Source organism: Saprospiraceae bacterium, from assembly GCA_026129545.1.
Lineage (GTDB): Bacteria > Bacteroidota > Bacteroidia > Chitinophagales > Saprospiraceae > M3007.
Window position 1 is genome coordinate 115,344 of the sequence record JAHCHX010000003.1, and the last position, 57,671, is coordinate 173,014.

Genomic DNA, 57,671 nt, shown 5'->3' on the forward strand with positions numbered 1-57,671 from the left:
GACAAACTCAAGCCCATTGCCTTGGTGGAATATCTGGAAGACGCGAACAACAACCTCTTCGAGACCGACTATATCGGCGCGGAAGTCTATAGAAGCAACGACGGCGGGGCAACTTGGCGACGCACCCACGACGAACCGCTCGAAATGATGAACTTCACCTACGGCTATTATTTCTCCAACATCCGTTGCCTGCCCGACAACCCCGACAAGGTGTACCTCATCGGTTTTTACATCATACGCAGCGACGACGGCGGCAAAATTTGGAAAAACATCAATGGCGACAACGTCCATGTGGACCACCACGCCCTCTGGCTCAACCCCGCCAAGCCCGGCCACCTCGTGAACGGCAACGACGGCGGCCTCAACATCAGCTGGGACGACGGCGCATCGTGGCTCCTCTGCAACACGCCACCCGTAGGCCAGTTCTACACCGTGGCAGTGGACGAAGCAGAGCCATACAATGTGTATGGCGGCACACAGGACAACGGCGTTTGGGTCGGCCCCTCCACCTACAAAGCTTCCACTGACTGGCACGCCACCGGGCATTATCCCTACAAACCGCTGCTCGGCGGCGATGGGATGCAAGTGCAGGTGGATTTCCGCGACAACAACACGGTTTACGCGGGCTACCAGTTTGGCAACTATTTCCGCATCAACAGGACGACCACCCAACGCAAACCCATCACGCCTAGGCACGAGCTCGGGGAGCGACCACTGCGATTCAACTGGCAAACCCCCATACACCTCAGCCGCCACCAGCAAGACGTGCTCTACCTCGGCGCCAACAAAGTCTATCGCTCCTTCAACCGGGGCGACGACTGGGAAGCCATCTCCCACGACCTGACCCATGGCGGCCAAACCGGCAACGTGCCCTACGGAACCCTCACCTCCATCCACGAGAGCCCGCTGAAGTTTGGCCTGCTCTACGCAGGCTCCGACGACGGCCTGCTCCACCTCACCCGCGACGGTGGCGAGACGTGGACTCGCATATCCGACAATCTGCCCCCGAAAATGTGGGTATCGCGGGTACAAGCCAGCGCCCACGAACGCGCTCGCGTCTATGTCAGCCTCAATGGCTACCGATGGGACGATTTCGCCGCATACCTCTACGTTTCCGAAAATTACGGCCAGAACTGGGAACGCATCGGTCTCGACTTGCCCGCCGAACCCATCAACGTGGTGCGGGAAGACCCATCGAACCCCGACCTCCTTTTCGTAGGCACCGACCACAACCTGTACCTTTCGCTCGACCGGGGCAAGACATTCCAAACCCTGAGCGCCGAACTCCCCAAAGCCCCAGTGCACGACCTCGCCATCCAGCCCAAAGCCAAACACTTGATAGCAGGCACGCACGGGCGCTCCTTGTTCAAAGTTGACATTTCCAACGTTCAGCAAATAAACGCCGAGGTGCTGGCTTCCACGCTGACCTTATTTGACATTGAAAAAAGAAAATTCAGCAAAAACTGGGGCAAAAAAGAACCCTATCAGGCAGCGAAAGACCCCGAGCTCCCTATTTGGTTTTTTGCCAACAGCGCAGGCAAAGCCACATGGACCGTCAAAAACAAGGAAGGCGGCCAAGTCTTGAACACGGGCAAATTGGACTGCGCCAGAGGGCTCAACACATTCCACTACAACCTTGACATCCAAGAGCAAGCGTCGAGAAGATATAAAGACACCCTCCAAGCCGCTCAAAAAGACCCCGCAAAAACGGTGGAAATAGAAAAAGCGGACACCGGAAAGCTTTACCTCCAAAAAGGCGTTTATACCTTTACGCTGGAAAAAGATGGGAAAACAGCGAGCAAGGAGTTTGTCATCGAATAACCTTCAAAACCTTAAACTTTGATTCTAAACTCATTTTCAATGAAAAACGTAAAAAATCTCTTATTGGCTGTCTTTGCAATGGGCAGCATGGCACTCACTGGCTGTCTGCACATCATCGAAGAAGTCACATTCAGGGATAAGGGCAACGGCAACTATTCCATGACGCTCGACATGAGCGAGATGAAGGGCATGATGGATATGTTCAAAGGCATGGCCTCCGACAGCACGGAGAACGAAGGCGCTCCTGCCATGGAAGACAATTCGATGGCGCAAATGGGCCAAGAAATCAGCGGGGTAGCCTCCACGCTCAAAGGCATTCAAGGCATCACCAACGTGGTGGAAATCAACGATACCGCCTCCTTCAAGTTTGGCTATTCGTTTGATTTTGCCGACATCGCCGCGCTCAATCGCGCCCTGAAGGTCGTCAATAAGGACAAGTACGATAGCAAGGTAGATGAAGTGTTCAAGTTCAACGGAAAAAGCTTCGAGCGCCTCAGTGCCGGCGATATGGGCGCCGAAATCAAAAAGGCACTCTCCGAAAGCGAGGACGAAGGCGGCGAAGACAGCATGGACATGATGAAAATGATGTTCGCCGACATGAGCTACAAGCAAATCTACCACTTCCCCGACCGCGAAATCAAAAAGTCGAGCAACGATTTGACACAACTCAGCAACAACAACCACACCCTCACCATCACCCTCAAACCCTTCGACGAGGAGCAGAAGAACAAAAAAGCCTCAGTGGCTACGGAAGTAAAACTGAAATAAGGCTGGACCCCTACCCAATGCGTGGTTCAACAGCCATGGCATGACCGCTTGCGGGATTAGTGGTTGGCAACAAAAACTTTGTCAGGGGCGCTGCTCCTGCCAAAGTTTTTGCTTTTGACAATGCCCCCATAAGCGGTCATGCCCAACCAGAAGCCACTTCACTTTCCCACCGCCGCTATCCGATTCGGGTAATCCGTGATAATGCCATCCACGCCCATGCGAATCAAGCCTTGCATGGATGCCACCTCGTTCACCGTCCACGGAATGATTTTCATGCCGCGTGCGTGGCATTTGCGCACCAACTTCCTCGACACAACCTGATAGTAGGGGCTATAAATGGCTGGCGTGAAGCCCAATTTTTCCATGTTGTAGTCAATCCCTCGCAAGTTTTCAATCAAAAACGCCAACCGAATCTCCGGCGCTTGGCGATGCATGGCCTGCAATGCCCGCACATCGAACGACTGCACCACCGCGCGTCGCTCGATGCCCAAAGCCTTCAATTCGGCGATGAGCAGCTGCGCAAACGTTTCCACTGGTGGATGGCGCACCCCGTCCCACTGCGGCTGGCTTTTGATTTCGATGTTCCAGAGAACGTCGGGCCGCACGGCTCGCACAGCTTCCACCACCTCGCGCAAGGTGGGCTTGTGCGCTTTTAGCTTTTGTTGTTCGGGGAAACGCGGGTTGCCCCAAGCACCACAATCGAAACGGCGAATCTCGTCGGCAGTCAGCGCATAGAGCAGGAACTTTTCCTCGTCGCGCTTGGGAATGGAATCGCCATTGGGCTGGCGGCAGATAGAGGCGTTGAACCACGGCTCGTGGCTCACGATGAGTTGGTGGTCCTTGGAAACGGCCAAATCGAGCTCCAGCGTCGTCACTGCCGGATACTCAAGCGCCTTGAGAAAGGCGGGCACCGTGTTTTCAGGCATGATGCCCCGACTGCCTCTGTGCCCCTGCCAGTCGAAACCATCAGGCACGGCTACTGGGCCTTTTGAGGCGCTTTTGCAGGAAAAGATGAAAGGAATGGCTGCAAACATGAGCCAAAGAAACGCAGAAGGAAGTTTTTGCCCAATCATTTTCGAGATGCGGTTTTACCTTTGGGCGAAACTACGACGGCCGAGTTTAAGCCAGTGTTAAATCCGCCTGCGAAGTTGTTCCGAATAAGGACATTGCCATTTCAACATCGAACAAGCCACCTATCATGGACGTCAAAACATTCCTTTTCTCCCTGCCCGAAAAAGCCAATCCCGAAGTGCTGGAAGGCCACAACACACTGTTTCACTTCGACATTGCCGATGCCGGCCAATTCACGGTAAAAGTCGCTGACGGCAAGCTGGAAGTCTCCGAAGGCTTCAATGGGGAGCCTTCTTGCAAGGTAAGCACCTCGGCCGACTCGTTCGCCAAACTGCTCAAAGGCGAGCTCAACCCCATGATGGCCATGATGACAGGCAAACTGAAAATCAGCAACCCCGGCGAGATGCTCAAATACGCGAAAATTTTTGGGCTTGCCTGACGAAAGGAAGCAAGGGCGGGAAAGTGCGTGTCCGTCCACACTACTGGCCATTGTCAAATTTGCCACGAAGTCACAAGGACGCAAAGCAAAATACGCATTGATTTGCCACATTTTGTGCCTTTGCAGCACAAAAACGATGTCCGGTAGGGTGAAGCAAATTTCGACAGGATTGACACGATTTGCAGGATTCGCCCCTTTTTTTGGGAAAAAGCCTGTAAATCTTATCAATCCTTTCAACAATTATCGCTTGTGAATTCTCGTCACAGTGTTTTGAATTCGTCGAGTTCCCTGCGTTCCTTTTTGGTAGGTCGTCCGGTGCCACGCTCTCGCTTTTCCACCACGGGAGCCGCGTTGAGAAACCACTCCTCGTATTTTTTCTTTTCCGCTTCGGGTGTGATGTCCTCGTAGCAAGTGACCGCGATGGGCGCCCCGACACGTTTCTCTATCAACTGGATGGCGCGATATTGAAAATGGAAACCTTCTTTTTTCACCCACACGACTTCGCCTTCCGAAATAAGGTGCGAAGGTTTCACGGCCTCGCCATTGATGCGCACTTTGCCCGCTTTGCAGGCATCGGTGGCAATAGTGCGGCTCTTGAAGATGCGCACGCTCCACAGCCATTTGTCAATTCGGATTTTTGTCATGTCGGCTAAAATCAGTTTTTCTTCAGTTTCAGCACCTGCATTTGTTCATTGTTGAGATAGACCTGGAACCCCATGCGCAAGGCGAATCCACCCTCACGCTCCCGGTCTTTCAGGCTTGTGCTTGTGTAGCCCGCCACGGGTTCGAGCGCCACGTTTTCATTGATAAAAATTGCCAAGCCCAGCCCCAAGAAGTAGCTGTTTCCCTTCTCTGTGTTGGAAACTCCCAAGGTCTCCGTCCGCCTACGCAGCCCCTCCCAGCTGGCACGCACAAAAGGCCGGAAAGTCTCACCCGGAAAATAGAACCGCATGAATGGCCCAAGTCCCCAAGAGCGGATTTTGGTGTCGCCCGTCTTGGAAAGGTCAATGCCAAGATTGGCGCCGAGGGCAAAATTGTTCAGGATAAACCAGCCTGCCGAAGGAGAGAAGTTGAAGTTGCTGTTGCTTTCGACGGTGCGAAAACCCAGTTCGCCACCGACCAGCCAGTCGCCTTTTTCGGTTTGTGCTTGCACATGAAAGACCAGCAAAAGGAGCAATGCGAGTGTAGTCAGTTGTTTCATTTTGTAAAATTTTGTGGGCAAACTTACATAAATGGCGGGATAAGAGGAGAAATTAAGAAGAAAAGGATGGGGTTGAAGGATTTAGAAGGTGAAATTCCTTCTCGTCTTTTGCCCTCACTCTTCCAATTCTGATTCGGCCCCCTCACACCGGGTCCACATCCACCCCCACCAACACCTGCCCAAAGCCCTGTCGCCCCAGCATGATTTCCGTCGAGTGGCGAATCAAAGCCTTCGCGTTCGCCAGCAAGGGGGCTGATTTTTCCAGTTTGAGCATGATGTTTTCGGCGTAAAGGCCGCGCACGCGCGGGATGTGCGGCAGCACCGGCCCCAGCACGCGGTCGCCGAGTTTTTCCCTCAGTAATTTTCCGAAAAACGCCGCCGCGTCGTGGACGATGTGTGCGTCTTTGTGCCGCAAGGTCAGGTGAATCAACCGCGTGAACGGCGGGTAGCGAAACTCCTGTCGCTCGCCCAATTCCCGGCGGATGAAGCCCGTGAAGTCGCCTTTCAGCACTTCTTGGAGCACAGGATGCGTGGGATTGAACGCCTGCATCAACACTCGACCCTGCTTGTTTTTGCGACCGGCGCGACCAGCTACTTGGGTCAGGAGTTGGTAAGCCCGCTCACCTGCCCGGAAGTCGGGGAAGCGCACGAGTTGGTCGGCGCCGAGGATGCCCACCACGCCGACATTCTCGAAATCAAGGCCTTTTGTCACCATCTGCGTGCCCACGAGGATGTCTATTCGCTTTTCCTCGAAGTCGTTGAGCAAGGCGGCGAGGTTGGTTTTCGTGCCAGCCGTGTCCAAATCCATGCGCGCGATGCGGGCTTTCGGGAGGAAAATTTTGAGTTCCTCTTCGATTTTCTCCGTGCCGAAGCTGAGCAGCGTGATTTTGCCGCTGCCGCAGGCGGGGCACACGCTGACCGGCTCGCGCTGATAGCCGCAGTAGTGACATTGCAGGCGGTTCGAGTGCTTGTGGAACGTGAGGCTCACATCGCAGTGGCGGCACATCGCCGTCCAGCCGCAGGTCTGACATTCGAGCACGGGCGAGTAGCCGCGGCGGTTTTGGAAGAGGATGACTTGCTCGCCAGCATCCAAAGCGAGTTGCAAATTTTCCAGCAAAGGCGTGGAAAAAATGCTTTGCATCTGGCGGGTTTTGTACTGCTCGCGCAGGTCAATGGGCTGGAATTCGGGCAATTGAAGCCCGCCAAAACGTTCGTTGAGTTCCACGAGGCCATACTTTCCGGTGGTGGCGTTGTGGTAAGTTTCGAGGGCTGGCGTGGCCGTGCCGAGCAAGACTTTCGCGCCGTAGAGTTTTGCCAAATAAATCGCCGTGTCGCGGGCGTGATAGCGCGGCGCAGGGTCGAATTGTTTGAACGAAGCGTCGTGCTCTTCGTCCACGATGATGAGTTGCAGGTTTTGGAAAGGCAAAAAAAGCCCCGAACGAGCGGCCATGACGACGGGTTTTCCCGCCGCCGCGCTGCGCCACACTTCCACGCGCTCGTTGTAATTTATTTTGGAATGATACACCGCCACCTCGCTGCCGAAGATGCGTTGGAGCCGCTCGACGAGTTGGGTTGTGAGGGCGATTTCGGGCAGCAAATAGAGAATTTGGCCGCCCTGCCGAATCGCGTCGCGGATGAGCTCGACGTAGATGCGCGTCTTGCCACTGCCCGTGACCCCATGCAGCAGCGCGACGTTTTTGGTGGAAAAACAATCCTTTATTTCCAAAAAAGCGCGGCGTTGTTCGGAAGAAAGTTCGCCCGCGTCGGTCAGTTCGTCCTCGTAGCCGCTCAGTCGGCTCACTTCGCGTCCGTAGGTTTCCAAGATGCCTTTTTTCACCAAAGTCGCAAACGAGGAGGGCGACACGTCGGCTTTTTGCAACACCTCTTGCCGCAGCACGACGGGCTGCCGTTGGCTCAAAGCCATGTACGCCATCAGAATTTCGACCTGCCGCTCTTTTTTTTGCAATTCCGAAAAAACTTCTTTGAGCAAATCGGGCTGCGAACGGTACGGCTCGGCGAGGCGAACGGCGGTGACTTTGCGGGGTTTGAATTTTTCCTGCAAATCCTCGCGCAGAAACAGAACGCCTCGGCTCAGTAGGCCCTGAACGACGGGAAATACGGTTTTTTTATTCAAAATCTTCCGCGCGTCGTCAATCGTCACCTCGTTTTGGATGTGCAGCGCCTCGGCGACGAGATACTCGTCGTTGCTCAATTCGGAAAAATCGTCGCCGAAATTTGGGTTGAAAACGAGTTTAGTTTCGCTCGTGAGCTTCAGATGGCCGGGCAAGGCGGCTTGCATCACTTCGCCCAATGTGCAGCAATAATAATCGGCCAGCCAGTCCCAAAGTTGGAGTTGCTGGGGTGTCACCACCGTCACCTCGTCGAGCACGGCAATGATGTTTTTCATCTGGTAGTCAGGTGTCTCCGAATGAACGCGCTCGACGAGGCCACTGTAAATTTTGCTTCTGCCAAACTGTACTTCCACCCGCACGCCGGGTTGCACGAGCGCCGCCAGCACGTCGGGCACGGCGTAGGTGTAGGTTCGTTTGGGCAGCGCGAGGGGGAGGATGATGTCGGCGTAGAGCATTGAGCGTAAAAAGAAACCGCAGCGGTGCAAAGATTTGATTTTCAGATACCCAAAGGTAGGTTTTCAGCATCGAAACACACATACTCAATCCCTTGACCTATTTTTCGTCCATTCAAACGCCATCGCCACCACCCCAATCAAAATTATGAACCCGCTGACAGCCAACAACGCAAACTTGATGCCCGCGCAAATACCTGCCACTTTTAGCAAGGAATCGGCACGGTGGCTAAAGATGTAACGCAGCAGGCAGACGTTTTCTACTGCATCAAAGAAGCCACTGACGAGTACGAAAGGAGCCCAAAATGCAGCGACACACTTCAACCAATGAGCGGGGCTGTGTTGGGCAACGAGCCGCAAAAAGAGGAACGAAATAGCAGGATAGAGTAAAAGAAACAGAAAGTCCAACCCGAAGCCAAAGGTCAAAAAATGCACCCGCCCGTTCCAAAAAGCAAGCATGGCATCGGCTTTTTCGATAGTCCAAGCAAACTCAAAACAGAGCACTGGCGAACTGATGTCGAGACCTGCTATGCGACAGGCGGCCTCGCTGGTTTTCAAATGACTATCCGCCCAACGCATCGCCCACGCGACGGCCAACGTGGGCGGCAACAAGGCAAAGAGCAAGCGAGGCTTGGGAAAAGACATGAGCGCGTCTTGCATTTTTGGCCTCAAACCTAAAACAAAAAATTTTTCCGTGCTACACAACCTTTTGAAACACAGAATAACTTTACTTTTGTGTCATGTTAAAAAAGTAATAGGCACACCGCATCTGTTTCGTGTGCCTAATTTTTTCACCAAACCAACTTATTACTTGGCTTATAAACCTTTCCGACCCAAACCAACAGGCAATCGCCCGCCCGGTTCACGCCCCGGGGGAGGGCGCCCGTTCAATCGCGGCCCACGCCCCCCAGAACACAATATCAACAATTTCATTCGCGCCAATGAAGTGCGCCTCGTAGGCGACAACCTTGAGGAAATCAGTGCGGTGGCAGGGCATCCTGTCGAAAGCGGCGTGTATCACACTTCCAAATTGCAAAAATGGGCCGAGGAATTGGGACTTGACGTGGTTGAAATCTCGCCCAACGCCGTCCCACCCGTGGTGCGCATCGTGGACTACAACAAGTTCCTTTACCAGAAGAAAAAGAAGGAAAAAGAACTGAAAGCAAATACCGCCAAGGTGGAATTGAAGGAAATCCGCTTTGGTCCCGAAACGGGCGACCATGACTTTGACTTCAAAGTGCGCCACGCCAAAAACTTCCTTACAGAAGGCAATAAAGTGAAGGCTTATGTCCAGTTCAAGGGCCGCGCCATCGTGTTCAAAGACCGAGGCGAGTTGTTGCTGCTTCGCTTTTTGAAAGAATTGGAAGAGTATGGCACGGCAGAACAACTTCCACGCATGGAAGGCAAACGCATGAATGTCATTCTGACTCCCAAAAAAGTGGCCCCAAAGAAAAAAGAGGAAGAATGATGCCTTGATAGCATATTGCCTCATTCAAAAACATCCTGCCCAGCGTATTGGGCAGGATGTTCTTTTTTTGCCCCCCTTCTCAAAAAGTTTGTTTCTTCGTGCTATTGCTCATTCCAAAAACAGATTTCAACATGAAAAATCTTCTGAAGGTGGTGTTGCTATTGCTCGCGCACACCATCGCAACCCAGCTCAATGCCCAAACACTATCCCACATCAATAGACTTGTTGCGGTGGAGGGCTTTGAGTGAAGGGGATTGTCATTTTTTCGACTGGCAAGGCAAATTTTGCAGTCGAAATCGGGCATATTCGGCGAAAAATTTAACGAAGCCAGTCGGAAAAAGGGCTTTCCCTTCGCCAAAGGCATCCACCGCAACAAGTCTAATGTCGGAGCTCTCGTCAATGGAGTGCCCACGCTCACCCAAACAGATGCAGAACTGACCGCTCTGTTCGATTTCGTGCTCAACGAGGCTACTTTGTCAAACGCTGCCGTGAAAACCAGCACCGATGCGCAGGGCCAGTTCTACTATCTCGGCGCAACAGCCACACGTCCGAATCAATCATCGCCCAACCCAATCGTCATCGTGCTGACACAGCGGGGCGATGAGCTGATATTCACTTCATCGGGCGACGGCGCGGGCTGCGTCATGGAGTGCGTCCCTCGATTTTCCTGCACCTCTTGCGAGCAGACGCTCGTCGAACGCTGCACCAGCCAGCGATGCAGCTGCACCAGCGGCAGCGGCGGTTGCGGCACGAGGATTATTTTCCCCGAATAACGCGTCTTATCCGGTTGGAAAATTCTTGAAACAATTTTGGGGATTTGTTTTTTGCTGTGCGCAAGAGTGCTACCTTTGCGCTCCATTTTTCAAACGTACATCATTTTTGTCATGCCGAAGATGAAGACCCACTCCAGCGCCAAGAAACGTTTCAAGGTGACTGGTACCGGTAAAATAACGCGCAATCGCGCAAGGCTGCGCCACATCGCCAGCACCAAAACAAAGAAGCAGAAGCGCCATCTGCGCGGTAGCGTGGTCGTTGACCAATCCGAACACGCACGCATAGAGCGCCTGCTAGCTATGTAAGCGTTGTTTGCAAAACGCACTTTTGTCGGACGTTCAAAAACAGCGCGACTTCCGCGCAAGCGGAAGGTTTTTTCAAACCACATTTTTTAACGAGGCCATCGGACGGAAGAATTGGTAATTGATGATTGCTTGGATTGATTTTCTTGAATCAGCAATCGAAAACCAATCCCGATGTCGCACTAAAAAATCACCACACTCATGCCAAGAGCAACCAACAACCCCGCCAGCCGCGCCCGTAGAAAAAAAATCATGCTTGCCGCTCGCGGTTATTTCGGCGCTCGCTCCAAAGTTTACACCGTAGCTAAAAACACGCTGGAAAAAGGCTGGCAATATGCCTTCCGCGACCGCAGGTTCAAGAAGCGCACATTCCGTCGCCTGTGGATAGCGCGTATCAACGCCGCCACTCGTGCCGAAGGGCTTAACTACAGCCGCTTCATGCACGCGCTCGGTCAAAAGGGCATCGGCCTCAATCGCAAGGCGCTGGCCGACCTCGCACTCAATCACCCTTCGGCGTTCAAGGCCATCATCGAAAAGGTGAAAAATTGAGGCTGGCGAAGAGTCGCTGTTAAAATGTTGGAACGAGGAATTGGCCGCGAGGCTGATTCCTCGTTTTGTTTTTGAGCGATATGACATTCACACAACCATCTGGTTTACAACCAAAAGACCCGCGCCTTTCAGCCATGCGCCTACGATATATGGTATAATTTTGCGGCATCGCTCCGATATGTGGCGGAAATGCCGGAAATTGGTCGCTGATTTAAACCAACCCTCTCACTTTCAATCGTTTTCCCAACCGATTCTTTGAACATTCAACAACCTTGACTATGAAAAAAACTTTCCTTTTCATCCTTTCTCTTTCGACGATTGCCCCCTTGTTTGCCCAAGTATGTGAGCGCGACTCTTCCTTGCTGATGAACGACTCCGTTTTCGTTTCCCCTCGCCCCTACTCCGATTCCTATCAGGTGTACGCATTGGCACCTGCTTGTATCGGCGAGCCTTACACCCAGTCCGTGACCATCAAAGTGCCGCCTATCTTCAATTTCATGGGGGTGATGATTCCCCTGACGAACGCAAGCATCGCCACGACGGGTGCCATACAGGGACTGCCCTCCGGCATCACTTACGCTTGCGACCCGCCCAATTGTGTGTTCAACGCGAACACCTTGGGTTGCATCGTCTTATACGGCACTCCGAACAATCCCGCACAAGCACCCGACACCACTGATTTGGTCATCAATGCCACCGTGTCGGCAGGTGGCCTCACCATCCCGGTCACGTTCCCAGGACCTATCGCACCCGGCAATTATTACTTTGTGCTGGCAGAAGCGGGCGCTTGCATTATGAACACGCGCAACTACCACAGCCAGATTGCGTCGGTAAAAAACGTGCCCAACCCATTCTCTGATGCCACTATCATCAGCGTGACTTCGGAGGTTACAGGGCAATTCAATTTTGAAATGTTCGACTTGTTTGGTCGCCGCGTGCGTCAGCAGACGCTCGCGTTGGTGCACGGCGAAAACCAATTCACCGTCGAGGCGGGCGATTTGGCCAATGGCTCTTATTTCTACACAATTGGCAATGCCAATGGTAGCGTGACACGCAAAATGGTCATTTCAAGATAGTTGATGGCTTATTGGGCGTTGGCTATGGGCACAATGTGTAGCCAACGCCCAATAAACCATGTGGCTGATGCCCCCTCCGACAGTCTTTTTTAATCAACCGGTCTCATTGAAAAGTCGTTGCCGCCTTTGGCGCTAATCGCCCTACCCACCTTCCTCCGCAACGTATTTCTTCATTTTTTTAAAACCCGGTTGTTTTTATGCGACAACTCACTACCCTACTGTCTCTCTGTTTCTCCACGTTTTTCGTTTTTTCCCTGAACGCTCAGATTGGTTGTCCCGGTTGCGTGGTCAATTTGCCAGCCGATTTGCCAGCCGACACCCTTTTGCTCCAAGATTTGCCCGATGGCCAAAAGGGGGTTGCTTACAACCAAGACATTTCGTTCAGAATGCCCAAAACAACCACTCCCGTGAACGCCATTGACAGCATCACGCCTCCGGGACTGCCTATTTCGCAAATTGAAATCCTTTCTATCGAAGGGGTGCCGCCGGGCTTGTTCTGGCAGCCCAACCAGACCATTTTTCAAACAGCCAACCAGACGGACGGCTGCGTGAAATTCTGTGGCACCCCCACGCAGTCGGATTCTTTTGTGATGACGGTGAAAATCAAGGCCACCGTGTTTTTCATCACTCAGGAGGCGACTTTCCCGCTGCGCATCTACATCGCTCCGGAGGTCAGCATCACGGAAGGCTTCACCATGACTGACTTCACGGGCTGCGGCTCCACCACGGTGACGTTCACGAACAACGTCCCGTCTGGTGGCAACCCCGGCTTTTCGTATCAATGGGATTTTGGCGACGGCACCACCTTCGAGGGCGAAAACCCGCCACCGCACTCCTACGACGAACCGGGCGTGTATCCGGTGAACTACTATGCAAAAATTGACACCTCGCCATTCGTACTGGCCAGCGTCAAAGTATTGTCGGTGGGTTGCAGCGATGCTCTTAACAATCCCGACCTTTATTTCCTTGTGTTCAATCCGAGCGGCGAAAAGATATTCGATTCGTCTCCCCACGTCAACAACACGCCGCTGCCCTACACTTGGCCGGTCAACTTGATTCTTGACACAACGCTCACCTACACCATTGCCGTGTGGGATGAGGATTCGGGGCTGAAAGGCACTGACGACCCTTGCGGCGAGGTCACTTTTACCGTGAACAACAGCGGAGACACGCTGACTTCCGGGCCTTTGAGACTAATCGTGACCATCCTGCATGATGTGAAGGAAGTGTTTTCGAGGGACACCGTTTATGTGTACCCGCAGCCAGCTCCTCCAACCATTTTGGCTCCGAACGGGCTATCTGAATGTGTGGGTGCCAACACCTTGCTGCTGCTTTCTTCGTCGGGTGTGGGCAACCAGTGGTGGCTCGACGAGCTGCCCATTCCAAACGAAACGAGTTTTCTGCACAATCCCAAGCAGACTGGCTACTATCAGGTATCTGTCACTACGCCCGATGGTTGCTCGGCTTTTTCCGATAGTGTCTTGGTGGAAATATATCCGTTGCCGGATTCACCGCTCTACATCAACGTGAACAACTCGCTGCGCTTGGTTGACACGTCGGCTTTGCCTGCGCAGTATGCGTTGCAATGGTACAACGGCAATGCCCCCATTCCCGGCGAGACGGGGTTCCGCTATTGTGCCACTCAAAGCGGCAATTACGGCTTGCTGGTAACGGATTTGGCCACGGGCTGCATGAGCTTTTACTCTTCCACGGTGATGTACGACCCCAGTTTTGATTGCACCGTCAGCGCAGGAGAGGTCGCTGCACTTGTGCTTGGCTTATTGCCCAATCCTGCTGCCGAACAAGTGCAAGTGCGCTGGGGCAAACCTCTTTCCAACGGCGGCTCGCTCCGTCTGTGGGATGCGGCAGGGCGTTTGGTCAAAACAATGCCGCTCGCGGACGGTGCCAATGCTCATTCGTTTGACTGTGGCGATGTCAATGTCGGATATTACATGGTCGAAATCGTGACCGAGGGATTCAGAGGCATTGGGAAGTTGGCGGTGATGCGTTGATTGGCGCGTATTGATGCGGAATGGAGATTGTGTTTCCGCGTTAGGTATTCTGCCGCCAATGACAAGAAAAAATGGCTGGCGAGGGGGTAAACCCTTGCCAGCCATTTTTATCAAAAAGTACTCCAGCAAACTCATTCAAACATAATGCGCTTGGCAGCCACGCCTTGTGGGAAATAGAGCTTGGCCACATACATTCCGTTGACCAAGCCATTGCGACGAAGCACGTAAGTGCTGTTTTCGATGGAGCGAACGTCGCGGACCAAACGGCCACTCATGTCATACAACTCAATGGCCTGAATGGGATGCTCGGCATCCGTGCTAAACCAAATCTCGGTTTTGGCGGGGTTTGGCATCACGCTCAGGATGTTGTTGACATCAAAGAGGTCTTCGGCTTTTGTGGAAACCCCCGGGCAATCAAGCCCCAATGCACGGCAAGCGCGCGGCGCATAGAAGGCGATGATAGTGTCAATCGTGGATAATGCAGGCGCTGCGTTGGTCGAGCAGTTGAGCGGCACGATGGTGCCATTGGGCAATTGTGTGTTCGGCACGGTCACGTTCCACTCCCAAGGGGCTGAGTTGGTAGCAGCACGCAGTAAGGGGAAGAAGCCTTCGTTGCCGTTGTTGATAGTGCGAGCGTGTACAGAAATTGGGTCGTCGAGCAGGCCGCCCAATTTGAACACGTCGTTGTTGCCAAGCTGGTCTTGAATTGGTTGCACCCCACAAGACCCTGTCACGTTCACCACAGGGAAATTCACGCCCGGCACGACAACCAAGCCATCACCACACGGTGCGAAGGGGTCGTCTGGCACATGGAAGGAAATAATCGGGGGCGTGTTGGCATCCAGCCAGTTTTTGTCACCTAAGGCACCGCCCAAGTTCACTGCCAACTTGAAATCGGAGCCATAGCCAATGTGGTTGGGCACATAAAGCGTGTCGCCGACGGGGAAGCCTGTGACAGCAGCATAAGCGGCATCCACAATGCCGGGAGCAGTCTGTATCCCATAAGGGTCTCCATTGTAGCCCTCAATTACCATGGGTATCCCGTTGATGAGAAACTTGCCTGGCTCAGATGTCGTGATGATTTCGGAATACTTGTCCAAAGCAGCCGTATTCAACGAGAGATAGCCGCCCGTGCCTTGTCCAAACACCACAATCCGATTGGGGTCAATGCGGTAAGTGTTGCCGCCTTCGGCAACGTTCTTGCGGAAAAAGCGAATGCAGGCACGCACATCCTGCACGCCACGGTAGGCAGCGTTGATAAGGGTGAAACGACGTTGCAGCTCGTCGAGCAAGTCAGGGCGCCACCCGAGTCGGTAGTCAATGGAAGCCACGACGTAGCCCATTTTAGCCAAGCGCGTGCACATTTCCACCGCAGCAGGGTCGAAGCGCGTGCCGCCACAAGACTGGTTGACGCTCAGGCCAGTAACCGGGTTTATCCATGGCAGGAAGTTGCCCGTGTGACAATAGAGAATCAGTGGGCGTTGCGCCTCAGTGTCTCCTTCCGGCTCGTAGATGTCCATCAATAGGTTTTCTCTCGAAGTATGACCCGTGATACTGATGGTCAGCACGGTGAAGTTGGAGCCATACACCACGCCAGTGGTTTTCACGGTGTTGGAAAAAACTTGTTCGAGATAACGGTGGGGTTGCGCGGTGGCGACAAAATTCCAAAGCAGGAAGAGTGCCAGGAAAGGGAGTGGGAATTTTTTCATGGAAAGGCGATTTTAGTTGATGTTGTTGTTGTGCAAAGGAATGGTAGTTAGAACATTTTATTTTTTGCGAAAGTCGTAGAGTATGCTCAGGTAGGCCATGCGCCCGATGCGCGGCCCGCCGTAGGTCTGAAACTGCTTGTTGTTCAGCACATTTGACGCGCCAATTTTGAAAGTCGTGTTCATGCGTGTCCATGTGTAGTTCACCTGTGCGTCCATCAAATCGTATGTTGGGACGAAACCCGTGAATTGTGGGGAGCCTTCAAAGATAAAGCCCTGAATCCATTTGTACAGCACATTGAACCCCCAAACGTTGCGGCGGCCTGCTGGCAGGTCGCGAGCCGACACGCCCACATTATACTTGTGCTCTGGTGTGTTGAAGGCCGGAATGATGGGGTCGTCTATCTGTGAATTGAGGCGATTCCATGAGTAGTTGGCCTGCGCCATGAAATACCGCGCAAAATAGTAGTTAAATCCGATGGCTACTCCTTGCGTGGTCACCGTATTGATGGAGTTGGCTGCCACGCGGTAGATTTGCAAGCGGTTGAACTCTGGCCCAAAGAACCCGATGGGCAGGTCTACCCCGATGTTGAACCCAATGAAATCGTCGTAGAAACTGTAATAGTAACCTGCGTCCACATACAATTTTTCAAACAAGGTGGTCCTAATGCCTGCTTCAAGGGTTTTCACCTTTTCGGGTTGGATGGGAGCCACATTGAAGTATTGCAACAGCGAGATGCTCCCTCCCGGCAGGCGTCTGTACTCTTGCAGCGATTCCAGCGTGATAAGGCTGTCAAAACCTTCAAGATTGCCTACCAAGCGTGCCCGACCGACGTTCAGGTTGAGGTATTGGTCGGACAGCGTGGGGTTGCGGATGGCACTGGAAAACGAAGCTCGCAGAAACGTGTTGGGCTTGGGGTTCCAGACCACCGAGGCAGCCTCCGTATGCACCAATTTGAAGTTCTCGTTTTTGTCGAGTCGAAAGGCTCCGCTCAGCTTGAATTTCCCCAAAGTATGTTCCACGCCAGTGTAAGCCCCCACTTCTCTGTTGGTGATGCGGGTACCCGCCGTGTCTTTGAAAATGGTGCCTTCCGAATTGGGGCGATACATTCGGCCGTTCGCGCCCAGCACCCATTTGTCGAGAAAAGAAAAGGAGAAATTATACTCGCCATGCACATGGTAGAGCGCCGACTTGTCGAAAAAGCGCGTGCCGCCCTCCGCGTCCGTGGATTTGCGCGAGGTGATGGCGTTGAAAAGCGAGTCGAAGCGCTGTGTGCCCGGCTCGAAGAAGTCCTTTGTGGGGAAAGTGCCCACAGGGTTGCCGACGTTGGCAAAATTTTCGGCAAGACCATGCCAATAAGCCATCGAATCGCGGTAGGTCTGCAGCCACTGAGAAAGCCCGAGGCTATCTCCGACTTCCGGGTAGTCCAAGGGGCGCATACGATTGAAATAGATGTACCCGAGGTTGGCAGCCGTCCAGTATCGTTCGTAGTCGTTGGCCCACTGTTCGTTCGATTTTGAGGCTTCTTGGAGGCGCAAAGCGGTGAAATAGGGGTCGAAGGAGTTGCCGGCATCCTCGTTGGTCGCATAAGCCCTTATGAAATACTTGTCGCGCTTGCGAAACTCGATGCGATTTTGAAAGAACAAAATGTCGCGGAGGCTAAATCGGTTGTCACCTTGATACACCGTCGTGCCAGAGCCAAAACTCGAAGAGAGAATCAGTTCGGGCGATTCAAAGTCCTGTGACGGTTTGGTGCGGAAATGGAAAGCCGCGTTGGTCTTGATGTTGCGCGTGTTGTAATCCACCAAATCCACTTCGCGGTAGCCAGTGCGGTGATAGATGCCGAGGCCGGCGCGGGTATTGTTCCACCAGCTGCTGCCAGTGCCATCAAAACGAGGCTGGTATTCGTCGCCGTAGATATTCACCGCATCATAACGACCCGGGTTTTGTGCGGTGGTGTAAAAAAAGCCGCCTGACTCTGTGCCCGTCACTGGGTCGTAGTTGTCTGCTTCCCAGTCGTTGGCTCGCAAGTAGAAAAGGTTGATTTTGGTGGCAAACCAATCCTTGCCGTCTTTGTTTTTCACTGCTCCGGCCCAGCGCAGGGCTGTTTCAAAAAGAGCGCGTTCGCCCGTCTTGAACGACACCGCCAAGCCTTTGTTGAGAAAAGGGTTTTTGGTCTCCATCGAAATCACCCCGTTAAAAGCATTGGGGCCATAAAAGGCGGAACTGGCGCCTTGTACGAGGTCAACGCTATTCACATCCAAATCGCTGGAGCCTAAAAAGTTGCCCAAAGAAAAGTTGAGGCCGGGCGCCTGATTGTCCACCCCATCAATGATTTGAAGGGAGCGCACCGGGCTGGTCGAGTTGAAGCCTCGCGTGTTGATGATGGTGAAGCCAAGCGAGGCGGTGGTCAGGTCCACGCCTTTCAGGTTGCCAAGGCTGTTGTAGAAGGTGAAAGATGCCGCATCCTTGATGGCGATGGCATCGAGTTTTTCCACCGTGAGCGGGGCGGCCTTTTGCTTGTCGTCAATGCGTTGGCCTTTTATCACCGTTTCCTCGATGAGTATGGCCCCCGTTTGCAGTCGCACCAAGATGCGCTGGCTGGTGCTGGCGACCTCGACTTCTTGCGTGTTGTAACCTGTGTAAGAGATTTTGAGCGTCACTGGCAGGGCATCGGGTTTCAAGGTGAATTCACCGTTGTAGTCAGTGATGGTGCCTCCACCACCGCCTACATAGGTCACCGCCGCGCCTATCAGTTCCTCGCCCGTTTCGCCATCCACCACCTTGCCACGAATGGTGACTTGCGCGGTCAGCACGGCGCTGCCGAGGAACAAACACAATAGGCTGAAAATCAAATTTTTGTTGAATTGCTTCATACGGGAGTTGAATTGTGTTTTCGGAAAAAACTATTTGAATCGGCAGCTTTTGTGAAACCCTATTTGCTTGGCAAAAAAAGAAAGAAAATTTGATTCCAAAATGAAAAAGGAAGACTTCAACCAACTTCGTCAAAAATAGGCACAAACAAACACCCCTCGGCTCAAAAACAATGAGCGAGCAAAGGAAGTGAAAACCATTTTGGAAAAAGAAAAAATCTTGACGGCACGAGCGAAGAGTAGGCACTTGTTCGCGTACTGCCTGAGTCCCGATAGAAAAACATTTCTGTCGGGACTCGTGCCATGCCTACGCAGCTCCCCCCTTCTTCAGCAAACGACTCGCCAAGCGCCGCGCCTCCTGCCGCGGGCTTTTCCACCACTGCGCGGAGAGCACTGGCACAGCCTCTATTTTGTTGCGGCGGAAGTAGTTCCTTATCTTCTCCTCCCACTCATAGGAAGGCATCGCGGAGGGGGCCAGCACCCCGTCGAACAGCAGGACGCTGCTTTGCTCCTTGTCGTTTTTGGCCTGCAAGAATAGCGGCACCCTCATGCCCGCGGCTTGCACATTGCGCCGCATCTGACTGGATTCAAAATAGGGCCGCAGCGCCATTTCCACTTCTTCCATGAAGACGGAGAATGGGTAGTAGGACTCTGCGTAATTGAGCAGCACCTTCATTTTTTGCAGTTGCTCCTCGGCGGCGCCCGAGTCGCCTTGCTGAAGGTAGTCGGCGAAAGTGACGAGGTGCGAGAGGATGCAGGTGCCGAGGAAATTTTTGTCGGCGGCCAGCACGGCATATAGCCCCAGCGGGATGGAGTGCGCGATAAAGAGTTTTTGCGTGGCGCGGGTGAGCACGATGTGGAGTTGGTTGAGGCCTTGCTGTGTGTTCCAGAAGTGCAAATCCCGCGTGAGCGCCCCTTGTGCGTTGGTGGTGCCGTGCACGAGCGAGATGAGCAAAACATCCACATGCTGTCCTTGCAGCTCGGCGAATTGGTACACTCCCAGCCCACTGAGCAGCATCTGCTGTATCTTTTCAAAACCCGGTTGCTTGCGCTGACGGATTTTGAGCAATTGGCCCGCGATAAGGTCGCGCTGTTCCACGGTGGAGCAAGCGATGCCCACCACCGGGTAGGTGCTGCGGGCGGCGGTTGGTTCTATCAGGTTGAGCCAATCAATGATTTGGCGGGCTTCAGCCTCGTTGGTGCGGGTGTTTTCGTCGTAGCGGCCTTCCACGTTGGCCACGACGGTGGCCTCTCGGGCGGCTCTACCTGACGGCAGACGCTTGTAAGGCGTGTCGAAGGCGATTTTGTTGAATCGCACCCATTCTTCGGGGCTGTCCTGGTGTTGGTACTCGAGATGGTGGTCTTTTGCGCCGATGCCCTTGCAAAATTCGAGAAAGTCGTCTTCTGCTTGCGGGGTCATGTCTTGTTTCGAGTCGCCGAGCACCACGAGATTTTTCGACATCTGGAACAGGTGGTAGCATTCTTGTTTGGGGATGTTGTGCGCTTCGTCCACCAGCACGAGGTCGAAGGTCATGCCTGAGAGCTGTACCACGTCGAGCGCCACCTGTGGGGTCACGAGCAGCACCGGGAGCGTCTCGGTCAAAGGCTGGATGTATTTTTGGAACAGTTCTTCGGGCTTGTGCGCGGCGGTAAGGGTGCGGTTGTCTTTGCCAAACCAAGTCTTGAATGCTTTGCCGTCGGCAGAGCGCAGCCCGCGCAGCGCCTTGTTTTTGCGATTTTGCCACAGGGCGCTGATTTGGTAGGGGAGCAGCTCGCGCAATTCGCGGAGGTGGCTGCCAAAATTGGTCAGCGTATCGTCGTCCCACACCATGCCGGGGTTGAACTCGTTTTGCAGCAGGTGGTGCAAATACCAACTTTCGAATGCGGCAAGCCAATTGTTCGGCTTGATTTTGCACAAGGCTCGCACTACTTTTTGCTCTGCGGGGCGCAGGGCGAGCCAGTGTTTTTGCCAAATATGGAAATCCTCGAAATCGCGCAGGTAGAACTGCGTGTCTTCCAAACGCGCGATGACCTCCTCCAAAAACTCTTGCCGTTTCGGAATCGTCAGCATCTCGTGTTTCAATGCATCTTGGTACAACCCCGTTGCGTTGAATTCTTCCAAAAACACGTCCATCGCGTATTCCAATTCCTTCACTTGCTCGCGGAAATCAAGGTCGGCTTGTATGCTTTTGCCGTTGAGTCGGCGCACGTCTTCGCGCACGGCAGCGGGGATGCGCTTGCGCCACATTCGGAGCGATGCCTCGAAGTCTTTGGTGAGTTCGGATATTTTTTTGATGTTCTTGTTGTCGAGGTGGGCGGGGAAATCGAACTCAAAATGTTTGCGAAGGCCGTAGGCGCGGCGCATTTCATCAAAAGTGACACCGATTTTTTCTTTGGCCGCCACGATTTCCTTGTATCGGTCGCTGAACACTCCGTATAGTTTTTCCGACACCGAAATTGGCTTTTCAAACTCGCTTCCGAAGCGATTCACGCCGTCTTCCAAGCCATCGCGAATGCGCTTGACGTAGGCCGCCAACTCGGTGTAATACTGCTCGTAGTGGTCGAGCAGGCTTTCCGAGTAGTCGTTGGTTTTGGAGATATAACGGTGGTGAAGCGCCGTTGCCTTGGCAAGCATGGCCTTCACGAGGGTTTCCGTCCAAGCCAGCCCCTTGTCGGCATCTTGGCTGAGGAACACCGAGTTGTTGAGCCGCCCCAATGGGTGGCTCAAAGTGGGAAAACGGCGAAACAGCGGCTCGCTGGCATAGATGGCTTCCACGATGCCGTTGTATTCGCTTTTTGAAAACTCAAAATCTTGCGGGTTCAGGTGGCTGAGCAGCAGTTCTTTGCCCTCCATGCGGTTGGCGCGGAGGAATTTCCCGACCGTTTCCGTGAAGGACATTTCGCCAAAAAGCGGCGCGTGCAATTCTTCCCAAGCATCGTCGAGTTTGCGCTGCTCGCGCTGCGTTTTGTTGATGACGGCTTTGAAAAGCTCCTCGTCGTAGAGTGCTTTGTTTTTGTTTTCAGAGGCAGCGCGCAACATATCGGCCAACATGAGCTGGTCGCCCGCGATGTCGCGCAGCACAAAAGACACGTCGCCGAACCCTTTCTCCAACAGGAATTTCTGTGCCCGACGCAGCGCGTTGATGCTCTTGGACACCACGAGACACTTTTTGCCGTGCGACAGGGCGTTCATCACCAGCGCCGATATGAGGTAGGTCTTGCCGGTGCCCGACGTGCCTTCCACCACGGTGAGCGCGTTGTGCTGCACGGCGTGCAATACCGAGCGTTGCGACGGGTCGAGGGGCAACATGGTGAAGGTGTGTTTCCAATCGGCGGCATCGGCTGGCAAATCGGGCGCGACGGAAGGCGGGGTGGTCACGGTGGTGCGTGGCAGGGTGGGGAAAATGCCCGCCACTGCCGACCAAAGCAGCCGTCCTTCGGTGATGATGGTCTTCGCAGTGCCATTGGAGGGGAATGGCTGAATGCTAAGCGGCAAGCCATCCTCCACGAGGCCAAGCATGAGGCGTATGCCCTCGCAGAGGTCGTCGAACGTCTTGGAACTCACGCTTTTGGCTTCGGCCATCTGTTGGGCTCGCCGCGAGAAGTCCGTGCCGTTCAGCGCATCAAGCAGGTGGAAAAAGGGATAGTTGGGCACCACGAAATGCCCTTCGCCTCGATGTACCGACCATTGGTCAACGTGTTGCGAGTGTGGTTCCAATGAAAACTGCCAGACGAACAGCGGTGCCGCTACATGATAGCCGCCCAGCCGCGCCATGACGAATGGGTAGCCGATGCCGAGGTTTTTGGTACCAAACACCTTTTCCCGGTTGCGAGCCTCGAAGTAGAAATGATTGAGCCACTCGCCTGCCGGAAAATTGGCCTGCACCGTAAAATCGAATTTACGCCCCTCCACCATCTCGTGGATGCACCGGATGGCCAAATCGGCATCAATGGCGGTGAGGTCTGCCTTCATTGGCTCGTTGGGCAGGGCGGAAAGCCATTCAAGTGCCTCGCCACTGTAAGAAGGCATGGCCACAGATTTCACTTCAACGGGGGATGCGGCAGGAATTTCGATTTCAGACATATTATTGCGTTTGGCTTCCAATCAATTGCGCGTTGCAAAAGAACGGTTTTTATGCGAGTTTGAAACAAAAGGTTTAGGGGAAAAATTGTTTTTCTCTAAATTGGGGGCATGGGACCGCCTTTCGACGAAACCTCGTTCATGAGCGCCCTTTCGAGTGGCAACCTCATTTGGCGGAAGCATACACTCGAAAAAATGTTGGCCCGCGCAATTAGCAGGGCAGAGGTTTTGGAAGTGCCTGAGAAAGGGGAAGTCATTCAGCGATACGATTATGACAAACCGTTTCCAAGTGCTTTAATGCTTGGGATTTCCAAACTCGCGTCCTATTCACGTTGTTGTTTCATTTGATGAAGCCCTATCGGATATTTTCGTTATTACTGCTTACGAGCCTGATTTGACTATCTTTGAACCTGACTTCAAAACGAAAAGATAAAATGAAAAATATTCCTTCTCAATGCCCGATTTGTGCAGGAAAAGTCGCGCTCGGGAAAACAACTTTTACGGTTGATATGAATTCTGGCGTTGTGGTTGTACGCAACGTGTCCGCTTTTATTTGCCTACAATGCGGCGAAGAATGGCTGGACGATGAACAATCGAACGAACTGGAAAAAATCGTCAATCGCGCGCGGCAGGAAAACGCTCAGTTGGAAATGATTTCCATGTCGTGATTCACCCCAGCGCCCTGTCCAAATGCACATAGCCACCATCAACGTAAATCAACTGCCCTGTCGTGTGGCTCGATTTTTCTGAAAGCAAAAAGGCTACCGTGTTGGCGATTTCTTCCGGCGTGGTCATGCGCTTGCCGAGGGGAATTTGAGCGGTAATGTTGCGCAAAGCCGCTTCCGGGTCGGGCAAGGTCTGGAGCCATTTTTCGTAAAGCGGCGTGTAACTCTCGGCCACAACGACGGCGTTCACCCGGATTCCATATTTCAAAAGTTCCACCGCCCACTCGCGTGTGAGCGCGTTTCGGCCCCCGTTGGAGGCGGCGTAAGCAGAGGTGCCGCCCTGCCCCGTGTCGGCGGTCTTGGAACTGATGTTCACGATGCTGCCGCGCGTTTTTTTCAGTTCCGGCAGCGCATGATGCGCCATTAAGTAGTAGTGAACCATGTTTTTGTGCAGCGATGCGACGAAGGCTTCGTAACTGCCATGTTCCAGCCCCACCCCGTCGTTCACGCCTGCGTTGTTCACCAAGCCGTCTATTTTTCCAAACTTGGCGACGACCTCCCGCACTGCACGGGCGCACTCGTCGGGGCGCGTCAGTTCGGCAGCGACCGCAAAGGCTTGTTGGTTTTGCGACTCCAATTCGGCGACCATTTGCAAGTTGTCGTCGGCATTGCGACCGATAATGGCAGGTATTGCGCCCTCAGCGGCCAGCACCCGCACGATGCCCGCGCCGATGCCTTTGGCGCCGCCCGTGACGAGGATGATTTTGTCTGATAATGCTAAATCCATGACCGCGAATGTAACGCGCAGGGAATTTGCAAACCACATTTCGCCCCCCCCCCCGCGCTAATCAGTCTTTTGACAATGCCGTAAAGGTTTTTGACTTCTTCGAGCAAGAAAGTGATTTTTTCGTTTTGCGCGGCAATGATTTTCTCGAAATGCTCTTCCCGTTTTGAAGAGACGGTTGCTCGCGGTAAAGATGCCTCCTCATTTTCAAGTTGAAGAATCTCGCCGACGCTCGTGCCGCAGCAACGGGCGATGCGCTCCAGTTCCGGGTAGGTCAATTCCCGTTTGTTTGCTTCGACCCGTTGCAAAGTCCAAAGCGGAATATCGAATGTTTCGGCGGCTTGTTCTTGGGTGAGGCGGTGGTGTTTGCGCACGGCGCGGAGGATTTTGGCAAAATTGGTCATAACAAGAAGCGGGTGAGGTGACAGGAGGTGGGATTAAAGCAAACTGCTGGGCAAACATAGCAAAATTGTGGGGCAAATACTGCAATTCTGCTGTGGACTTTAACAATCGGGGGCGGGCAAATTTGCACCGTGCGACGCTTGGCGCGTGCCAACGCTCGCGCGGTGGTCAGCACCCCAATCCACCCAAAAAAGAAGTAGGGCGTGAAGCCGAGCACGACAGGGTAGGCATTCTGAAAACAAGTTTTTACCGATGAAAAAGTTAGTCCGATTACCGATTTTGCTGTTTTTCGCGTTGGCGATGTTTTTTGCCTGCACGAAGGACACCTCGACACCAACTGCCGATACCCCCAACCAGAGTTCCATTCTTAGCATGACCAAAGACAAGGATGGTATACTGAATTTGACCGTTGAAGTCGGGCCTACTGTGAACGGCGCGGTCAAAGACCGCGATGGATGCACCTTGTATGAGGCGTTGCGGTTTAGGCAAAAATGTTCAGACAACGAACCTTCTTCAAGCACCGCTCCCTTCACGGTCACCTATGTAAAGTTCCGACTTATCATAATCAATAAACAGACGGAGGCCAAAACACCTGTTAGTGACTGGATAATTGTGGATAATGGTAATGGGGTAAGTGGCCTAAACATCAGTTGGTATAATCAGTCACCTCGTTCGGACTATTGGTACGCCACCGAATTTGAAGACTGCGGGCCAAGCGGCTCCGGTCTCTGCACAACAAACTTCTACATCTGTGATTTTTGGAGTGACGATGCTTATCTGCACCTTGACACATGGAACTGCGACCCCCAATATGCCGATGCTGCCGGTTATGCAACGGGGGAACTTGTCGATGCTTATGTGTACATAGCCAGATGCACGCTAGGGTTAGAATGTACCGTAACAGGTGATGAGCCTCCCTTTCATTGCGACGATTAGTAACTAAACCGGCCCCTCAATAGGAATATGGGGATGGCCATAAACAGATGTGGTCATCCCGCTTTTTTATGGAAGTTCTTTCAGCGTCAAGAATTGTAGCACAGCAGACAATACTACTCTCATGGATTAATTTTTGTCGAAACTTTCTCTATTGCTTTCACCCGTTCTTCCCATCATTCAAACATCTTCGCCATGTTCCATTGTGGATTCCACCGCTTATTGGCAGCCATCTTATGTCTTCTTTCCGTATCGCTGTTCGGCCAAATTCCCACCTTTCAAAAAGCATATATTGGATACCCCCAAGACTTGTGCTTGTGGGGGATGGAAACCAAGAACGGGTTTTTACTGGCAGGCAGAACAAGGCCCTCGGCCACCACTAACTATGATGGTCTTCTCATCCGAACAGACCCGCAGGGCAAAATCATCTGGTACAAAAATTATGGAAGTAACATTACAAATGAAACCTTTTGGTCTGTTGATACGACTGACGATGGCGGGTTCTTCGTTTTTGGCGATATTCAGACTGATTCATGGTTAGTCAAAGTGGACAGCACTGGTGAAGAGCTTTGGCAAAAGCGACTTGGGGAAGCATTCTTCAATGAGGACCCTAATGGCACCCCCGTTATCTCGGTGTCCGACGGTTGTGTTGTGTCTGGCACGATAACTCAAAACCAACCCCCATTGGGTGTTCGCAGCTCTTTTGTGGTCAGAGTGAACAATCAAGGTGAAACGCTGTGGAGTCGGCGTTATACCACAACCATGCCGTCCATTGTCCGAATGCTTGCGGTATATCACGCCACGGACAGTATGCTGTATGCTTTCAGTGCATCAGGAAGAAATACTGGCTTAGTCGCCCTGAACCCGTCCAATGGTGACATCATAAAGGCTGTCGAGTACAGTCATCCGCATGACTCGCTGATATGTAGAGGGTTGCAGCCCACGCCCGATGGAAATTTTGTACTCGCAGGACACACCTACTCGCCCGACCCGAATGCCCCTACCCTGCTCTGGTTGTTAAAAGTTCGCCCCAACGGACAGATTATATGGAGCAAGGCTTATCCTTTCCCGCTCAATCAATATGACAGCGGCTATTTAAGTCATTTTAGTGCGCTCTCTGATGGTGGTTTTATTCTCTCCTCCGCCCAAGTAAATTCGCCGGGGTCGGTAGATTGGAGAATGTTAATGAAACTCGACAGCAATGGGGACGCACTCTGGAAAAAAGCGTACACCTATAACAATGGAGCTAATGAGTTCTTCAAACGCTGTTTTGAAATTTCCGATGGGGGACTTGCCGCTGTCAGTTCATTAAGAATTAGTCAACAACCCAATGTCAATGCTCTTACCCTGATAAAAACCAATGCCGATGGCGAAATAGAAGGTTGCTGTGCTCAAAAACGGGACATCGCTCCGGCAGTTGATTTTCCAATAGAGGTAATACCAATATCATATCTTCACGAAGATTATTTGCCTTTTACTCACGCGAATCTGACACCGACTTTTCAAGTCTCTTTTACCGACACCAGCATCTGCACTATTTATCCCCGCCCCACCCTCCACGACACCCTCCGTTTCTGCCCCGGCGAGAGCGTCACCGTCGGCGACTCCACCTACACCCAGCCCGCCACCGTCTCCCTCCTCATCCCCTCCGCCACCGACGACTGCGACACCCTGGCCACCTACACCCTCGAACACGAAGCCCCCGACCCCAACGCCGCCCTCCAACTCGACTGCCCCGCCGACATCTCCGTGCAGGCCAATGTGCCCACAATCGTCCACTACAACGAGCCGACGGCCTGGTCGGACTGCAACTGCCCCGACCTGACCCTCGTCAGGACCAGCGGCCCGGCCAGCGGCGCCGCCTTCCCCCTCGGCGCCACCTCCGTCTGCTACCAAGCCGACGATGCCTGCGCCAACTCGCGCGCCTGCTGCTTCACCGTCACCCTCGCGCCCGCCCCGCCCCCGCCCAGCGACGCCTGCGACACCAAGACCAGCGGCTGCCTCCAATTTGAACTCCTCCAAGTCAACCGCGACTACGCCCAAAACTGGGCCTACCACGTCCGCCTGACCAACTCCTGCGCCGACGCGGTGCAGTACGCCTACCTCCAAGTCCCCAAGGGCCTGCAAGCCCTCGCGCCCATCAACGACATCGTCTATACCACCGCCAACGGCCACACCTTCACCGCGCGCAACCCCAACTTCTCGCCCTTCTACTCCGTCCGCTACCATTTCGCCGCCGCCACTTTGTCCAGCGGCCAGTCGGAGACCTTCCGCTACGTGCTGCCCCAGCAGGCCGACGTCAAGTACATCCACGCCGCCGCGCGCCTCTTTTCGGGCGCCTTCGTCGAGACGCACCTCAACACATTTTCCTGCCCGGTGGGCACGGAGCCGCAGCCCAAGCCCGAGGCGGGCGAGCGCGGCGACTACGGCGGCGGCAGCACGCTGCGGGTGTACCCCAACCCGGTTTCCGCTGAGGAGGCGCTGTTCATCGAAGGCGGCGACATGGAGGGGAGCGATTTCGTGCTTCGTGACCTGACGGGCAGGCTGGTGCTGGAGGCGAGCGTCACGGGCAGTCAGGTCAGGGTGGGCGAGGCCAAGTTGGCAAACGGGCTATATTTTTTCAATGTTCTGAAAAATGGCTTGTCAGTGGGGAGCGGGAAGGTGGTGGTGGTGAGGTGAGTGGGGGGGATAATTTGGCATGACAAGAAGCGGGTGAGGTGACAGGAGGTGGGATTAAAGCAAACTGCTGGGCAAACATAGCAAAATTGTGAAGCAAATACTGCAATTCTGCTGTGGACTTTAACAATCGGGGGCGGGCAAATTTGCACCGTGCGACGCTTGCCGCGCCAACGCTCGCACGGTGGTCAGCACCCCAATCCACCCAAAAAAGAAGTAGGGCGCGAAGCCGAGCACGACAGGGTAGGCATTCTGAAAACAAATTTTTACCGATGAAAAAGTTAGTCCGATTACCGATTTTGCTGCTTTTCGCGTTGGCGATGTTTTTTGCCTGCACGAAGGAGACACAGATGTCCGATGGCAAGACCGACCCGCAAGGCGGTGTCATCAGCGCGACCCAAGACGCGGGTGGGAATCCTGCACCTGAAATTCAAAGCCGAGACGGGTGCGGTGGAAAGCCGGGATGAAGAAGAGTGCACACTCTATGAGGCCATCCGATTCTTCGAGTTTGACGAAGGCGATTTTCCCGATTGCGATGAGGACCGTGTCCGCGTGGATGTAAAGTTTCGTCTCATCAAGATGCACAAGCAAACGCTTTCCCGGGCGGCACTCACAAGTTACCAAACCTTTGCGTGCGTGGGCGGCCTGAACATTAGTTGGTATCTGCTTCCTCCACTTTCAGATTATTGGTATGCGGTTGAATTCAAATCATGTGAACTGCCAGCCGCCTGCGTTAGTGCATATTCTGGCCCATTCTGGATATGGGATTTTTGGGGCGACGATGGGCCCGGCACACATCTTGACCCCTGTAACAGCTCCGATGTTGGTGGCTACTCCGAGGGGCCGATTTTATCTACAAACCCACCCGAAGTCATCACCCAATGCACACTTAATGCGGACTGTTCCGTAACTCCATAGGTACGTCTGTGGCCGGCGCAGGGTGATTTTGAACGAGGGACTTGACAACCTTTAAAAAATTGCCAAATCTGTGGGCATTTCTGTCCAGAATCACCCTGCGCTAGCTATAAGGCCAAAACCCCGCGAGTTTGCAATAAATCATACAAATCGGTTCTTGTGGACTATTTTTTGACGGGAGCTACGCAGCCTACACAAACACTATTTGACCTAAAAATTTCTTTTGCCATGTTGAATCGCACACTTCTCAGTCCTCTGTCAGTCATCTGTTTCTTCCTTTCCACATCGCTTTTTGGCCAAAGCTCTACTTTTCAGAAAGCTTACCTCGGAGGCGGAGACGACGAGGGTAGGTGGATCATTGAGACAAACAACGGTTTCTTAATTGCAGGTCAAGCAAAGAGCCTCGTTAATAGCAACAACTCTGATGCCTTGCTCATCCGAACAAACCAACGAGGAGAAATCCTTTGGCAAAAAAATTACGGCGGCGCTGTTAACGAGAACTTCAGTTATGTGACAACAACTAATGATGATGGTTTTCTTGCCTATGGTATCACAGGCACTGTTTTCAATCAAAGATACGATGCTTGGTTGGTCAAGGTGGATAGCAGCGGCAACTTGCTTTGGCAAAAAAGTCTTGGCGAGGCAGCTTCTTATGAAGCTCCGAACGCGCCCATCCATACTGTACCAGGAGGGTTCTTGCTCTCGGGCTTAAAAGGTCAAAACCCCTTTGGCATTATCGGCTCTTTTGTGACCAAAGTGGACGAACAAGGCGAGACGTTGTGGAGCCGTTACCATGTTTTGGGCGCTCAACCTGGCAGTGCTGTTGTCAGGAACTATCTCGAAGTGCATTATGCCACGGACAGTTTGCTTTACGCCACTGGTGTTTTTGGAGAAAGCGCCGTATTTGCGACCATGAACTCCCTTAACGGCGATATTATACAGGTAATTGAGTACAAAAACCCGCATCACGCTTTACGTCCATTCAAACTGCACCCCACGCACGATGGGAATTTTGTGCTTATAGGCTATGCCACTCCACTGAACCCAAACAATCCGCGCTCAATCTGGCTGCTTAAAATCCGCTCTGACGGACAAGTGATTTGGTGCAAGGTATATGCGTCCAACTACCGTTGGGTCACTCCTATCTTCGGGTCCACTATCACCTCCGATGGAGGCTTCGTCATTTCGTCAGGAGAACAACAAAGTCAAAATAATGGCGAAACTGATTATGGGATGTTGATGAAACTCGACGGCAATGGCGACGTGGTCTGGAAAAAATCCTACTCTGAGTATTTCGTCCATGACAAGAGTATAAACAATTGTTTTGAGGTGGCAGGCGGTGGACTTGCCGTTATTGGGTGGGAGCGTGACTCAACCGATGACGTGCTGCTCATAAGAACAGATGCAGATGGTGAGATAGAAGGCTGTTGCTCAAAAAAAAGAGCCAGTATTAATCCGACTGACTTTATTGTGGAGGCCAGCCCAATGCTTTATGAACAAGAAGATTATCTGGCTTTCAATCCAACTAACCTAACGCCTGTGTTTAATATAGCCTTTGTTGACAAAAGCATCTGCAACAACCCCCGCCCCACCCTCCACGACACCCTCCGCTTCTGCCCCGGCGAGAGCGTCACCATCGGCGACTCCACCTACACCCAGCCCGCCACCGTCTCCCTCCTCATCCCCTCCGCCACCGACGACTGCGACACCCTGGCCACCTACACCCTCGAACACGAAGCCCCCGACCCCAACGCCGCCCTCCAACTCGACTGCCCCGCCGACATCTCCGTGCAGGCCAATGTGCCCACAATCGTCCACTACAACGAGCCGACGGCCTGGTCGGACTGCAACTGCCCCGACCTGACCCTCGTCAGGACCAGCGGCCCGGCCAGCGGCGCCGCCTTCCCCCTCGGCGCCACCTCCGTCTGCTACCAAGCCGACGATGCCTGCGCCAACTCGCGCGCCTGCTGCTTCACCGTCACCCTCGCGCCCGCCCCGCCCCCGCCCAGCGACGCCTGCGACACCAAGACCAGCGGCTGCCTCCAATTTGAACTCCTCCAAGTCAACCGCGACTACGCCCAAAACTGGGCCTACCACGTCCGCCTGACCAACTCCTGCGCCGACGCGGTGCAGTACGCCTACCTCCAAGTCCCCAAGGGCCTGCAAGCCCTCGCGCCCATCAACGACATCGTCTATACCACCGCCAACGGCCACACCTTCACCGCGCGCAACCCCAACTTCTCGCCCTTCTACTCCGTCCGCTACCATTTCGCCGCCGCCACTTTGTCCAGCGGCCAGTCGGAGACCTTCCGCTACGTGCTGCCCCAGCAGGCCGACGTCAAGTACATCCACGCCGCCGCGCGCCTCTTTTCGGGCGCCTTCGTCGAGACGCACCTCAACACATTTTCCTGCCCGGTGGGCACGGAGCCGCAGCCCAAGCCCGAGGCGGGCGAGCGCGGCGACTACGGCGGCGGCAGCACGCTGCGGGTGTACCCCAACCCGGTTTCCGCTGAGGAGGCGCTGTTCATCGAAGGCGGCGACATGGAGGGGAGCGATTTCGTGCTTCGTGACCTGACGGGCAGGCTGGTGCTGGAGGCGAGCGTCACGGGCAGTCAGGTCAGGGTGGGCGAGGCCAAGTTGGCAAACGGGCTATATTTTTTCAATGTTCTGAAAAATGGCTTGTCAGTGGGGAGCGGGAAGGTGGTGGTGGTGAGGTGAGTGGGGGGGATAATTTGGCATGACAAGAAGCGGGTGAGGTGACAGGAGGTGGGATTAAAGCAAACTGCTGGGCAAACATAGCAAAATTGTGAGGCAAATACTGCAATTCTGCTGTGGACTTTAACAATCGGGGGCGGGCAAATTTGCACCGTGCGACGCTTGCCGCGCCAACGCTCGCACGGTGGTCAGCACCCCAATCCACCCAAAAAAGAAGTAGGGCGTGAAGCCGAGCACGACAGGGTAGGCATTCTGAAAACAAGTTTTTACCGATGAAAAAGTTAGTCCGATTACCGATTCTGCTGTTTTTCGCGTTGGCGATGTTTTTTGCCTGCACGAAGGAGACACAGATGTCCGATGGCAAGACCGACCCGCAAGGCGGTGTCATCAGCGCGACCCAAGACGCGGATGGAATCCTGCACCTGAAATTCAAGGCCGAGACGGGTGCGGTGGGAAGCCGGGATGAAGAAGAGTGCACACTCTATGAGGCCATCCGATTCTTCGAGTTTGACGAAGGCGATTTTCCCGATTGCGATGAGGACCGTGTCCGCGTGGATGTAAAGTTTCGTCTCATCAAGATGCACAAGCAAACGCTTGCCCGGACGGCACTCACATCGTTCGGCACTTATTCGGGTGTGGGTGGGCTTAATATCTCTTGGTACAATTATCCGCCGCTTACTGATTATTGGTATGCTGTCGAATTTGAGTATTGCGTGCGTAACCCCCTATGGGTTGAACCCAATGAGGACCCTAACGAAAAATTCTGGATAGCCGATTTTTGGGGCGACGATGGGTATGGTGTCCATCTTTACCCCTGTGATTATGCAGATGCATCTGGGTTTATTGATGAACCTATCCCTCACTTGACCATCCCGGGCGTTGTCATCACTCAATGCACCCTCAACCCTGATTGTTCTATAACGCCCTGACAAGCGAATTTTGCGGGACGGGCTCGTCATAGAATAGGCTCGTCCCGCCTTTTCGAAAAAATGCCAAAAGCGAGTTTGTAGCCCTACTTTTTTTGGCAAAATAATAGACAAATCACCCCTCATGGAGTAATTATTGGTGCAAATCTCAGTGCCAAGCCTCCCCCTTTTCATCATCTAAAATTAAAACAATCCGTCATGACACAGTTTGGACTTCGCAGTTTTCTGATTGCTTTTCACTTCGTTGTATACAACGGAATTTTCGCTCAGAATCCAACCTTTCAGAAAATCTATCGAGATATTTATCAAGACCAAGGCTTAGATTGCATTCAAACAATTAACGGCCATTTAATTGCTGGCTGGACAAGAAACTCGATGGGGTCTGATGGGTTTCTTATTCGTACCAACTGGCAGGGCGATATACTCTGGCACAAATTTTACGGCGGACCCGCTTTTGATTTGTTTCGCTATTTGACAGCGGCCAACGACGGCGGATTTCTTGCTTATGGGGGGACAGGAAATTTGGGGAACCTTCGCGATGTATGGTTGGTCAAAACAGACGAAGACGGCAACCTGCTGTGGCAAAAAAGAATGGGCGCGCCCCATACCTCCGAAGTTCCCAGCGCCCCTATCATTCCCGTAACCGACGGCTACCTGCTCTCAGGGGAATTAGGGCAGGGTACCACAGCAAATCTTGGTTCTTTCATAACTAAAGTAGATAACAATGGGGAGACCCTTTGGAGCCGACTTCTGACAATAGGCGATCAATCCAACAGCGCCGCTACCAAATACTACGGCATCTATCATGCCACGGATACGGCCCTGTACGCAACGGGTACCAATGGCGATCATGCCGTTTTTGTCCGCCTTGACCCAAGCACAGGCGATGTTGACAGGGTCATTGAGTACAGGAGTCCCCTTTACAAGCTGCGCTCTTTTGGGCTAAGGCCCACGCACGACGGCAACTTAATGATCATGGGAATGGCCGATTTCGCAGACCAAACTATGCCTAGGGTTGTATGGGCGCTCAAAGCCCGGCCCGACGGAGAGGTGGTTTGGAGCAAGACATACATGGCCAATCAAGGATGGCTGTCGCCCATTTTCCGTTTCAATAATGTGTCTGACGGCGGCTTTATCTTATCTCTTGAAGAATCGCAGATAAACGGGGACGTAGATCGAACCTTGTTGATAAAAATTGACGCTGATGGCGAGTTTACCTGGAAAAGGGTCTTGCCTCTCGATGGAAATCCCAACAAATACAAATACTTTTCCCATATTTTTGAAGACTCGACGGGACAGTTTGTTTCCACGGGATGGATCAATAACCCCTCTAGTGAGGTTCTGTTTGTAAAAACCAATCCAAGAGGAGAGACATCAGGCTGTTGCTCAAAGACCAGAAACGCCATACCCCCTGTTGACTTCCCTGTGGAAGCAGTTGAGGCACCGTTCGAGCAGAGCGATTATCTGCCGTTCGAGCCCGCGGATCTTTCGTCGCCACAATTTCAGTCAAACTTTGTAGCCGAAGACATTTGCTTAGTCCCACAGCCCACCCTCCACGACACCCTCCGCTTCTGCCCCGGCGAAAGCGTCACCATCGGCGACTCCACCTACGCCCAGCCTGCCACCGTCTCCCTCCTCATCCCCTCCGCTACCGACGACTGCGACACGCTGGCCACCTACACCCTCGAACACGAAGCCCCCGACCCCAACGCCGCCCTCCAACTCGACTGCCCCGCCGACATCTCCGTGCAGGCCAATGTGCCCACAGCCGTTCACTACAACGAGCCTGCCGCTTGGTCGGACTGCAACTGCCCCGACCTGACCCTCGTCAGGGCCAGCGGCCCGGCCAGCGGCGAGTTGTTTCCGGTGGGTGCCACTACTGTCTGCTACCAAGCTGACGATGCCTGCGGACTGTCGAAAAACTGCTGTTTCACCGTCACCATCACGCCCGCCCCGCCCCCGCCCAGCGACGCCTGCGACACCAAGACCATCGGCTGCCTCCGATTCGAACTCCTCCAGGTCAACCGCGACTACGCCCAAAACTGGGCCTACCACGTCCGCCTGACCAACTCCTGCGCCGACGCGGTGCAGTACGCCTACCTCCAAGTCCCCAAGGGCCTGCAAGCCCTCGCGCCCATCAACGACATCGTCTATACCACCTCCAATGGCCACACCTTCACCGCACGCAACCCCAACTTCTCGCCCTTCTACTCCGTCCGCTACCATTTCGCCGCGCCCACTTTGGCCAGCGGCCAGTCGGAGACCTTCCGCTATGTGCTGCCCCAGCAGGCCGACGTCAAGTACATCCACGCCGCCGCGCGCCTCTTTTCGGGCGCTTTCGTCGAGACGCACCTCAACACATTTTCCTGCCCGGTGGGCACCGAGCCGCAGCCCAAGCCCGAGGCGGGCGAGCGCGGCGACTACGGCGGCGGCGCGCTGCGGGTGTACCCCAACCCGGTTTCCGCTGAGGAGGCGCTGTTCATCGAAGGCCTCGACATGGAGGGGAGCGATTTCGTGCTTCGTGACTTGACGGGCAGGCTGGTGCTGGAAGCGAGCGTCACGAGCGGTCAGGTCAGGGTGGGCGAGGCCAATTTGGCAAACGGGCTATATTTTTTCAGCATTTTGAAAAACGGCTTGCCTGTGGGGAGCGGGAAGGTGGTGGTGGTGAGGTGAGTGGGGGGGATAATTTGGCATGACAAGAATCGGGTGAGGTGACAGGAGGTGGGATTAAAGCAAACTGCTGGGCAAACATAGCAAAATTGTGAGGCAAATACTGCAATTCTGCTGTGGACTTTAACAATCGGGGGCGGGCAAATTTGCACCATGCGACGCTTGGCGCGTGCCAACGCTCGCGCGGTGGTCAGCACCCGAACCCACCCAAAAAAGAAGTAGGGGGTGAAGCAGGGTACGAAAAGCCCGGCATCATCAACAAACTTTTCACACCATACATGAAAAACATTCCATTATCACTGATTCTTGCCCTTTTCGTGCTTGTGTCCCTCTTTTCATGCGCGAAAGACCCACAGACACTAGTTACCAAAGATTCTGGCTTGAGCCATGTGGTCAGCATGGTCAAAGACAAGGATGGCATTTTGCACTTGACGGTTTCCGCCGCAACTTCACAGGGTGACGCTGTGAGAGACCGCGACGGGTGCACGATGTACGAGGCGATAAGGTTTACAGAATTCACCGGATTTGCCCCCGACAGTAGTGATGACCGTGTAAAGGTTGACACAGTAAGATTTCGCCTTATCAAAATCAACAAGAATACCAACGCTCGAACTGCCTTGACCAACTACATAACCGCGACCAATGTGGGTGGGCTGAATGTCAGTTGGTTCAACCAATCGCCGCTCTCGGACTACTGGTATGCCACCGAGTTTGACAAATGTGGCCCAGTAAGCGGCCCGGGTACCGAACCTGATTTCACTATCACCGACTTTTGGGGGGATGACTATTTGGTACAAGTGAACCCGTGGGACTGCAACAACCGTCGTGCTGCCGACTTTATCCCCGGCCCAATTTTGAGTAATGCCTTTCAGGTAATTGTTCGTTGCTCATTAAACGAAAACTGTACGATATCACCAGTTCCGCTCGAAGACCCTTGTTATTTTTGAGTATTGACGCACAGGTATTCTAAAGATTAGACATTATGTACTTTTAGTCACTTGGTCCAAATTTGGTCTTTTTGCCCTGCTTTTCGGTTATTTTTTCGTCCGTAGCTAAGGCTAAAAACTCAAAAACAAGCCTCAATCAGAACTAAAATCCCAAAATTTCGACTCAAGCACTAAAAGTAAATAATGTCTATTGCAAAACCAATGGGATGGTTACTGCTTTTATGGTGACCATCTCTAGTACTCGGCGCTTGATTCCGTAAATCGGAAGACAAAAGCCCTTTCTCGGAATAATTCTTGTTGAAATCAAAATTCTCCCCGCCATTTTTTTCCTCTATCAAAATTGCATTTCCCCATGTCACATTTTTCATCTCGCGGCTTAATTTCCGTTACGCTCTGTCTGTTCTTCACATCGCTGTTCAGCCAAATTCCCACCTTTCAAAAAGCATATGTCGGCGAGTTCCGTGATGACTGCCTATGGGGAATTGAAACAATTGACGGTTTTTTGCTGGCAGGCCGAGGACGACCGTTAGCCGGGGGGGTGGATGGGCTGCTCATTAAAACAGACCAAAATGGCAAACTCATTTGGAGCAAAAATTATGGGGATACAAGGCCCGATTGGTTCACATCTGCGGTAGTGGCCAATGACGGTGGATTCGTAGCCTACGGCATGAGCGGCGGCACATCATCGTCTGATGCGGGTGTCTGGTTGGTCAAAGTGGACAGCATGGGCGAGTTGATTTGGCAAAGGACTATGGGGGACACAATATCTTCGGAGAATCCGGGTGTACCTATGGTGCATGTGCCTGACGGGTACGTTGTTTCGGGCACTGTTAATCAGCCACCATTGGGTATTCGGGGGGCTTTCGTGACTCGAGTGGACAATAATGGAGAAACGTCTTGGAGCCAGTTTTACGCTACCGATACAGCGCTGGGCAGTAACATTGTTCTCCAAAAACTGGTTGTTCAATACGCGACAGACACCATGCTGTTTGCTATTAGTACAGCAGGAAAAAGTGCGGGGTTTGTTGCCATAGACCCCTTTTCTGGGGACATAATTCGCACCACTGAATACAGTCATCCTGATTATAGGATGGACTGCACTGCCTTACAGCCCACACTTGATGGAAATTTTGTGCTTAACGGCTTGGCCACTCCTGATGACCCTAGCACCCCCCGTTTATTGTGGTTATTGAAAGTCCGTGCCGATGGGCAGATAATCTGGGCAAAAGCATATCCACCTAACTTCAATTGGTCTAATCTTTTTATTACCTCGCATTTCAGCACAGCCTCGGATGGAGGGTTTATTATATGCCCTTCCGAAGTAAAACAATCGGGAGGAACAGACTACAGAATGTTGATGAAACTTGACAATAACGGTGATGTGCTTTGGAAAAAGTCCTATACAAGTATCTCATCAACGCCTAACTGGGTTTTGCGCTGTTTTGAGACATCTGATGGAGGTATTGCTGCACTTGGAAACTTTACCTTTCCGAGTAGCTATGATGATTTTTTCTTGATGAAAACCGATGCCGACGGCGAAATAGCGGGCTGCTGCTCCGAGAAACGCGACTTCCTGCCTCCCGTTGATTTTCCCATAGAGGCCGTGCCCGCATCCTACCATCAAGAAGATTACTTGACCTTCAAGCCAATAAATCTAACGCCTACTTTTGCGGTGAACTACTCTGATACCAGCATCTGCACCGTCTCCCCCCGCCCCACCTTACACGACACCCTCCGCTTCTGCCCCGGCGAAAGCGTCACTATCGGCGACTCCACCTACGCCCAGCCCGCCACCGTCTCCCTCCTCATCCCCTCCGCCACCGACGACTGCGACACCCTCGCCACCTACACCCTCGAACACGAAGCCCCCGACCCCAACGCCGCCCTCCAACTCGACTGCCCCGCCGACATCTCCGTGCAGGCCAATGTGCCCACAATCGTCCACTACAACGAGCCGACGGCCTGGTCGGACTGCAACTGCCCCGACCTGACCCTTGTCAGGGCCAGCGGCCCGGCCAGCGGCGTCGCCTTCCCCCTCGGCGCCACTTCCGTCTGCTACCAAGCCGACGATGCCTGCGCCAACTCGCGCGCCTGCTGCTTCACCGTCACCCTCGCGCCCGCCCCGCCCCCGCCCAGCGATGCCTGCGACACCAAGACCATCGGCTGCCTCCAATTCGAACTCCTCCAGGTCAACCGCGACTACGCCCAAAACTGGGCCTACCACGTCCGCCTGACCAACTCCTGCGCCGACGCCGTGCAGTACGCCTACCTCCAAGTCCCCAAGGGCCTGCAAGCCCTCGCGCCCATCAACGACATCGTCTATACCACCTCCAATGGCCACACCTTCACCGCGCGCAACCCCAACTTCTCGCCCTTCTACTCCGTCCGCTACCATTTCGCCGCGCCCACTTTGGCCAGCGGCCAGTCGGAGACCTTCCGCTATGTGCTGCCCCAGCAGGCCGACGTCAAGTACATCCACGCCGCCGCGCGCCTCTTTTCGGGCGCCTTCGTCGAGACGCACCTCAATACCTTCTCCTGCCCGGTGGGCACGGAGCCACAGCCCAAGCCCGAGGCGGGCGAGCGCGGCGACTACGGCGGCGGCGCGCTGCGGGTGTACCCCAACCCGGTTTCCGCTGAGGAGGCGCTGTTCATCGAAGGCCTCGACATGGAGGGGAGCGATTTCGTGCTTCGTGACTTGACGGGCAGGCTGGTGCTGGAAGCGAGCGTTACGAGCGGTCAGGTCAGGGTGGGCGAGGCCAATTTGGCAAACGGGCTATATTTTTTCAGCATTTTGAAAAACGGCTTGCCTGTGGGGAGCGGGAAGGTGGTGGTGGTGAGGTGAGTGGGGGGGCAGGGCAAACGCATCAAAATGGCACAAACCTCGGAGAGGTCAAATGTTGGTAGAAATGGTGTGTTTTTGTGATAATTACCATGACCTCGGAGAGGTCAAATGTTCCATCGCAGCAAACAGGTCACCGACATTCGCCCCCACTGGGGTCGTAAACACCGCTAAAATGGGGCGTTTCTACCAACATTTTACCTCTCTGAGGTTTGTGCCATTTTGATGCGTTTGCCCTGGGGGTCAGAAAAGTTGATAAAACCCCACCGCATTCCCCCCCCAAATCGCCGCTTCTTCTTTCGATGAAAAGGCTGCGAAATAATCGTCCGCCAACGACTTGACTTGCTCATACTCCCCTGTCACGAGGCAAACCGGCCAGTCGGAGCCGAACATCAGCCGCTCCGTGCCGAAGGCTTCCGTCACCGTGTCCAAGTAGAGCTTGAACGTTTCGGCAGACCAGTTCCCCCAGTCGGCTTCTGTCACCATGCCCGATATTTTGCAAAAGACATTTTCAAATTGACCTAAGGCGCGAATGTGCGTCGCCCAGGGTTCGAGCAAGCCTCCCCTGATGTCAGGCTTTCCGAGGTGGTCGAGCACAAACCGTTGATTCGGATGCTGTTGCACAAATTTTATGACGGCGGGGAGTTGCCTGTGCACGACCAAAATATCGTAGGCGAATCGCGTTTTGCTCAATGCCTCGATGCCGCGCCGGAAATTTTTTTGCAGTAAAAAATCCTCGTCCGCCTCCGCTTGCACAATGTGACGAAAGCCTTTGAGCGCCGGGAACGACGACCAATAGTCCAACCGCTCATCAATGTCGTCCGCCTGAAAATCAACCCAGCCGACAATGCCTTTGATAAACGAATGTCGGGCTGCCAGCGAGAGAAAAAAAACGTTTTCCGCCTCCTCTTGGTGTACTTGCACGAGTACCGCGCCGTCCATGCCGTTGGCGGCCAAAACTGGCTGCAAATCTTCCGGCATAAAGTCACGCCGGATGCGGCGCATTTCCTCCGAAATCCAGCCGTAGCGTTCGGAGTCGTACTGCCAGAAATGTTGGTGTGCGTCAATTTTCATAGGCGACGGCGATTTGTTTTTGCGTCCCCAAGTGGTCAATTCCCAACTCCACCACGTCGCCAACTTTCAGATAGCGAGGCGGTTGCAGCCCAAGCCCCACGCCAAACGGTGTCCCTGTGGAAATAACATCGCCGGGCAGCAGGGTCATAAATTGGCTGATGTAATGGACGAGAAAAGGGATTTTGAAAACCATGTCGTCAGTGTTTGAGTCCTGCATGAGTTCGCCGTTGAGGCACAGCCAGAGGCGCAGGTTGTGTGGGTCAGGAATCTCGTCTTTTGTCGCCAAAAACGGGCCGAGCGGCGCGAAGGTGTCGGCGCTTTTGCCCTTCACCCATTGGCCGCCACGTTCGAGTTGGAAGGTGCGCTCGGAATAGTCGTTGTGCAAGGCATATCCAGCTACGAAATCCATCGCCTCGGCCTCCGCAACGTAGGCGGCTTTTTTGCCAATGACGACCGCGAGTTCGACTTCCCAATCTGTTTTTTCCGAATTTTTCGGGATAATCAAGTTGTCGTAAGGGCCGCACAGGGCGGTCGTGGATTTGAAAAACAATATCGGCTCGGAGGGCAGCGGCACGTTGGTTTCGGCGGCGTGTTGCGCGTAGTTGAGGCCGATGCAGACAATTTTGGAAGGCCGAGCGACGCAAGCGCCAATTCTCGCTTCGGCAGGCACGGCGGGACAGCGCGAGGCGTTGGTTTCCAGCCATTTTTGCAAACGAATCAGGCCGTCATTTCCGAAAAAATTTTCGTTGTAATCTTCTCCAAACGCCGACACGTCGAGCCTGCTGCCGTCGGGCATTTGCAGGGCGGGCTTTTCTTTTCCGACATTTCCGAAACGGAGCAATTTCATGACTTTCAATTGTTTGGTAAATTTATGTGCCACAAGGGCACGAAGACACCAAGTTTTGATTCAAAAAAATCGTTGTGCCTTTGTGGCTAAAAGACTTACGCCGTATTAAGATAAACGGTAGTGGAAATATTTAACCGATGACATTTAAGTTGTAGTGGTATGCGAAGCGTTTGAAGTGCAGATTGAGCATATACTCCTTTTTGGAGAAAGAGAGGGTTTTTCGGACGAGTCGGCTGATACGCTGGCGCAAGGTGTTGTTCAGCCTTTCGACATGGTTGGTCAGTCCGGTCTCTTTGCCGACCATGAGGTGTGTCTCGCTGGGCAAACATTGATACGTCGTCCAAAAATCGCTGAAACTCAGACATTTTTGGTACTCGTGGGGGAGTTTGCGCCAAAGTCGCTTGCACGCCCCCACCGAGCCGTCGCCAATGAAAAAGGAGAGTATCTGCCTTGTTCTAGCACTGAACAATCCAGACCCGTACTTGATTGATTTTCAGGGCGATGTAAGTGAACAGTTCGTCCGCCTCTAACTGGTCGTCGGCTTGTCCTTCCTCAATGGTGTTTTTGAAAGGGGAGAGTTGCCGCGCTTTTTTTTTAACCAGTTGAGTACCGTCCGATGCGAGACATTCAACAAGCGCCCCGTGCCTCGAAGGCTTTGCCGCTCTTGGTAGGCACGCTCCACCAGTTCGGGGTCTATGTTCCTGCTGGGCTGCTTGCTGTCCAATACCCGGCAGCAACCACAATCTTTGCACTTGTAGGTTTGGGTGCCGGAGCGGTTTTTCCCGTTTTTGACGATGTTGCTGCTTTCGCAGCGGTGACAACGACGAACTTCTGTTATCATGGCGCAAAATTACATTGTCAGTTAAGTATTTCCACTACCAAGATTTTTTTATTGACATCGCTTAAATCTTTGTTCGCTGTTGTCCAACTGTCTTGTTTAGCAATTATAGTCGCTCCAGAGTGCTTATGAACAAAGCGGTTCATGCGACGACAGGCTTGCCGAGTCGCTAAAACTTAAAAGAGATAAGAGAGTCAAGTTCATCTTTGTAGAGGTGGAGTTTTTCGAAGAACGGCTTTGTTGCATGAATCCCCTTTCCCAGGTGCAGGTTGGTAGAAATTGAGCCGGCAAGTGTAACTTTGAGTTGCGAAACCAAAACGCACTTCCCGGCTCATGTCAAAGATAGACGCTTTAACGAACCAACGCAAGCCCAAAGACCGCTAAAAAATCACGAACTGGTCGGAGTACAACGCGGGCTGAAGCAGCGCGGGAGCCTGATGCTGTGGCTTTATGAGCAGGTGTCGAAAAGTTGGTACCACAGTGGGCCCGCCAAACGGGGGGGGGCAAATGGTTTACCCGTCGGACTGCATCGTGCTGCTTTTGAGCCTGAAGTCGGTCTTCCATCTGGCCTTTCGGCAGTTGGAGGGCTTTGCCGGCTCGGTATTGGAACTGATGGGGGCAGACCTTCGGGTTCCGTCGTACACGCAGATATGCCGTCGACAGGCAGGGCCTCAAGTCCCCTTGCGCATCCGGCGGGCGCTTCGGCAGGGCGAGGCGATCCATCTGGTGGTGAATTCCAGCGGGTTGAAAATCTATGGGGAATGCGAATGGAAGGTGCGCAAGCACGGGAGGTCCAAGCGGCGCACATGGCGAAAAATCCACTTGGGCGTTGACGAAGGCACGGGAGAAATCACGGCCGCAGTACTCACCGACAACAAGACCGACGATGCCGCCATGCTGGGCCAACTGGTGGCAGACACCTTTGAGCAGGGAGTTGACATCGGCAAACTGGGTGCCGACGGGGCCTGTGACACCTACGAGTGCTGGGACATATTGGTGGAGGCCGAGATCGAGCCGATCATACCGCCCCGGGAAAACGCCGCATACCAGTTGGACAAAGAGGGCCTGCCCACGGATCACCCTCGGAACCAAGCCTTGGATATCATCGACCAGGGCGGAGTGGAGGCCAACCGAAAGGGCTGGAAAGCGCAATCGGGCTACCACCGCCGAAGCATCAGTGAAAATGCCTTTTTCCGTTGGAAAACTATTCTGGGCGAAGATATGTATGCCCGAAAGATCGAAAACCAAAAAACTGAGGCCGCCATCAAAGCGGCTGTATTGAACCGATTTATTCAAATCGCCGCGCCGAAGGCTGCAAAAGTCGCCTGATCCTTAAACGGGGAAAGGGAAGCCGGCTTCGCGAGGGGGTTCATGCAACAAAGCCATCTTGTTCAGTTGATTTCGGATGAAGCTCAATTTGCTCCGGGCGTGTTCGCATCGCATTGGCGGTTCAATTATCTTCTTTTCACAAATTTCATTGAGGATGCTGTCCAACATTTTTATCTCCTCGTACAAGCTCTTGGGCAATCGTTCGTGATTGTCTTTCAGACGTTCGACACGGGCTAAACCTTTAGCCCATTCGTTTGCCGACCAAGCAGACTGTTGAGCGGATAGGCTTTGCAGCAATAAGGCATATAGCAATGTCGTGAAAAATAATCTCATGGCATTTTGAATTTTGTTGTCTCAAAAATCTGTATTTTGCTCCTTTTTCGAAATTATTACTTGCAAAGCGAACAATTTTCCTTGTGAAACGCAAACTTCATTGAACACTGGTAGCCTCATGATACATCTATTATATCTCTTGGTTCCGCCAAATGGGATGCGAGTACCCTGCGAAATATGGAAAAGAAAAACCCCCCCCTCAAGCCATGCGCGAACGCAAGGCAATGGAAAAAGCACAGTCAATACAAAATCCGCGAGGGGGAGGGAGAGGGAGAGGGGTCTAGGGCAAACGCATCAAAATGGCACAAACCTCGGAAAGGTCAAATGTTGGTAGAAACGCCCCATTTTCGCGGTGTTTACGACTCCGGCGGGGTCGAATGTTGGTGACCTGTTTGCTGCGATAGACATTTAACCTCTCTGAGGTCGTGATAATTATCACAAAAACACACCATTTCTAGCCATGTCAAACCTCTTCGAGGTCGGTTGTATTTTGATGCGTTTGCCCTGGGAGAGGAGTCTGTTCATATCATTTTCATTTAGTTTAGTTTTACAAATATTCCTGTCCAAGCACCGTTTTGGCTGCGAACGGTGAGGAAGTGCACACCAGTCGAAAGCCCTGACACGGGCAGTGCAATCAAAGCAGTATTGTTGCCAACGAATGGGGGCTCCCACACCTGCCGAAGCTGCCCCATTGCGTCGCGGATTTCGATGGACAAAATTTGCTCCCGCACCTCAGGTGCGAGGCGCAGCGTAAGGTCGCCCGTAGTCGGGTTGGGGTACAGTTGGAAGTGCGGGACAAAGGCGGGTGTTTGTATCGAGACGATACATTCGGCAGCTGGCAAGATGTAAACATGGATAGCCAAAATACTATCGCATCCGTTCACCGATAACAGGGTATGCTCTATGTATAGGGTTGAAGAATCAACCACAAATCCAAAAATCGTAACTCCCATGCAAACAAGGGTGTCAAGGGTATGGTGCAGTGTTCCCGATTTAAAAATCTCGTGAATGACCTCGAAGTAAGAAAACTGGCTCGTATCCGCCGACAGCTTATTCGGCTCTCCCGGGTTGCAAATCGTATCGCTAAAAGTTATAGTGCTTGGTTCAGCGACGGTGTGAAACACTATGTTCGTCAATTCAGGTGCGTTGTAGTCGAAATAAATAGCCGCCGAGTTTTCTATCCGTGTGCCGGGCGGGTTGGAAGGTGTGGTTGTTTGACGAACCGAAAACTGCACGAACCCGTGTGAAGCGACTTCGTTCGTGTTGCTGTCGGGCAGCATGATGTCGTCGAAGATGAATTTCAGCACGTTGCCCTGCACTATTTCAAACAAGTACGGGTGGCTCGACGCGCCGGGCCGTACGCTTGCCATGTCGAGGAACGGCGAGAGGGTGTCGCGTATCACGACGCGAAATGCCGTGTCGGTGCCGGTGTTCTGGAAGCGAATGAGGTATTTCAGCGGTGTGTTGTCGCGGATGGTGTGTTCATCGCCCAAGCCCTCCGGGAAGGTTTGCTTGTCGTTGGGGTCCCACGAACCCACGATAGGGTGGCAGTCCACGGCGGTGTGTGGCCGGGATTCGTCTTGTGGGTATTGAAGAAGGAAACTGAAATTTGTGTTTTCAGGGCAGCCCTCTATGGTAGCCGATGCAATTTCGCTGTAAGGATGCTCTGGATGTTGTAGTGCTTCCAAACGCCATGTTTGGTTATTCGCATTTTCCACAAGAAAGATAGTGTCAGCCCCAGCATTCAATCGGAACTCTCCTCGAAAGTAGAGCACTGTTTCTTCAATGATAATGAACTCTGCAGGCACTTGCATATCACCAGTGCCTGTGTTTTTTATAGTGAACAGCACCGTATCGCCTGTGCAGGTGGCTGTGACGACGATATCGGATTCGTCCCAATTGAGGGAAGGTAGGCATGGGGAGTCTGGTAAGATGTGCGCCCTTGCGCATTTCCGCTCACCAATTATGGTACTATCACAGTTGACCGTGACTTTCACGGAGAAAGAGCCGCAATGCTGCGGCGGCACGTCGCCCAATTCTACGAGGAAGATATTGCCGCCTATGTGTTCCCACTGACCCGGCAACGTGGAGGTGTCCACGTCGAGAAAGGTGTCGAAGGCAAGATAGACATGGGCGCTGTCGGCCACAGCCGTGCCTTCGTTGCAATAACTGATATTGTAAAAGTTGTCGAAACAGCGCCTCAAAAGAGGGGTGCCAATATCCACAACCATTACAGGGCATAAGATGGGCGTGAGCACACCAATGGCAGTATCCACCGTTTGGAAAAACTGGCCAAAGTTCACCTGAACCGTGCCGCAGGGTATCCAGAGGGCGTTAGGCGATTGGACACTTAAAACATAGGTGCCTGTATCCACGAGCGTGGAAAAGCGGCCCATGGTGTCCGTGACGGTGTAATAAGCCTGATTGGCTTTTTCAACTTTTATGAGCCATTGTTTCAAGGGTGGCTCGGCACCGTCGTAAAGGCAGTTGCCCTCGTCGCGGAAAAGGATGCCGGAGAGTGAGTTGGTGAAGGAGTTGAAGAGGGAGTCTGTTTTGACGAGATAAGCAATCTCGGCGGCCCCCCTTTTCGTGAACCCTCCGACAATGAAACCGTCGTCAGCGGTCTGCGAAACACTCCATAAGTAGGTTTCAAACGCGCCGCCCACATTTTTTTGGGCAAGAAATTCGCCTCCCCCATCAGTTTTTAATAGCCAGCCATCGGGAGTTGGAAATACCAGACACGAAACGACCAACTCGTTGTTTTTGGTCTCGATTATGTCCAATGGGAGACTGACCACTGCTCCCGGAGAGATTTCATAATTCTTGAACCACTGCAAATCCCCTGACGCATTGATTTTTAGCAACCCGATTTCGTTGTGTTCCGGTATGCCGTTCAAAAGCGTGTCCACCCAGCACGCCACCACAAACCCGTCATCGGCTGTGGCAAGCATGCCGCCATACACGGTAGCAAAATCATAGCCGCCCGTGTAGCTGTTAGACCACTCCACGGCTCCGTCGGCATCTGTTTTTATGATATGGACGGCATCGCAGATAGGGGTGTACAGCAGGAAACCGCAAGCTATGCCACCGCTTAATATAAAACCGCCATCCGGGGTCTGTAGCAACCCCCTTCTCCCCATGTAGTCGGCCTCCGTGCCTCCATAGCACCAACTTCCGGTGATGCCCCCTTCCGAATCCAAACGCAACAGCCAGATATCCGAGCTGCCGTTGTGACCGACCACATCGCCATCGGAGGAACGAGTGACGGTGCCAATCGCAAAGCCACCATCCGAAGTTGTGATGGCTGCGAGCAGTCCGTCGCCGTCGTTCTGGCTTCCGCCATACGTCCTTTCCCAGATTATGTCGCCTCGGGGATTGGTTTTTAGGACATATACATCTTGCCCTCCCTGCCCAAAACTGGTGGTGGTGCCGACAACGATATAGCCCCCGTCGTCGGCGAGCAAGATAACCCACGCCGAATCCTGACCTGCTCCGCCATAGTTGTGCAGCCAAAGTTTGTTGCCCTCGGCATCGGTTTTCATCAAAAAAATATCGGTGTTGTTGGTAGGGCTTTCAACGCTGCCTGTGGCGACATACCCTCCGTCGGCGGTCTGGACCACGGATACTATGTTGGCTTTGCCTGTTTGCTCATAAGTCCGCTCCCATCCTTGCCCCCATGCCGGGTGAAGCAATAGGAAGGATAAGCAGGTGATAAGCAAATAATGAGGAAGTTGGCGTTTCATGTTTGACTGTGCTTTTCGTGAAAATGGAACCAAGTGATTTTGAGCGGGTTGGGGCAGTTTTCTCATCGCTGCACCGCTACCTTCACCACGGCTGTGCCTGCCGCCGTTCGAACGTGGAGCAGGTAGAACCCCGGTGGTAGGTCACGACACGAATAGTTTTTCAGGGCCGACCCGGCTTGGAAATCCAGTGTTTCCCTGAAAATAACCTGTCCCGTGCTGCCGAACAGTTCGACTTGCACGGTCTGTTGTGGTTCGCCTTTCATGTGCAGGGTAAAATAATCGCCGGCGGGGTTGGGATAGACATTGAGGGCCTCGAAGAATTGAGGGATGGAAGTTCCGACCGAGGATTGGTTTAGTTTGAGGATAAAGATGTCCCATCCGCCTGCCGAAGTAAGGTTGTGCGTTGCCAATAAATCGGGGTCAAAATCTAACGTGGCCTGAAATACGCCCACGATATGAATACTACCCGCAGCATCTATTGCGATGAAAAGGCCATCATCCCATCCGCTTCCGCCGATTCGTTCGGCCCATGAGAAATTACCGTCGGAGTCCAGCTTGCAAATAAAAACATCATAATTCCCTGCTGAAGTCAGACTATACACATCCGGCCCCGGGTCAAAATCGGCTGTGCCTTGGAAGGACCCCGTGACATATACATTGCCCATCGCATCAACGGTTGCAGCATAGCCGAGGTCGCCTAAGGTACCGCCCATTCGTTTTGCCCACACAAAGTTGCCGTCCGGGTCTAATTTGCTGACGAAAATATCATAGCTGCCGGCAGAAGTCAGGCTATATACATCCGACCCTGGGTCAAAATCGGCTGTGAATTGGAATTCTCCTGTGGTATAGATATTTCCCAAAGCATCAAAGCCGATGGAGTAACCGCCATCGAAAAACAATCCTCCCATACGTTTTGCCCACACAAAATTGCCGTCGGGGTCTAATTTGCTTAAAAATATGTCTGCATTGCCTGCCGAAGTCAGGTTGTATACCTCAGGCCCTGGGTCAAAATCTACTGTGTTCCGAAACACCCCGGTAGTGAATACATCCCCCGACGCATCAACCGTAATAAAATAACCGATGTCAACGGCATTCCCGCCTATTCGTTTAGCCCAGACAAAATTGCCAGCATCGTCCAATTTGCTGATAAATATGTCGGAGCTGCCAGCCGATGTCAGGTTGAATATGTCAAATGGGTCTGGGTCAAAATCAACTGTGCCGGAAAACCACCCGGTAGTATAAACATTGCCTGATGAAGTCACGGCGATGGAAAGCGCCCTATCATCGGCAGCTCCCCCTATTCGTTTGGCCCACAATAAGTTGCCGTCTGCGTCCAATGCGCTGATAAAGATGTCGGAGCTACCCACCGAAACAAGGTTGAACGTATCCGGGCCGGGGTCAAAATCGGCCAGACCTATAAATCTTCCGGTAACGTAAACATTGCCCGATGCGGCCACGGCGAGCGAAAGCCCCCTGTCATCTGAAACGCCCCCCATTCGCTTTGCCCATATAAAATTGCCATCGGGGGCTGATTTGGAGACATAGATATCATTGCCCCCTGCCGCAGTCAGGTTGAACTTATCCGGGCCGGGATCAAAATCTACGGTACCCTGAAAATGGCCTGTTGTGTAAACATTGCCAAATGCATCTACGGCAATATACCAGCCTTCGTCGTCAAGTGTGCCGCCCATCTGTTTTGCCCATTCAAGGGTCACGTCCTGCGCTCGAATAAAAGGAGGCATCAACAAGGCGAACGCCAGTCCACCTGCACAAAAAGCCATGCAAGGGCGCCATGAAAGAATTGGGTCGGTCGTTTTATTTGCCCGGCACAATTGCCCATCTTTTTCTGGCTCTAACAAGTGTTGGTGGCGAAGTGGGGCGGGCAATAAAGCAGAGTGTTTCATGGCTATGCTTTTTAAAAAGTGAAAACAAATGGTCGTGTGGCGATACAGGGTCAATCGTACAGACAAAGATTTCATTTTCCCACTCATATCCAAGCAGTATTTCGGGTTGGAATTAGGTTGGAGGTTATGGTTGGAAAAAGGTTGGAGAAGAGTTCGATAATGTCAGTTCGGGAAAACACCTGAGTCGCCAGAAAAGGAGAGAGTGCCGAGTCAAGCAGCGCCCCCCTATACGCCTTGCTCACAAAATGTTGCTGTCTGCATCAAATGTGCTAGTAAATATGTTGGAACTGCCCGCCAAGGGGTTACAGTTCAAATTGTCGTAATTGCAAGCCGGAATGATGGTCATGATTCGAAGAATTGAAAAATGAAAGAATCAGAAACAGAACCGGTGCCGCTACCTGCCACGACACCGGTTCAAGAGACAACTGCGCTGCTATTGCACTAACATCCTGCGTGAATCAGTCACTTTTCCGTCAACAAACAGCGAGCAGAAATATACCCCCGTAGCCAATTTTTCGGGACGAAACGGTATCAGTATTTCACCAAATCCATTTATTGGAATCCGAGCGATTTCCCGTCCAAGCATATCCGTTATGCGAATTTCAGCATTAGGTGTGTTCACAGGCAGGAAGACAGGTATCACAGTCTCGGAATCGAATGGGTTGGGCCGATTCTGCAACAGCCGGGGTGCGTCTGAGCCGGCTGGGGCGGCAGGCACACGGATGCTCATGCTCTCCATCGCCAAATCGTAGGTTCTCGGCAAAATATCCTCCTCGGCGACACTCAACTCGCACGACACAGGGCAGTTGTCTTGCCGCACTCGAAAAACTAAACTGAGCAAAATCGTCCCGTCCTCGACAGAATGGCAGGCCGTCGTCGGGTCGGAGGCGAACCAGAGCAATGGCAGCACGCCCTCCCGAACCTGTGGTTGCGACAGAATGCCTTGCTCCCATTCGTCCAGGCAGCCAGACAACAAGCGCAGGAACTCCAATTGTCGAGTATCGAAGGAAAGCGCCACTTGAAAAGCCGCGATATCTTGCCAGTTCCGGGCTTTCAGGTGATAGAACACGAGGTTTTCGCCTTGGCGGCATTCTTTTTCAAAAAGGAAGGCGAGGTTGCCGGAGGTCATCATTTTGTTTCCCGGAGTACACTCCCCATTGATATTGCCGATTTCAATGGCTACGAAATCGCGGTCCGCTATGTCTATTACCAAATCAGGCAGATTATATGCTTCCTTATAATCGGGAACAAAGGGGTCGGGCTGGGGAAGAAAAACGTCGTTCACCGCAACAAAACGCCAAGCTGGCTGAAATGCGCCGAGTGTTTGGAGTACCATTAAGTCGGCTGTATTCACAATACCGTCGCCGTTGATATCGCTGGCTATTTTGATAAATTCGGAATACAGTATCGAGCCAGCCAACAACCCATTCAAAAAGATGGCATCGCCTATGTCAACACAATCTGGGTCAATGGTATTGGTTTTGGGAGCGGGACGCACGGTGTAAGTGTAGCCTCCGGGCAAATTATTGAAAAAATAAGTTCCAGCGGCATTCGTATATGCAGTAATGTTCGATGCCCCTGATTGGCTGGACATGAGCGTTAGTGGTATATCTTGCGCTGCCGAACCATCTTCATAAACTACTTTCCCGCTTACCTGAACATTGCTCAGGATGCATGCCGAGCCACTCTCTGCCTTTACCGGGATGGCGGTAAAAGCGTCTTTGTACGCCTTCATCAGCCAAATCGAGCTATTGATAGACAGCGTCTTGCATTCGTCGGGCTGGCCTTCGATGCGCACTATCAGATAGAACAACGTATCTCCATCAGGCAAGGTGAGACCTATTGGCGATGACCAAGTTAGGCTCATAGCATCCTGTCCGGGTGTGAGCGTCGGGGCGAACAAGGTCAGAGCTGCCGCTTCGACACCTTCGAATCTGAACTGGTCCGGCAAGGCAATACGCGCGGTGCCTTGGATGCCATGAATGTCGTTGAAATTTTCGGTTGTCACTGGTATGTGGAGCAATGTCCCAACTGGCCCTGATACGTTGCCGACGATGAGCAAGAGTGTGTCGGACTGAGGCGGCACCTGCGATTCGTACGGCCCCATGTCCACCGTATTATTGAAAATACGGTTATTACCATCCAGATCGACGACTACACCTGATGGAACGGCATTATTGTCGCCTTTGTCAATGGCTGGCGAGCTTGGGTGCAAGCGCAGGTCGAAGTTGACGGCATCCATGAATTTCGGGTCCTTGTTGTAGAGCATACCGCCGCCCGAGCAATCCACCGTGCCATTGCCTGCACTCAGCGCGTCGCAGCTTGCTGCATCCGCCAGCGAATAACTTATCGTAACCTTGTTGGCACTTGTTTCACTGAAAAAAACCGGGCCGGCGGGAGCGGTGTTTTCCCACAAAATGCAATTTTTCAGTACCGGATTGTTGTTATTTGCACTGTACATCGCCCCGCCGTTCCCGCTTGCCGAATTCCAGGAAAACGTGCAATTGATAAGCAAGGGACTTCCCGCGCCACTGTTGTACATTGCCCCGCCGGCATCGGCGGAATTGTAGAAAAAGAGGCAATTGGTCACTGTGGGGCTGCTGCCGTTGTTATTGTTCACTGCCCCGCCGTACCAATTGGCCGAGTTGTTTATAAAAATGGTATTGGTCAGCACCGGGTTGCAGTCGGTGCCTGAATTGAACATGGCACCGCCGCTTTGTGCCGAAAAATTGTCGGCGAAGTAGCAATTCCCCACCTTGGGGTCGCTGTCTTGATGGCTGAACATCGCGCCTCCGGCCGCGTTGGCGCCAATTGCTGAATTTTCTAAAAAGCGGCACCCAGTCAGCAAGGGACTACTGTTGCTATTGCAAACTCCGCCGCCCAAGTTGGCCGAATTGGCAATAAACGTACAGTTGGCGATACCGATATCCGCATTTTCATTGAAAATCCCGCCGCCGGCACTTGCTGGAAAAACAGTTCCATTGGCCCGACCGCCCGAAATGGTAAAACCGTCGAGCACGGTCTGCGCAGACAGGTTTCGCAGGTGCATGACGTGGTAGGCGTTGTCATTCATGTTGCCCGGCATGCCGATGTCGCCGCTGAGAACGGTCGTATTGCCGGACGTATCCCGGTCGGAGAGTGCCGTTTCCGTTCCGGCAAAGCCGCCATAAATTTTGATGCTGTGGTCGCGCAGGTAAAAGGTTTTTTCCCTGGGATTGGCGGGATTAGGATTGCCAGTAGTATCCGCTGTGGGCAGGTAAGTACCAGCGGCAATCCAGATTTCCTGAATATCCGGACAGATGCCGCTGTTGGCCATGTCCAGCGCGGCTTGGAAATTCGGAAATGCGTTTTCCCAGGAAGTGCCATCGTTGGCTCCCGTGGCATCCGATTTGACGTACAGGATAGTGCCGGAAAAGCAGCTTGCCTGTAACTCGTAAGCGCCCAAGTCCACCCTTCCGTTGAAGATGCGCGGATTGCCTTTCAAATCGGTAACTGCGACCACGGCATTGTTGTCGCCCTTATCTATGGCGGGGGAAGTTGGAGACAGGCGCAGGTCGCCGTTGGCGGTATCCACGAACAATGGGTACTGGTTGTAAATCATGCTGTCGGCACAAATACCCGTTCCATTTCCCGCATTTAGCGCGGCGCAATCGGTTGCATCTACCAAGGAATATCTTAACGTGACAGTGGCCGCATTGTTAACATAAAAAACAGGCCCGTCGCCAATCGAGGTGTTTCCCCATAAAATGCAGTTAGTCAGAACGGCGTTACCGCTCCAGTTGTATAATGCTCCACCGTTTTCTAACGCCGTATTTCCAAACAGGGTGCAGTTGACCAGCACCAAACTGCTCATATCGACGTTTTGTATTGCCCCGCCCCGCGCACTTGAGGCATTATTGTAAAAAATGCAATTATTCAACACAAGGTTGCTATTGTTGAAATTGAGCATAGCTCCACCATCAATTGCTAAATTCCCGAAAAAAATGCAGTCGGTCAGCACAGCGTTGCCGTCATGAAAATTGGCCAATGCTCCGCCAGCATCTGCCAAGTTCCCGGAAAAAATACAGTTGGCGATATCGGGATTGGAGCCGTTGATACTACCGTAGCCATTGTTGTGAATCCCTCCGCCAAAGTGAAAATCGGTTGCCATCCCCGCCGTGATGGAAAAACCGTCAAGCCGCATAATATTACTTACTGCCTCAATCCAAACGACATGATACACGTTGTCGCCAACTAAGTCGGTGGTGCGTTCAGCAATGAAGTTACCGTCTATGTTAACATCGTTGTCGTCAATGTCTCCACTCAGGATAGTCGCATTGTTGTCAATATCTCGCTCCAACAAGGCGCTCTCATCCCCCTTGAAACCGCCGTAAATGGCGATGTCTTTGTTTATGAAAAATGTCCTGTCCCGATTGGTTGTGCCGTCGTGCGTTTTGGAGGGCTTATAAACGCCGCGTGCCACCCAAACCTCGTCGCCCGCCGTCGCGGAATCAATGGCATCCTGTAGGGCGACGAAGGCATCCAGCCAAGAGGCACCATTGTTTGCACCCGTTGCGGCATGGTTGACATAGAGCACTTTCGGCGACAAGGTGCCAACCGTCACCATTCGATAAGACTCGTTACTGCCGCAAGCATTGGTGACCGTAAGAGTCACTGTGTAGGTGCCGTTGGAAGCATAGGTATGCGTCGGGCTGGGGGTTGTGGAGCCTGAGCCATCGCCAAAATCCCATTGGTATGTTGTTCCATATTGGGAAAGGTTGCTGAACTCAACCGTTTTGCCTCCTAAATTAAACGTGGTGAAGTCAACCAATGGTGAACCATATACCGTAACGAGGGTTTCAAAGGAATCTTCGCCGAAGGCATTGCCAACTGACAGGGTCACGAGATAAGAGCCGGGGTTATTGTAGGTCACTAAAGGAGGGTTTTGAAGTTGCGAGTATGAGGGCGTGCCGCCTGGGAATTCCCAATACCACCAGTCAATACTTCCCGGAGGTTCGGAGTCGTCCTTAAATACTACAGTTGACGGCGTGCAGCCATTAAATGGAACTTGCAGCACTTTGGTAAATGCCGCGACCGGCGGCGTTGCAGCGGCAATTGTATGTGCAGTCGTTTTCAAGCCTGAATTGGCGGTTTGTTCTACACCCTTTTCGCTGTTGAAAACATGAAGGCGCATGCCATTATTGACCCCTATGCCAGGCAAACAGGCCCAAAAGGCTATCAGGAACAATTGTTTAAAGCAGGTATTGGCAAAAAAAGGGGGCGTGTGGTAAATCAAAAAATGATATTTCATATCCAGTGCTTTTGGTTTGAAAATAGCAGGTGATTGACGGTTGGAGCGGTTATAAGCCGTTGGCCGGCACAGTAGTCCGCAACACATTCAATGTTTCTTCGGAAGCCCTTCGGAAGGGGCAATAAAATACCCGGCGGCGCGCAGATGCCGCCGGGCAGGGGTCATTGGTTTTCTATTTCAGTTAAAGGCAGTCATGACCGCCGCTGCGTCGCGATTTCCTACAATATTTTTTGGAACTTGGCTCTCCAGGGCGCGGGCCAGCCGCCAGCAGGTTGATTGACTGGACCATTCCAGACGAGGATGAGTTCATAGCCCGGCACGTAGAGTTCGACTTGGTACACCAGCCCGCCGACCGTCAAGGTATTGGTGCCGGGGATGTCCAGAGAATATGTGTTGCCTATTGTTACAATGGGGTTGGGCAAGCCCGCTTTTTTCAGTATCCGGTCACATCGGTCCGAAGTGCCGTCAGAGTAGAAAATGAAGGTCATCTCGTACAATGGACTTGGCGTTTGATCAATTTTGATATCCTTAGATTCCCAAGTGCCGTAAAGGTCGGAATTGACGGGCGATGGCGGTGGGTCGCATGGGCCGATGCCGATGCTGTTACAGGAGAAAGCGGACAAGAGTGTCCACAAGGCAGCGAGAAAGAGTAATTTGAAAACCAAAAAGTGTTGCATAGCGGTTAGATTTAAGTATTGAATGTGTAAAATGAATTCGTTTTTTAAAAGGTGGTTATTGGCAAAGGGGCGGCATCGGTCATCGTTGAACCAATACGTTCACGACCGCCACGCCTGCTCCTGTTCGTATATGCAGACGGTACAGCGCGGGGGGCAGACCGCCGAGGTCGAACTTGCGTACAAGCGCTCCATCACCTTCGGTTTCTGCTATTTGGCGATACACCAAGTGGCCGTACGGATGGAAGAGGGCGAGTTCGACCTGACCCGGTGCCGCGCCGCTCATTTCAAGAATGAAATGCCCGTTATTGGGATTCGGATACAGCCGCAACACGCGGAGCCAGGCAGGCATTTCCGTGCCGACAAGTCCCACTGTTTTTTCCATCATGCTCATCCCACATTCGTTTTGCACGGTCAGTGTGATGGTATATGTGCCGGATTGAGCATAGATGTGCATGATATCTTGCAAGGTGCCGGTGGTGTCGGTTTGCCCGTCGCCGAAGTGCCAGATGTAGATTTGGCCGTTTAAGGATTGGTTGCTGAGCGTTACGCTCAATGAATCCAGCTGAATGGCACCAATCTGAAAATCAGCTACTGGCAAGTGAAGGAACTCTATCCAGACCGCTTCGGATACTGCTGTGCAGCCATTGACATCTGTCACTCGCACTTCATAGTACCCGCTCGAGTTGGTCGTTAAAAGAGAATCCGTGGCACCGGGAATCGTATCCCTGTCTATCACCCATTGATTGCCGGAGACATAAGAGGAGGTCAACACAACATTCGACCCCATGCAGGCTGGTATTGGGTTGACTACGATATCGGGGATAAGCGGGAGTGGATGAACCGTAACCGTCTGGGTATTGGTGTTTACGACTATCCAGTGGCCCGAACTGTCGCTCGACAAGCTGTGCCAGACTTCGTAGGTACCCGGCTCATTGTAGGTATGCGGAGGCGGGTTTTTGCCGGTGAAAAATGTTCCGTCGCCGAAGTCCCAGAAAAATAAAAAACCGGGCAGGCTGTCAAAAGGAATGTTGTTGGTGAAGGTGACGGTCGTGCTTCCGCAGCCTGTCGAGTTGGTCATGGAAAAAGGCGGATCTATGTCCAATGTTCGCGTAAGCTGGAACGTCCCGGTGTTCGGAATAACCCCCCATAGCATTGCGTTGAACCGGAGATTAATAGCGAGGTTGAACGAACCGGATGTGTCCGGCGTACCACAAATTCTGACACAGCCGTCTGGGTACGCAGCGGGAATGTAGGCCAAGTCGTTGGCCTCCCACTTCAGGTATTCCGGCAAGCCCGTGATGGACATTATTTCGATTTGGGTAATAGGGCCTACCCAGGCAGGTGCCACCTCCGACATGTCTTTTGGCAAGCGGAATGAAAAGCTTTTGTCATAAGGAACACCCTTCACCCCTGGGGGAATTGCGGAGAGGTACATCGTGTCTGCCGATAAATCGGACGGCAGGCAGATGATACATCCTGGGCAACCGTTCTGAGCAGGCAAAATGCCTACGGCAAATAAGATAAAGCAGAACAAAACAACGTGTTGTCGCATAATGAATAATTTTGAATGTCAACGAATTATGGCAAAGCAGATACAGGGTCTTCCCGGCTCAAAAGCCGGAGCGACCAAAAAAGCAGTTTAGAAAATCTATAAGCTTGGATTATAAGCTCGTCGCAGTGGACGTGTTTCTTGGAGGGATTTCTAGGATGATAAGGCAAAGTTCAGCACCATTATTTTTCCAATCCAGCCATCCCAAACCCTTCTGCTATCTTTCTTTAATCTGGATTCTATTAGCTGGCGGGACACTTCAGGTTGTTCGGGAATTTGCACCAGCTAACCTGCCCGAATCACTCCATGAATGGCGCCATCCACGTGTTCTTTCCATGCATCGCTCCGGGCTCGAATTTGTCTGCGGATACGTGTGCCTGAGATAACACCGATGTCGTCCGGGGGAATAAAACAATTCACCTCGTACCCGACTCCCCGGCCGTAGTTGATACTCTCTATATCCGGTATCGCCATCACCTCCACCGGTTGACCTGCATAAACCCTTTGGATCATGGCAATAGTCTGCGCGGTGGTGAACGGGTTTTGGGCATCCTGCGGCAAATCGCGCACAGCCACCAGCACCGGGACGCCCTGTTTCAGCTTTTGGTCTATCAACCACTTGTGCCCGAAATGAAAAGGTTGCCAGCGTCCGACAAACAAGGCGCGGGGCCGGGTTTCGGTTGAGGTAGCATTTTTTGCCGGGACAAGGGCATCTAAAATAAATGTTGTTAGTCGCCGGGCAGATTTTTCCGGCACTTCCTCCCCGGTGTTCAGAGTGAGTTCCGGATGAACAGGAATTTCATAAGGATCATCGACACCTGTAAAATGCTCCAGCCGTTCGGGGTGGTTTTCGGGTAGCGCGGCGCGTCTGTACAGTCCTTTCACATCG

Annotated in this window: 42 protein-coding genes (2 of these 42 cut by a window edge); 21 read left to right on the top strand and 21 right to left on the bottom strand. The window is 52.9% G+C overall.

Annotation, left to right across the window (positions count from 1 at the left end; genetic code table 11):
* A protein-coding gene (locus KIS77_18290) for a glycosyl hydrolase (protein ID MCW5924278.1) crosses the window boundary here: on the top strand, positions 1-1,821 show its 3' portion. It extends 1,107 nt beyond the left edge of the window; the window shows 1,821 of its 2,928 coding nt (coding positions 1,108-2,928); its start codon lies beyond the left edge, outside the window; the stop codon is at positions 1,819-1,821.
* A gap of 39 nt (positions 1,822-1,860) precedes the next feature.
* Entirely contained in the window at positions 1,861-2,589 is a 729-nt protein-coding gene (locus KIS77_18295; GenBank protein MCW5924279.1) for a hypothetical protein, read from the top strand.
* A 158-nt stretch (positions 2,590-2,747) separates the two neighbouring features.
* Here KIS77_18295 and KIS77_18300 read toward each other — a convergent pair whose 3' ends face one another.
* Positions 2,748-3,662 carry a glycerophosphodiester phosphodiesterase gene (locus tag KIS77_18300; protein MCW5924280.1) on the bottom strand — a complete coding sequence of 305 codons (915 nt, stop codon included), beginning with the start codon at positions 3,660-3,662 and terminating at the stop codon, positions 2,748-2,750.
* Positions 3,663-3,787: 125 nt separating this feature from the next.
* Between KIS77_18300 and KIS77_18305 the strand changes: the two genes are divergently transcribed.
* The gene (locus tag KIS77_18305) at positions 3,788-4,099 is read left to right on the top strand and encodes an SCP2 sterol-binding domain-containing protein (protein MCW5924281.1); all 312 of its coding nucleotides are present in this window, start codon (positions 3,788-3,790) and stop codon (positions 4,097-4,099) included.
* Between the two features lie 260 nt (positions 4,100-4,359).
* Here the strand turns inward: KIS77_18305 and KIS77_18310 are convergent, their stop codons facing one another.
* The 4 genes from KIS77_18310 to KIS77_18325 all read right to left on the bottom strand — a co-directional run bounded on the left by KIS77_18310 (position 4,360) and on the right by KIS77_18325 (position 8,544).
* Positions 4,360-4,743 carry an RNA-binding S4 domain-containing protein gene (locus KIS77_18310; protein MCW5924282.1) on the bottom strand — a complete coding sequence of 128 codons (384 nt, stop codon included), beginning with the start codon at positions 4,741-4,743 and terminating at the stop codon, positions 4,360-4,362.
* An 11-nt stretch (positions 4,744-4,754) separates the two neighbouring features.
* Positions 4,755-5,300 carry a porin family protein gene (locus KIS77_18315; protein ID MCW5924283.1) on the bottom strand — a complete coding sequence of 182 codons (546 nt, stop codon included), beginning with the start codon at positions 5,298-5,300 and terminating at the stop codon, positions 4,755-4,757.
* A gap of 142 nt (positions 5,301-5,442) precedes the next feature.
* Positions 5,443-7,887 carry a primosomal protein N' gene (gene priA, locus KIS77_18320; protein MCW5924284.1) on the bottom strand — a complete coding sequence of 815 codons (2,445 nt, stop codon included), beginning with the start codon at positions 7,885-7,887 and terminating at the stop codon, positions 5,443-5,445.
* An 84-nt stretch (positions 7,888-7,971) separates the two neighbouring features.
* Positions 7,972-8,544 (bottom strand): hypothetical protein, encoded by a 573-nt coding sequence (locus tag KIS77_18325; GenBank protein MCW5924285.1) that lies wholly within the window; start codon positions 8,542-8,544, stop codon positions 7,972-7,974.
* On the opposite strand from KIS77_18325, the gene infC reads away from it, so the two are divergent.
* The 6 genes from infC to KIS77_18355 all read left to right on the top strand — a co-directional run bounded on the left by infC (position 8,528) and on the right by KIS77_18355 (position 14,065).
* Positions 8,528-9,352 (top strand): translation initiation factor IF-3, encoded by an 825-nt coding sequence (gene infC / locus KIS77_18330; GenBank protein MCW5924286.1) that lies wholly within the window; start codon positions 8,528-8,530, stop codon positions 9,350-9,352. The genes KIS77_18325 and infC overlap by 17 nt on opposite strands.
* A 284-nt stretch (positions 9,353-9,636) precedes the next feature.
* Positions 9,637-10,125, top strand: a complete 489-nt coding sequence (locus tag KIS77_18335) for a hypothetical protein (protein MCW5924287.1) — start codon at positions 9,637-9,639, stop codon at positions 10,123-10,125.
* 111 nt (positions 10,126-10,236) lie between these two features.
* Positions 10,237-10,431, top strand: coding sequence for a 50S ribosomal protein L35 (gene rpmI, locus KIS77_18340; protein ID MCW5924288.1), 195 nt, complete (start codon positions 10,237-10,239; stop codon positions 10,429-10,431).
* A gap of 198 nt (positions 10,432-10,629) precedes the next feature.
* Positions 10,630-10,977: a 50S ribosomal protein L20 gene (rplT, locus tag KIS77_18345; protein MCW5924289.1), complete on the top strand. Its 348-nt coding sequence runs from the start codon at positions 10,630-10,632 to the stop codon at positions 10,975-10,977.
* Positions 10,978-11,255: 278 nt separating this feature from the next.
* A complete protein-coding gene (locus KIS77_18350) occupies positions 11,256-12,053 on the top strand; it encodes a T9SS type A sorting domain-containing protein (protein MCW5924290.1) in 798 nt (265 codons plus the stop codon).
* Positions 12,054-12,250: 197 nt separating this feature from the next.
* Positions 12,251-14,065 carry a PKD domain-containing protein gene (locus KIS77_18355; GenBank protein ID MCW5924291.1) on the top strand — a complete coding sequence of 605 codons (1,815 nt, stop codon included), beginning with the start codon at positions 12,251-12,253 and terminating at the stop codon, positions 14,063-14,065.
* 131 nt (positions 14,066-14,196) lie between these two features.
* Here the strand turns inward: KIS77_18355 and KIS77_18360 are convergent, their stop codons facing one another.
* The 3 genes from KIS77_18360 to KIS77_18370 form a co-directional block, all read right to left on the bottom strand.
* On the bottom strand, positions 14,197-15,774 hold the full coding sequence (locus KIS77_18360) for a T9SS type A sorting domain-containing protein (GenBank protein MCW5924292.1): 1,578 nt from the start codon (positions 15,772-15,774) through the stop codon (positions 14,197-14,199).
* A gap of 57 nt (positions 15,775-15,831) precedes the next feature.
* A complete protein-coding gene (locus KIS77_18365; protein ID MCW5924293.1) occupies positions 15,832-18,648 on the bottom strand; it encodes a carboxypeptidase-like regulatory domain-containing protein in 2,817 nt (938 codons plus the stop codon).
* Positions 18,649-18,952: 304 nt separating this feature from the next.
* Complete coding sequence (locus KIS77_18370) at positions 18,953-22,729, bottom strand: PhoH family protein (protein ID MCW5924294.1); 3,777 nt, start codon at positions 22,727-22,729, stop codon at positions 18,953-18,955.
* Positions 22,730-23,160: 431 nt separating this feature from the next.
* Here KIS77_18370 and KIS77_18375 point away from each other — a divergent pair, with 431 nt between their 5' ends.
* Positions 23,161-23,394 carry a type II toxin-antitoxin system MqsA family antitoxin gene (locus tag KIS77_18375; GenBank protein MCW5924295.1) on the top strand — a complete coding sequence of 78 codons (234 nt, stop codon included), beginning with the start codon at positions 23,161-23,163 and terminating at the stop codon, positions 23,392-23,394.
* A gap of 1 nt (position 23,395) precedes the next feature.
* On the opposite strand, the gene KIS77_18380 is transcribed toward KIS77_18375, so the two are convergent.
* Entirely contained in the window at positions 23,396-24,178 is a 783-nt protein-coding gene (locus KIS77_18380; protein ID MCW5924296.1) for an SDR family oxidoreductase, read from the bottom strand.
* On the bottom strand, positions 24,169-24,579 hold the full coding sequence (locus KIS77_18385; protein ID MCW5924297.1) for a helix-turn-helix transcriptional regulator: 411 nt from the start codon (positions 24,577-24,579) through the stop codon (positions 24,169-24,171). The genes KIS77_18380 and KIS77_18385 overlap by 10 nt, the downstream gene beginning before the upstream one ends.
* Positions 24,580-24,829: 250 nt before the next feature.
* Between KIS77_18385 and KIS77_18390 the strand changes: the two genes are divergently transcribed.
* The 9 genes from KIS77_18390 (at position 24,830) to KIS77_18430 (ending at position 39,201) form a co-directional block, all read left to right on the top strand.
* Entirely contained in the window at positions 24,830-25,513 is a 684-nt protein-coding gene (locus KIS77_18390; protein ID MCW5924298.1) for a hypothetical protein, read from the top strand.
* Between the two features lie 192 nt (positions 25,514-25,705).
* The gene (locus KIS77_18395) at positions 25,706-28,189 is read left to right on the top strand and encodes an HYR domain-containing protein (GenBank protein ID MCW5924299.1); all 2,484 of its coding nucleotides are present in this window, start codon (positions 25,706-25,708) and stop codon (positions 28,187-28,189) included.
* A gap of 269 nt (positions 28,190-28,458) precedes the next feature.
* Positions 28,459-28,653, top strand: a complete 195-nt coding sequence (locus tag KIS77_18400; GenBank protein MCW5924300.1) for a hypothetical protein — start codon at positions 28,459-28,461, stop codon at positions 28,651-28,653.
* Positions 28,595-29,104, top strand: a complete 510-nt coding sequence (locus KIS77_18405; GenBank protein MCW5924301.1) for a hypothetical protein — start codon at positions 28,595-28,597, stop codon at positions 29,102-29,104. Before KIS77_18400 ends, KIS77_18405 begins: the two co-directional genes overlap by 59 nt.
* Before the next feature lie 426 nt (positions 29,105-29,530).
* Complete coding sequence (locus KIS77_18410; protein MCW5924302.1) at positions 29,531-31,819, top strand: HYR domain-containing protein; 2,289 nt, start codon at positions 29,531-29,533, stop codon at positions 31,817-31,819.
* Between the two features lie 269 nt (positions 31,820-32,088).
* The gene (locus KIS77_18415; protein ID MCW5924303.1) at positions 32,089-32,745 is read left to right on the top strand and encodes a hypothetical protein; all 657 of its coding nucleotides are present in this window, start codon (positions 32,089-32,091) and stop codon (positions 32,743-32,745) included.
* 195 nt (positions 32,746-32,940) lie between these two features.
* On the top strand, positions 32,941-35,415 hold the full coding sequence (locus KIS77_18420) for an HYR domain-containing protein (GenBank protein ID MCW5924304.1): 2,475 nt from the start codon (positions 32,941-32,943) through the stop codon (positions 35,413-35,415).
* A gap of 275 nt (positions 35,416-35,690) precedes the next feature.
* A complete protein-coding gene (locus tag KIS77_18425) occupies positions 35,691-36,359 on the top strand; it encodes a hypothetical protein (protein ID MCW5924305.1) in 669 nt (222 codons plus the stop codon).
* Between the two features lie 352 nt (positions 36,360-36,711).
* Positions 36,712-39,201, top strand: coding sequence for an HYR domain-containing protein (locus tag KIS77_18430; GenBank protein ID MCW5924306.1), 2,490 nt, complete (start codon positions 36,712-36,714; stop codon positions 39,199-39,201).
* Between the two features lie 240 nt (positions 39,202-39,441).
* On the opposite strand, the gene KIS77_18435 is transcribed toward KIS77_18430, so the two are convergent.
* The 4 genes from KIS77_18435 to KIS77_18450 form a co-directional block, all read right to left on the bottom strand.
* Complete coding sequence (locus KIS77_18435) at positions 39,442-40,272, bottom strand: amidohydrolase family protein (GenBank protein ID MCW5924307.1); 831 nt, start codon at positions 40,270-40,272, stop codon at positions 39,442-39,444.
* A complete protein-coding gene (locus KIS77_18440; GenBank protein MCW5924308.1) occupies positions 40,262-41,119 on the bottom strand; it encodes a fumarylacetoacetate hydrolase family protein in 858 nt (285 codons plus the stop codon). The genes KIS77_18435 and KIS77_18440 overlap by 11 nt, the downstream gene beginning before the upstream one ends.
* A 130-nt stretch (positions 41,120-41,249) precedes the next feature.
* Positions 41,250-41,588, bottom strand: a complete 339-nt coding sequence (locus KIS77_18445; protein ID MCW5924309.1) for an IS1 family transposase — start codon at positions 41,586-41,588, stop codon at positions 41,250-41,252.
* Between the two features lie 57 nt (positions 41,589-41,645).
* A complete protein-coding gene (locus KIS77_18450; GenBank protein MCW5924310.1) occupies positions 41,646-41,960 on the bottom strand; it encodes an IS1 family transposase in 315 nt (104 codons plus the stop codon).
* 504 nt (positions 41,961-42,464) lie between these two features.
* Here KIS77_18450 and KIS77_18455 point away from each other — a divergent pair.
* A complete protein-coding gene (locus tag KIS77_18455) occupies positions 42,465-43,286 on the top strand; it encodes an IS5 family transposase (GenBank protein ID MCW5924311.1) in 822 nt (273 codons plus the stop codon).
* Positions 43,287-43,289: 3 nt separating this feature from the next.
* Here the strand turns inward: KIS77_18455 and KIS77_18460 are convergent, their stop codons facing one another.
* From KIS77_18460 to KIS77_18475, 4 genes are all read right to left on the bottom strand, one after another.
* A complete protein-coding gene (locus KIS77_18460; protein ID MCW5924312.1) occupies positions 43,290-43,619 on the bottom strand; it encodes a hypothetical protein in 330 nt (109 codons plus the stop codon).
* A 536-nt stretch (positions 43,620-44,155) separates the two neighbouring features.
* Complete coding sequence (locus tag KIS77_18465) at positions 44,156-47,362, bottom strand: T9SS type A sorting domain-containing protein (GenBank protein MCW5924313.1); 3,207 nt, start codon at positions 47,360-47,362, stop codon at positions 44,156-44,158.
* A gap of 62 nt (positions 47,363-47,424) precedes the next feature.
* Positions 47,425-49,266: a T9SS type A sorting domain-containing protein gene (locus KIS77_18470; GenBank protein ID MCW5924314.1), complete on the bottom strand. Its 1,842-nt coding sequence runs from the start codon at positions 49,264-49,266 to the stop codon at positions 47,425-47,427.
* A gap of 433 nt (positions 49,267-49,699) precedes the next feature.
* Positions 49,700-54,178 carry a PKD domain-containing protein gene (locus KIS77_18475; GenBank protein ID MCW5924315.1) on the bottom strand — a complete coding sequence of 1,493 codons (4,479 nt, stop codon included), beginning with the start codon at positions 54,176-54,178 and terminating at the stop codon, positions 49,700-49,702.
* 249 nt (positions 54,179-54,427) lie between these two features.
* On the opposite strand from KIS77_18475, the gene KIS77_18480 reads away from it, so the two are divergent.
* A complete protein-coding gene (locus tag KIS77_18480) occupies positions 54,428-54,589 on the top strand; it encodes a hypothetical protein (protein ID MCW5924316.1) in 162 nt (53 codons plus the stop codon).
* A 185-nt stretch (positions 54,590-54,774) separates the two neighbouring features.
* Here the strand turns inward: KIS77_18480 and KIS77_18485 are convergent, their stop codons facing one another.
* From KIS77_18485 to cysC, 3 genes are all read right to left on the bottom strand, one after another.
* Entirely contained in the window at positions 54,775-55,233 is a 459-nt protein-coding gene (locus KIS77_18485) for a hypothetical protein (protein MCW5924317.1), read from the bottom strand.
* A gap of 79 nt (positions 55,234-55,312) precedes the next feature.
* Complete coding sequence (locus tag KIS77_18490; protein ID MCW5924318.1) at positions 55,313-56,785, bottom strand: PKD domain-containing protein; 1,473 nt, start codon at positions 56,783-56,785, stop codon at positions 55,313-55,315.
* Between the two features lie 282 nt (positions 56,786-57,067).
* Positions 57,068-57,671: the 3' portion of an adenylyl-sulfate kinase gene (gene cysC, locus KIS77_18495; GenBank protein MCW5924319.1), read on the bottom strand. It continues 338 nt past the right edge of the window; only the last 604 of its 942 coding nucleotides appear in the window; its start codon lies off the right edge, out of view — the gene reads right to left on this strand; it ends in the stop codon at positions 57,068-57,070.

Excerpts from the sequence above, each read along its gene's own strand:
- KIS77_18435 (MCW5924307.1), bottom strand. The coding sequence starts at position 40,272 with ATGAAAATTGACGCACACCAACATTTCTGGCAGTACGACTCCGAACGC.
- KIS77_18440 (MCW5924308.1), bottom strand. The coding sequence starts at position 41,119 with ATGAAATTGCTCCGTTTCGGAAATGTCGGAAAAGAAAAGCCCGCCCTG.
- KIS77_18455 (MCW5924311.1), top strand. The coding sequence starts at position 42,465 with ATGGTTTACCCGTCGGACTGCATCGTGCTGCTTTTGAGCCTGAAGTCG.
- KIS77_18430 (MCW5924306.1), top strand. The coding sequence starts at position 36,712 with ATGTCACATTTTTCATCTCGCGGCTTAATTTCCGTTACGCTCTGTCTG.
- KIS77_18315 (MCW5924283.1), bottom strand. The coding sequence starts at position 5,300 with ATGAAACAACTGACTACACTCGCATTGCTCCTTTTGCTGGTCTTTCAT.
- KIS77_18480 (MCW5924316.1), top strand. The coding sequence starts at position 54,428 with ATGAAGGCGCATGCCATTATTGACCCCTATGCCAGGCAAACAGGCCCA.
- KIS77_18360 (MCW5924292.1), bottom strand. The coding sequence starts at position 15,774 with ATGAAAAAATTCCCACTCCCTTTCCTGGCACTCTTCCTGCTTTGGAAT.
- KIS77_18400 (MCW5924300.1), top strand. The coding sequence starts at position 28,459 with ATGAAAAAGTTAGTCCGATTACCGATTTTGCTGCTTTTCGCGTTGGCG.
- KIS77_18365 (MCW5924293.1), bottom strand. The coding sequence starts at position 18,648 with ATGAAGCAATTCAACAAAAATTTGATTTTCAGCCTATTGTGTTTGTTC.
- KIS77_18385 (MCW5924297.1), bottom strand. The coding sequence starts at position 24,579 with ATGACCAATTTTGCCAAAATCCTCCGCGCCGTGCGCAAACACCACCGC.
- infC (MCW5924286.1), top strand. The coding sequence starts at position 8,528 with ATGAGCGCGTCTTGCATTTTTGGCCTCAAACCTAAAACAAAAAATTTT.
- KIS77_18305 (MCW5924281.1), top strand. The coding sequence starts at position 3,788 with ATGGACGTCAAAACATTCCTTTTCTCCCTGCCCGAAAAAGCCAATCCC.
- KIS77_18420 (MCW5924304.1), top strand. The coding sequence starts at position 32,941 with ATGACACAGTTTGGACTTCGCAGTTTTCTGATTGCTTTTCACTTCGTT.
- rplT (MCW5924289.1), top strand. The coding sequence starts at position 10,630 with ATGCCAAGAGCAACCAACAACCCCGCCAGCCGCGCCCGTAGAAAAAAA.
- KIS77_18355 (MCW5924291.1), top strand. The coding sequence starts at position 12,251 with ATGCGACAACTCACTACCCTACTGTCTCTCTGTTTCTCCACGTTTTTC.
- KIS77_18415 (MCW5924303.1), top strand. The coding sequence starts at position 32,089 with ATGAAAAAGTTAGTCCGATTACCGATTCTGCTGTTTTTCGCGTTGGCG.
- KIS77_18450 (MCW5924310.1), bottom strand. The coding sequence starts at position 41,960 with ATGATAACAGAAGTTCGTCGTTGTCACCGCTGCGAAAGCAGCAACATC.
- KIS77_18300 (MCW5924280.1), bottom strand. The coding sequence starts at position 3,662 with ATGATTGGGCAAAAACTTCCTTCTGCGTTTCTTTGGCTCATGTTTGCA.
- KIS77_18350 (MCW5924290.1), top strand. The coding sequence starts at position 11,256 with ATGAAAAAAACTTTCCTTTTCATCCTTTCTCTTTCGACGATTGCCCCC.
- KIS77_18310 (MCW5924282.1), bottom strand. The coding sequence starts at position 4,743 with ATGACAAAAATCCGAATTGACAAATGGCTGTGGAGCGTGCGCATCTTC.
- KIS77_18485 (MCW5924317.1), bottom strand. The coding sequence starts at position 55,233 with ATGCAACACTTTTTGGTTTTCAAATTACTCTTTCTCGCTGCCTTGTGG.
- priA (MCW5924284.1), bottom strand. The coding sequence starts at position 7,887 with ATGCTCTACGCCGACATCATCCTCCCCCTCGCGCTGCCCAAACGAACC.
- KIS77_18470 (MCW5924314.1), bottom strand. The coding sequence starts at position 49,266 with ATGAAACACTCTGCTTTATTGCCCGCCCCACTTCGCCACCAACACTTG.
- KIS77_18425 (MCW5924305.1), top strand. The coding sequence starts at position 35,691 with ATGAAAAACATTCCATTATCACTGATTCTTGCCCTTTTCGTGCTTGTG.
- KIS77_18325 (MCW5924285.1), bottom strand. The coding sequence starts at position 8,544 with ATGCAAGACGCGCTCATGTCTTTTCCCAAGCCTCGCTTGCTCTTTGCC.
- KIS77_18465 (MCW5924313.1), bottom strand. The coding sequence starts at position 47,362 with ATGAAACGCCAACTTCCTCATTATTTGCTTATCACCTGCTTATCCTTC.
- KIS77_18460 (MCW5924312.1), bottom strand. The coding sequence starts at position 43,619 with ATGAGATTATTTTTCACGACATTGCTATATGCCTTATTGCTGCAAAGC.
- KIS77_18380 (MCW5924296.1), bottom strand. The coding sequence starts at position 24,178 with ATGGATTTAGCATTATCAGACAAAATCATCCTCGTCACGGGCGGCGCC.
- KIS77_18395 (MCW5924299.1), top strand. The coding sequence starts at position 25,706 with ATGTTCCATTGTGGATTCCACCGCTTATTGGCAGCCATCTTATGTCTT.
- KIS77_18375 (MCW5924295.1), top strand. The coding sequence starts at position 23,161 with ATGAAAAATATTCCTTCTCAATGCCCGATTTGTGCAGGAAAAGTCGCG.
- KIS77_18490 (MCW5924318.1), bottom strand. The coding sequence starts at position 56,785 with ATGCGACAACACGTTGTTTTGTTCTGCTTTATCTTATTTGCCGTAGGC.
- KIS77_18390 (MCW5924298.1), top strand. The coding sequence starts at position 24,830 with ATGAAAAAGTTAGTCCGATTACCGATTTTGCTGTTTTTCGCGTTGGCG.
- rpmI (MCW5924288.1), top strand. The coding sequence starts at position 10,237 with ATGCCGAAGATGAAGACCCACTCCAGCGCCAAGAAACGTTTCAAGGTG.
- KIS77_18370 (MCW5924294.1), bottom strand. The coding sequence starts at position 22,729 with ATGTCTGAAATCGAAATTCCTGCCGCATCCCCCGTTGAAGTGAAATCT.
- KIS77_18295 (MCW5924279.1), top strand. The coding sequence starts at position 1,861 with ATGAAAAACGTAAAAAATCTCTTATTGGCTGTCTTTGCAATGGGCAGC.